The 57333-nt window shown below is 69.6% G+C and carries 47 protein-coding genes, 1 tRNA gene and 1 pseudogene (1 of these 49 only partly in view); 22 read left to right on the top strand and 27 right to left on the bottom strand.

Features of this window, described 5'->3' with window-relative positions; genetic code table 11:
• The 4 genes in view from cobS to METY_RS17835 are tightly spaced (at most 26 nt apart) and all read left to right on the top strand, a layout consistent with a single transcriptional unit that may run on beyond the window.
• A protein-coding gene (gene cobS / locus METY_RS17850) for a cobaltochelatase subunit CobS (protein WP_103122737.1) crosses the window boundary here: on the top strand, positions 1-736 show its 3' portion. It extends 260 nt beyond the left edge of the window; the window shows 736 of its 996 coding nt (coding positions 261-996); its start codon lies off the left edge, out of view; it ends in the stop codon at positions 734-736.
• 26 nt (positions 737-762) lie between these two features.
• The gene (locus tag METY_RS17845) at positions 763-1152 is read left to right on the top strand and encodes a hypothetical protein (RefSeq protein ID WP_103122736.1); all 390 of its coding nucleotides are present in this window, start codon (positions 763-765) and stop codon (positions 1150-1152) included.
• Positions 1153-1164: 12 nt separating this feature from the next.
• Positions 1165-3054, top strand: a complete 1890-nt coding sequence (gene cobT, locus METY_RS17840) for a cobaltochelatase subunit CobT (RefSeq protein WP_103122735.1) — start codon at positions 1165-1167, stop codon at positions 3052-3054.
• Entirely contained in the window at positions 3051-4040 is a 990-nt protein-coding gene (locus METY_RS17835; protein ID WP_103122734.1) for an esterase-like activity of phytase family protein, read from the top strand. The genes cobT and METY_RS17835 overlap by 4 nt, the downstream gene beginning before the upstream one ends.
• Positions 4041-4171: 131 nt before the next feature.
• Here the strand turns inward: METY_RS17835 and METY_RS17830 are convergent.
• The 4 genes from METY_RS17830 to METY_RS17815 all read right to left on the bottom strand — a co-directional run bounded on the left by METY_RS17830 (position 4172) and on the right by METY_RS17815 (position 8048).
• Positions 4172-4248, bottom strand: a tRNA-Arg gene (locus tag METY_RS17830).
• A 97-nt stretch (positions 4249-4345) separates the two neighbouring features.
• Positions 4346-5803: a sensor histidine kinase gene (locus METY_RS17825; RefSeq protein WP_103122733.1), complete on the bottom strand. Its 1458-nt coding sequence runs from the start codon at positions 5801-5803 to the stop codon at positions 4346-4348.
• Positions 5804-5826: 23 nt separating this feature from the next.
• Positions 5827-7251 carry a dihydrolipoyl dehydrogenase family protein gene (locus METY_RS17820; RefSeq protein ID WP_103122732.1) on the bottom strand — a complete coding sequence of 475 codons (1425 nt, stop codon included), beginning with the start codon at positions 7249-7251 and terminating at the stop codon, positions 5827-5829.
• A complete protein-coding gene (locus METY_RS17815) occupies positions 7248-8048 on the bottom strand; it encodes a TVP38/TMEM64 family protein (RefSeq protein ID WP_103122731.1) in 801 nt (266 codons plus the stop codon). The genes METY_RS17820 and METY_RS17815 overlap by 4 nt, the downstream gene beginning before the upstream one ends.
• A gap of 277 nt (positions 8049-8325) precedes the next feature.
• On the opposite strand from METY_RS17815, the gene rpmH reads away from it, so the two are divergent.
• The 4 genes from rpmH to yihA are packed head-to-tail and all read left to right on the top strand — an operon-like array spanning position 8326 to position 11443.
• The gene (gene rpmH, locus METY_RS17810) at positions 8326-8460 is read left to right on the top strand and encodes a 50S ribosomal protein L34 (RefSeq protein WP_020179492.1); all 135 of its coding nucleotides are present in this window, start codon (positions 8326-8328) and stop codon (positions 8458-8460) included.
• 40 nt (positions 8461-8500) lie between these two features.
• Positions 8501-8905: a ribonuclease P protein component gene (gene rnpA / locus METY_RS17805; RefSeq protein ID WP_103122730.1), complete on the top strand. Its 405-nt coding sequence runs from the start codon at positions 8501-8503 to the stop codon at positions 8903-8905.
• Positions 8906-8928: 23 nt separating this feature from the next.
• Positions 8929-10770: a membrane protein insertase YidC gene (gene yidC / locus METY_RS17800; RefSeq protein ID WP_103122729.1), complete on the top strand. Its 1842-nt coding sequence runs from the start codon at positions 8929-8931 to the stop codon at positions 10768-10770.
• Between the two features lie 25 nt (positions 10771-10795).
• Complete coding sequence (gene yihA, locus METY_RS17795) at positions 10796-11443, top strand: ribosome biogenesis GTP-binding protein YihA/YsxC (RefSeq protein WP_103122728.1); 648 nt, start codon at positions 10796-10798, stop codon at positions 11441-11443.
• Between the two features lie 6 nt (positions 11444-11449).
• Here the strand turns inward: yihA and METY_RS17790 are convergent, their stop codons facing one another.
• From METY_RS17790 to METY_RS21670, 5 genes are all read right to left on the bottom strand, one after another.
• Complete coding sequence (locus METY_RS17790; RefSeq protein WP_103122727.1) at positions 11450-12502, bottom strand: sensor histidine kinase; 1053 nt, start codon at positions 12500-12502, stop codon at positions 11450-11452.
• Entirely contained in the window at positions 12499-12927 is a 429-nt protein-coding gene (locus tag METY_RS17785; protein ID WP_103122726.1) for a response regulator, read from the bottom strand. Before METY_RS17785 ends, METY_RS17790 begins: the two co-directional genes overlap by 4 nt.
• Entirely contained in the window at positions 12924-14426 is a 1503-nt protein-coding gene (locus METY_RS17780; protein ID WP_244593724.1) for a sensor histidine kinase, read from the bottom strand. The genes METY_RS17785 and METY_RS17780 overlap by 4 nt, the downstream gene beginning before the upstream one ends.
• 157 nt (positions 14427-14583) lie before the next feature.
• On the bottom strand, positions 14584-15216 hold the full coding sequence (locus tag METY_RS17775) for a lytic transglycosylase domain-containing protein (protein ID WP_244593723.1): 633 nt from the start codon (positions 15214-15216) through the stop codon (positions 14584-14586).
• A 135-nt stretch (positions 15217-15351) separates the two neighbouring features.
• Positions 15352-16464 carry a calcium-binding protein gene (locus METY_RS21670; protein ID WP_103122723.1) on the bottom strand — a complete coding sequence of 371 codons (1113 nt, stop codon included), beginning with the start codon at positions 16462-16464 and terminating at the stop codon, positions 15352-15354.
• 214 nt (positions 16465-16678) lie between these two features.
• Here METY_RS21670 and METY_RS17765 point away from each other — a divergent pair, with 214 nt between their 5' ends.
• The 3 genes from METY_RS17765 (at position 16679) to METY_RS21145 (ending at position 18575) form a co-directional block, all read left to right on the top strand.
• Positions 16679-17959, top strand: a complete 1281-nt coding sequence (locus METY_RS17765) for a hypothetical protein (RefSeq protein ID WP_103122722.1) — start codon at positions 16679-16681, stop codon at positions 17957-17959.
• 104 nt (positions 17960-18063) lie between these two features.
• Positions 18064-18261 carry a hypothetical protein gene (locus tag METY_RS20925; RefSeq protein WP_146035758.1) on the top strand — a complete coding sequence of 66 codons (198 nt, stop codon included), beginning with the start codon at positions 18064-18066 and terminating at the stop codon, positions 18259-18261.
• Positions 18262-18434: 173 nt separating this feature from the next.
• Positions 18435-18575: a hypothetical protein gene (locus METY_RS21145; protein WP_160147386.1), complete on the top strand. Its 141-nt coding sequence runs from the start codon at positions 18435-18437 to the stop codon at positions 18573-18575.
• Positions 18576-18769: 194 nt separating this feature from the next.
• Here the strand turns inward: METY_RS21145 and METY_RS17760 are convergent, their stop codons facing one another.
• From METY_RS17760 to METY_RS17735, 6 genes and pseudogenes are all read right to left on the bottom strand, one after another.
• Positions 18770-19882, bottom strand: a complete 1113-nt coding sequence (locus METY_RS17760; RefSeq protein ID WP_103122721.1) for an asparaginase — start codon at positions 19880-19882, stop codon at positions 18770-18772.
• Positions 19883-20037: 155 nt separating this feature from the next.
• Positions 20038-23004 carry a DNA polymerase I gene (gene polA, locus METY_RS17755; protein WP_103122720.1) on the bottom strand — a complete coding sequence of 989 codons (2967 nt, stop codon included), beginning with the start codon at positions 23002-23004 and terminating at the stop codon, positions 20038-20040.
• 205 nt (positions 23005-23209) lie between these two features.
• Positions 23210-23620, bottom strand: coding sequence for a c-type cytochrome (locus METY_RS17750; RefSeq protein ID WP_103122719.1), 411 nt, complete (start codon positions 23618-23620; stop codon positions 23210-23212).
• Between the two features lie 150 nt (positions 23621-23770).
• Positions 23771-24823, bottom strand: coding sequence for an acyltransferase family protein (locus METY_RS17745; protein ID WP_103122718.1), 1053 nt, complete (start codon positions 24821-24823; stop codon positions 23771-23773).
• Between the two features lie 131 nt (positions 24824-24954).
• Positions 24955-28181, bottom strand: a pseudogene (locus METY_RS17740) (efflux RND transporter permease subunit).
• Between the two features lie 11 nt (positions 28182-28192).
• Positions 28193-29404: an efflux RND transporter periplasmic adaptor subunit gene (locus tag METY_RS17735; protein WP_103122717.1), complete on the bottom strand. Its 1212-nt coding sequence runs from the start codon at positions 29402-29404 to the stop codon at positions 28193-28195.
• A 268-nt stretch (positions 29405-29672) separates the two neighbouring features.
• Here METY_RS17735 and cysG point away from each other — a divergent pair, with 268 nt between their 5' ends.
• The 5 genes from cysG to METY_RS17710 all read left to right on the top strand — a co-directional run bounded on the left by cysG (position 29673) and on the right by METY_RS17710 (position 34571).
• Positions 29673-31091, top strand: coding sequence for a siroheme synthase CysG (gene cysG / locus METY_RS17730; protein ID WP_103122716.1), 1419 nt, complete (start codon positions 29673-29675; stop codon positions 31089-31091).
• Between the two features lie 16 nt (positions 31092-31107).
• Positions 31108-31443, top strand: coding sequence for a DUF2849 domain-containing protein (locus tag METY_RS17725; protein WP_103122715.1), 336 nt, complete (start codon positions 31108-31110; stop codon positions 31441-31443).
• Positions 31444-31455: 12 nt separating this feature from the next.
• On the top strand, positions 31456-33117 hold the full coding sequence (locus METY_RS17720) for a nitrite/sulfite reductase (protein ID WP_103122714.1): 1662 nt from the start codon (positions 31456-31458) through the stop codon (positions 33115-33117).
• Complete coding sequence (locus METY_RS17715) at positions 33104-33880, top strand: phosphoadenylyl-sulfate reductase (protein ID WP_103122713.1); 777 nt, start codon at positions 33104-33106, stop codon at positions 33878-33880. The genes METY_RS17720 and METY_RS17715 overlap by 14 nt, the downstream gene beginning before the upstream one ends.
• Before the next feature lie 154 nt (positions 33881-34034).
• Positions 34035-34571 carry a DUF934 domain-containing protein gene (locus tag METY_RS17710; RefSeq protein WP_103122712.1) on the top strand — a complete coding sequence of 179 codons (537 nt, stop codon included), beginning with the start codon at positions 34035-34037 and terminating at the stop codon, positions 34569-34571.
• A gap of 10 nt (positions 34572-34581) precedes the next feature.
• On the opposite strand, the gene METY_RS17705 is transcribed toward METY_RS17710, so the two are convergent.
• On the bottom strand, positions 34582-35655 hold the full coding sequence (locus METY_RS17705) for a dipeptidase (RefSeq protein ID WP_103122711.1): 1074 nt from the start codon (positions 35653-35655) through the stop codon (positions 34582-34584).
• A gap of 260 nt (positions 35656-35915) precedes the next feature.
• Positions 35916-36917: an adenosine kinase gene (locus tag METY_RS17700; RefSeq protein WP_103122710.1), complete on the bottom strand. Its 1002-nt coding sequence runs from the start codon at positions 36915-36917 to the stop codon at positions 35916-35918.
• Positions 36918-37023: 106 nt separating this feature from the next.
• Between METY_RS17700 and trpS the strand changes: the two genes are divergently transcribed.
• The 3 genes from trpS to METY_RS17685 all read left to right on the top strand — a co-directional run bounded on the left by trpS (position 37024) and on the right by METY_RS17685 (position 39273).
• Complete coding sequence (gene trpS / locus METY_RS17695; RefSeq protein WP_103122709.1) at positions 37024-38061, top strand: tryptophan--tRNA ligase; 1038 nt, start codon at positions 37024-37026, stop codon at positions 38059-38061.
• Positions 38062-38101: 40 nt separating this feature from the next.
• Positions 38102-38596, top strand: coding sequence for a universal stress protein (locus METY_RS17690; RefSeq protein WP_103122708.1), 495 nt, complete (start codon positions 38102-38104; stop codon positions 38594-38596).
• Between the two features lie 110 nt (positions 38597-38706).
• On the top strand, positions 38707-39273 hold the full coding sequence (locus METY_RS17685) for a NifU family protein (RefSeq protein ID WP_103122707.1): 567 nt from the start codon (positions 38707-38709) through the stop codon (positions 39271-39273).
• Positions 39274-39280: 7 nt separating this feature from the next.
• On the opposite strand, the gene METY_RS17680 is transcribed toward METY_RS17685, so the two are convergent.
• The 4 genes from METY_RS17680 to METY_RS17665 form a co-directional block, all read right to left on the bottom strand.
• Positions 39281-39475 carry a Flp family type IVb pilin gene (locus tag METY_RS17680; protein WP_200819726.1) on the bottom strand — a complete coding sequence of 65 codons (195 nt, stop codon included), beginning with the start codon at positions 39473-39475 and terminating at the stop codon, positions 39281-39283.
• A gap of 51 nt (positions 39476-39526) precedes the next feature.
• Positions 39527-39943 (bottom strand): (deoxy)nucleoside triphosphate pyrophosphohydrolase, encoded by a 417-nt coding sequence (locus tag METY_RS17675; RefSeq protein WP_103122764.1) that lies wholly within the window; start codon positions 39941-39943, stop codon positions 39527-39529.
• A 43-nt stretch (positions 39944-39986) separates the two neighbouring features.
• Positions 39987-41219, bottom strand: coding sequence for a bifunctional glutamate N-acetyltransferase/amino-acid acetyltransferase ArgJ (argJ, locus tag METY_RS17670; protein ID WP_103122706.1), 1233 nt, complete (start codon positions 41217-41219; stop codon positions 39987-39989).
• A gap of 187 nt (positions 41220-41406) precedes the next feature.
• Entirely contained in the window at positions 41407-42339 is a 933-nt protein-coding gene (locus tag METY_RS17665; RefSeq protein ID WP_103122705.1) for a peptidylprolyl isomerase, read from the bottom strand.
• Positions 42340-42570: 231 nt separating this feature from the next.
• Here METY_RS17665 and secA point away from each other — a divergent pair, with 231 nt between their 5' ends.
• Positions 42571-45288 (top strand): preprotein translocase subunit SecA, encoded by a 2718-nt coding sequence (gene secA, locus METY_RS17660; protein WP_103122704.1) that lies wholly within the window; start codon positions 42571-42573, stop codon positions 45286-45288.
• 219 nt (positions 45289-45507) lie between these two features.
• On the opposite strand, the gene METY_RS17655 is transcribed toward secA, so the two are convergent.
• The 6 genes from METY_RS17655 to METY_RS17630 form a co-directional block, all read right to left on the bottom strand.
• A complete protein-coding gene (locus tag METY_RS17655) occupies positions 45508-47724 on the bottom strand; it encodes a 3-hydroxyacyl-CoA dehydrogenase NAD-binding domain-containing protein (protein WP_103122703.1) in 2217 nt (738 codons plus the stop codon).
• A gap of 227 nt (positions 47725-47951) precedes the next feature.
• A complete protein-coding gene (locus METY_RS17650; protein WP_103122702.1) occupies positions 47952-48194 on the bottom strand; it encodes a hypothetical protein in 243 nt (80 codons plus the stop codon).
• Positions 48195-48210: 16 nt separating this feature from the next.
• Positions 48211-49419 carry an acetyl-CoA C-acetyltransferase gene (locus tag METY_RS17645; RefSeq protein ID WP_103122701.1) on the bottom strand — a complete coding sequence of 403 codons (1209 nt, stop codon included), beginning with the start codon at positions 49417-49419 and terminating at the stop codon, positions 48211-48213.
• A gap of 122 nt (positions 49420-49541) precedes the next feature.
• Positions 49542-51335, bottom strand: coding sequence for an acyl-CoA dehydrogenase C-terminal domain-containing protein (locus METY_RS17640; protein WP_103122700.1), 1794 nt, complete (start codon positions 51333-51335; stop codon positions 49542-49544).
• A gap of 152 nt (positions 51336-51487) precedes the next feature.
• A complete protein-coding gene (locus METY_RS17635) occupies positions 51488-51859 on the bottom strand; it encodes a response regulator (protein ID WP_103122699.1) in 372 nt (123 codons plus the stop codon).
• A gap of 34 nt (positions 51860-51893) precedes the next feature.
• Entirely contained in the window at positions 51894-53816 is a 1923-nt protein-coding gene (locus METY_RS17630; protein WP_146035757.1) for a sensor histidine kinase, read from the bottom strand.
• 221 nt (positions 53817-54037) lie between these two features.
• On the opposite strand from METY_RS17630, the gene METY_RS17625 reads away from it, so the two are divergent.
• Together METY_RS17625 and METY_RS17620 are read left to right on the top strand one after the other, a co-directional pair.
• A complete protein-coding gene (locus tag METY_RS17625) occupies positions 54038-56569 on the top strand; it encodes a DUF3772 domain-containing protein (RefSeq protein ID WP_103122697.1) in 2532 nt (843 codons plus the stop codon).
• A 50-nt stretch (positions 56570-56619) separates the two neighbouring features.
• Positions 56620-57234, top strand: coding sequence for a CAP domain-containing protein (locus METY_RS17620; RefSeq protein ID WP_103122696.1), 615 nt, complete (start codon positions 56620-56622; stop codon positions 57232-57234).
• Positions 57235-57333 lie beyond the last annotated feature (99 nt).

Genomic DNA, 57333 nt, shown 5'->3' with positions numbered 1-57333 from the left:
CGCCCGGCTCAACTGGCCCTGCGTGCGCGTCAACCTCGACAGCCACGTCAGCCGCATCGACCTGATCGGCAAGGACGCCATCGTCCTCAAGGACGGCATGCAGATCACCGAGTTCCGCGACGGCATCCTGCCTTGGGCGCTGCAGAACAACGTGGCTCTGGTGTTCGACGAGTACGACGCGGGCCGGCCGGACGTGATGTTCGTGATCCAGCGCGTGCTGGAGCAGTCGGGCAAGCTGACGCTGCTCGACCAGCGCCGCGTGCTGCGGCCGCACCCTGCCTTCCGCCTCTTCGCCACCGCCAACACGGTCGGCCTCGGCGACACCTCGGGCCTCTATCACGGCACCCAGCAGATCAACCAAGGCCAGATGGACCGCTGGTCGATCGTCACGACCCTGAACTACCTCGCGCACGACAAGGAGGTGGACATCGTTCTCGCCAAGTCGCCGCGCTACCAGAAGGAGAAGGGCGGCCGGGACACCGTGTCCAAGATGGTCCGGCTGGCCGACCTCACCCGTCAGGCCTTCATGAACGGCGACCTGTCGACCGTGATGAGCCCCCGCACCGTCATCACCTGGTCGGAAAACGCCGACATCTTCGGCGACGTCGGCTTCGCGTTCCGCCTGACCTTCCTGAACAAGTGCGACGAACTCGAGCGCAGCCTGGTGGCCGAGTTCTACCAGCGCTGCTTTGGCAGGGAGCTGCCGGAGAGCGCCGTCAACGTGGCGATGAGCTGACGCGCCGCCCGAGCGCTGGAGACGTCATGGCCACCGCGGCGGATCTCGCTCCCGGACAGGCGTGGAGCTATCGGGACGCGCAGCTTCCGAGCTCGCGGGTCGTGATCGGTCGGATCGACGGCGCCGGCGCCTCAAAGGTGGCGTCCGTCTCGATCGTGGACGCGCCGTTGCCGGACCCGGAAACGGGCGCGCTGGCGCCACGGCTCGTGGAGCACGCGCCGATCGCCATCGACGCCCTGCTCGCGAGCCTGCTGCGGCGCGAGGGAGAGGCTCCGACGCCTGAGGGCTTCGAGGGCGGCTACCGCCTCTGGCGGAACGCCTTCGACGCGGGCCAGGGCGGCGTGTTCACGCTCGGCGTCGCGGAGATCGTTCGCATGTTTCAAACCGCCCTCGCCCCCCAGCGCGCGGCGCATTAGCGGAGGCGTCCCATGTCCGGATCCAACCGCAAGCCCGGCGAAAAGGCCGCGGCCCCGTCCGAGCCGTTCAAGCGTGCGGTCGCGGGCTGCCTGCGCGCCATCGCCGGCGATCCTGAGATGGAGGTCGCCTTCGCCCCGGAGCGCCCGGCGCTGACGCCGGGCAAGGCGCGGCTGCCGGAGCCCCCGCGCAAGCTGACGCCCCAGGACGTCGCGATCCTCCGGGGTCACGCCGACTCGATGGCGCTGCGCGTCGCCTGCCACGACGCAAAGACCCACGCCCGCCTCGCCCCGCAGGGCACGGAGGCGCGCGCCGTGTTCGACGCCGTCGAGCAGGCGCGCTGCGAGGCGATCGGCGCACGGCGGATGGCGGGAACCGCCGGCAACCTCACCGCGATGCTCGAGGACCGCTACCACCGCGGCCCCTACGCCGAGATCACCGACAAGGCCGACGCGCCGCTGCAGGACGCGGTCGCTCTGCTGGTGCGCGAGAAGCTGACCGGCCGCAAGCCGCCCGAGGCGGCCGCCAAGCTCGTCGACCTGTGGCGGCCCTGGCTCGAAGAGCGGGCCGGCCCCGACTTCGCCCGGCTCGACCGCGTGGTCGAGGACCAGAGCGCCTATGCCCGCGCGATCCGGGATCTGCTGACCTCGCTCGACATGGGCGAGGAGCTCGCCTCCGACCGGCAGGAGAGCGACGACGGCGAGGAGAGCGACAACGGCGATCCCCCGACGCAGGAAGGCGAGTCCGCCAACGCGCCCGAGGATTCGAGCGACGGCGCGGACCCCGCCGAAACCGACGCCTCCTCCGAGGCCGACGACGACGCCGAGCAGATGGAGGCGGCCGACGCGCCGCCCACCGACGCGCCCGACGACGACGAACTCGGCGAGGCCGAGGAGGCCACCGAGCCGTGGCGGCCGCAGGACAGCCGCCACGCCGAGCGCGAGAAGCCGGACTACTTCGCCTACACCACCAAGTTCGACGAGGAGGCGCTGGCCGAGGAACTGTGCGACCAGGAGGAGCTGACCCGGCTGCGGTCCTATCTCGACAAGCAGCTCGCGGCGCTTCAGGGCGTGGTCGGCCGGCTGGCGAACCGCCTGCAGCGCCGCCTGCTCGCCCAGCAGAACCGCGCCTGGGACTTCGACCTCGAGGAAGGCATGCTCGACCCGGCGCGCCTGTCCCGCGTCGTGGTGGATCCCATGAGCGCGCTGACCTTCATGCGCGAGCGGGACACCGAGTTCCGCGACACGGTGGTCTCGCTGCTGATCGACAACTCGGGCTCGATGCGCGGCCGGCCGATCACGGTCGCGGCCACCTGCGCCGACATTCTGGCGCGGACCCTGGAGCGCTGCGGCGTGAAGGTCGAGATCCTCGGCTTCACCACCCGCGCCTGGAAGGGCGGGCAGTCGCGGGAGGCCTGGCTCGCCGCCGGTAAGCCGATGGCGCCCGGCCGCCTCAACGACCTCCGCCACATCATCTACAAGGCCGCCGACGCGCCGTGGCGCCGCACGCGCAAGAACCTCGGGCTGATGATGCGCGAGGGGCTGCTGAAGGAGAACATCGACGGCGAGGCGCTGGCTTGGGCGCACGAACGGCTGCAGCGCCGGCCGGAGCAGCGCCGCATCCTGATGGTGATCTCGGACGGCGCGCCGGTGGACGACTCGACGCTCTCGGTCAACGCCGGCAACTACCTCGAGAAGCATCTGCGCCGCGTGATCGAGGAGATCGAGATGCGGTCGACGGTCGAGTTGATCGCCATCGGCATCGGCCATGACGTGACGCGCTACTATCGCCGCGCGGTCACCATCGTCGACGCCGAGGAGCTCGGCGGGGTGATGACGGAGAAGCTCGCCGAACTGTTCGACGAAAAGGCTCCCGCCGCCCGTGGGCGACGGGGCCACGCGTGAGGCGTTCCGGCCGCGCGTTCGTCCGCGGCCTCGCGCTCGCCGGCTCTCTCGCGTTCGGCCTCGGCGTCTCCGCCGCGCAAGAGACGCCGGTCGCGGTCGCCGCCTCGCCGATCGCGCGCTTCGATTCCGCCACGCCCGTCGGCGGGACCTACGGCAAGCTCGTCTTTCTTGGCGGATTGACGCTGTCGTCGCGGGACAAGGATTTCGGCGGGCTCTCCGGCCTCAGGCTGTCCGACGACGGCCGCCGCTTCACGGCGATCAGCGACCGCGGCAACTGGTTCCGTGGGGTGATCGCCTACGACGGCGCGACGCCGACCGGAGTGAGCGGCGTCGTCCGGGAACCGATCGTCGGGCCGCGCGGCCCCCTGCCCGGCCGACGGGGCGCCGACACCGAATCGCTCGAGATTCGCGGCGGCGGCGCCTGGATCGCCTCGGAGCGCGTTCACGAGGTGCTGCGCTTCGCCCTTGACGCGGAGGGACGCGCCGGAGCGGGCCGCCCCATAAAATTGCCGAAGGCCGTCGGCGGCGCGCCATCCAACGCCGGCTACGAGGCGATCGCCACGCTGTCGTCGGGCGCGCTGATGATGATCGGCGAAAACTATCTCGACGCCGCGGGGAACAACCGCGCCTTCGTGGTCGGGAGCAAGACGCCGTTCGAGTTTGCGGTGAAGCGCCGCGAGGACTTCTCCCCGACGGACGTCGCGCGGCTGCCCGGCGGCGGCTTCGTGCTGCTGGAGCGGCGCTACGTGCCGCCGCTGTCGCTTTCGGTCCGCATGCGACGGCTGCCGGAGGCCGACGTGAAGGCCGGCGCGGTGGTGGACGGCCCCGTGCTGATGGAGGCGACGCTGTCGCAGGCGATCGACAACCTCGAGGGCGTCGCGACCCACCGCGGCCCGGACGGCCGCACGGTGATCACCGCGGTCTCAGACGACAACTTTTCCGGCTTTCAGCGCACCGTCCTGCTGCAGTTCGCCCTGCCGGACTGAGTCCCGCGCGGACCACGCCGCGCGCGGCCATGGTCGCCGGCGCGAGCCTCGCGGCCAAACCGGCCGCCGGCGCAGGTCTGCGGCGCGCGCCGAGAGCGCCCACAAGCCGTCCGTTCGCATCTGAAGAAGAATGGCGCGCCCGAAAGGATTCGAACCTCTGACCCCCAGATTCGTAGTCTGGTGCTCTATCCAGCTGAGCTACGGGCGCGCTGGCCGGGGGCGGTGAAGCCCCTCGGCGGAGGCCGGTGTGTTAGCCGCTCGCCGCGGGGAATGCAAGCGGCCCGGCGCAGGAAAAACGACGCCCATCACGCGCTGGCGCGCTGACGCGCGTGCTCCTGCAGGTCGATCGGGCGATCCGGCACGGTGATGCGGAAGGTCGCGCCCAGGGCGCCGTCCACCAGGCTGATGGAGCCGCCGTGGGCGCGCACCAGCTCCGCGGCGATGGCGAGGCCGAGACCCGTGCCGCCGGTGCGGGTGGAGCCCTGGAAGGGCTCGAACAGGTGCTCGCGCGCCTTCCGAGGCAGGCCCGGGCCGGTGTCGGAGAACTCGAGCACCGCGACGGCGCCCTCGCGCCTGCCGGAGATCCGGATCTGGTCCCGGTCCGGGTCCGGGGCGCCCCGGCCCTCGAAGGCCTGCAGCGCGTTGCGGCCGAGATTGAGCAGGATGCGGAACATCTGGTCGGGGTCGGCGTCGATCGTCAGCCCGCGCTCGACCGCGGCGGAGAACCGCACGGGGCCGCCGGGCGCCACGCCAAGCGCCGTGCGGACGTCCTCGACCACGTCGGCGAAGGCCACCGGCCGGCGCTGCGGCGGACGCTCCTGGGCGCGGCCGTAGGACAGCGTCGACTGGCAGAAGGCGATGGCCCGGTCGAGCGTGGCGATCAGCTTGGGCGCGAGCTTCTGCACCGTCGGGTCCGAGACCGTCCCGAGCCGATCGGACATCAGCTGGGCGGAGGCGAGCAGGTTGCGCAGGTCGTGGTTGATCTTCGAGACCGCGAGGCCAAGCGCTGCGAGCCGGGACTTCTGCTGCAGCTGGCCGTGGATCTCGCTCTGCATGCGCTCGAGCTCGGCCTCCGCGATCCCGATCTCGTCGGCGCGGTCGGAGGCGACCACGATGCGGCTCGCGTCCTCCGGCGCCTCGGCGAATCGCACCATGGTCTCGGTCAGGCGGCGCACCGGGCGCACGATCATCCGGTCAAGGGCGAGATAAACGAGGCCCGCGGTGGTGGCGGAGATCAGCAGCGAGAGCAGCAGCACGGTGCGCGAGAACGCCAGCATCGCCTGGCGCAGCTGCGTCTCGTCGACGACGATCTCGATGAAGTCGCCCTGGTTCGGAGCCACGTCGACCACCCGGGCGAGGCGCTTGTGGCCGTTCAGCAGCGTGTCGAAGGCGTCAAGGATCGCCGCCGCGTCGTCCGGATCGCGCCGGTCGATGGTGACGGCGACCTCGCTCGGCATCTCGGCGACGGCGAGCAGACGCCGGGCGTCGCCGGTCTTCAACACCAGGGCGAGCGCGTCGACGCTCTTCAGCAGACGGCGGGCGAGCGTCTCCTCGACCGCGCCTTCAGGCGCGGCGTCGAGGGCGAGAGCCGCCGTGCGCGCCCGGTTCACCTGATCGTCGATGTAGTTGAGCCGGAAGTTCGCGATCGTCGGCACGTAGACGAGGATTTCCGCCATCATCACGAAGACGACGGTGAGCCCCAGCAGCTTGCCGGACAGGCCGAGCTTGCGGCGGAGGTGGACGTTGGGGGAACTGAGCGTCATGACGACCGGTGGCGCGCGCTTCTTCAGGGCAGCTTCCGCACGAAGCGGATGATGCGGCCGACCCAGGGGTTCGTCAAACGGTCGGCCACGTGGAGGATCGCCGCCCGCCGCGAAATCTCGCCGAGCGTGGGGTAAGGCAGCGTCAGGGAGGCGATCTCCGTCAAGGCCCATTTCTTCTGGACCGCCGCCGCCCACAGGTGGATGAGCTCGCCGGCCTGCTCGCCGGCGAGGCTCGCGCCCACCACCCGGCCGCGTCCGTCGGTGATCACCTTGAGATGGCCCGCGACCCGGCCCTCGGCCCGCGCCCGGTCGTTCTCGTGGAACGGCCACCGCCACACGCCGATGGTCTTGTGCGCCGCGCGCGCGGCGTCTTCGTCGAGGCCCACGCTCGCGATCTCGGGGTCGGTGAAGGTGACGCGCGGAATCGGCGTCGCGTCGAAGGCGGTCGGCAGGCCGAACAGCGCCGCCCGCACCACCAGCCCGCCCTGATGGCCGGCGACATGGGTGAAGTTCGGCCCGCCCGCGGCGTCGCCGGCGGCGTAGACGCGCCGGTTCGAGGTGCGCAGCGAACGGGACACCGTGAGCCCCGCCGGGGTGTGGCGAACGCCCGCCGCCTCGAGCCCAAGGTCGGCCAGCGCCGGCGTGCGGCCCGCGGCGATCAGCAGATGCGTGCCGGCGATCTCGCGCGGGCCCGCGCCCTCGTCGATCACCAGCGCCACGCCGTCCGCGACGCGCTTGGCGGCGACCACCGTCACCCGCGCGTGCAGCGCGACGCCCTCGCGCTTCAGGGCGCCCAGCGTGTGCGCCACGATCTCGGGGTCTTCGCGGGCGAGCGGGGGGCCGGCGTCGACGATCGTGACCTCGGAGCCGAGCCGGCGGAAGGCCTGTCCAAGTTCGAGCCCGATAGGTCCCGCGCCGAGCACCAGCAGGCGCTCCGGCAGCGCCGCGAGACCGAACACGGTCTCGTTGGTCAGGTAGGGCACGGCCGCGAGGCCCGGCACCGGCGGGATCGCGGGGCGCGAGCCGGTGGCGATCACCGTGCGCCGGGCGCGGATGCGCAAGGCCCCCGCCTCCACCGTGCGCCTGTCGACGAAACGGGCGGCGTCGCGCACCACGCGGACGCCGAGCGCGGTGTAGCGGGCTTCGGAGTCCGTCGGCGCGATGGCGGCGACGACGCCGCGGACGTGCGCCATGACGGCGGCGAAGTCGACCGCCGTCTCGCCGGCGCGCACGCCGAAGGCGCCCGCGGAGCGGACCGCGTGGGCGCGCTTCGCCGCGGCGATCAGCGCCTTCGAGGGCACGCAGCCGACGTTCAGGCAGTCGCCGCCCATCTCGCCCTTCTCGATGAGCACCACGGAGGCGCCGAGACCGGCGGCCGAGGAGGCGATCGTCAGACCGGCGGAGCCCGCGCCGATGACGCAGAGATCGGGCGTCAGGATGTCGCTCACGCGGCGGGCCCCTTGCGTCGGCGCAGGCGCTTCGCGGCGACCGGTAGCAGCGCGACGACCGCGAGGCCGCCGAGCGCCAGCAGGATCGGCGTCGAAACGAGGGTGGAGGGATCGAGCCGCGCCGCGCAGTCCGCGCCGCCGCGGGCGAGACAGGCGCCGCGGCGCTCCGCCTCCTGCGCCACCACGCCGCCGAGCCCCGCGCCGACGAAGGCGAAGGCGAAGGTTCCGGGCACGATGCCGAGCGCGGTCGCCGCGACGAAGGTCTTCAGCCGCACGCCGAGCGCGGCCGGCGCGAGGTTCACCACGAAGAACGGAAACACCGGCGCGAGCCGGAGAAAGAGGAGATAGGAGAAGGCGTCCTCGCGAAACCCGTCGGCCAGCCGGGCGATCGCCCCCCTGGCGCGGGCGACGAGCGCGTCGCCGATCGCCGTGCGCGCGATGAGGAAGACGACGGTCGCGCCCGTGGTGGCGGCGACGACGGCCAGCGCTCCGCCGAGGAGCCCGCCGAACAGGAAGCCGCCCGTCAGCGTGGCGACAAGCGCGCCGGGCAGCGACATGGCGACCAGCGCCGCATAGACCGCGACATAGGCCGCCGCAGCGACCGGGCCGTTTCCGGCGACGAAGCCCTGAAGTGCCCCGGCGTGGGCGACGAGGGCGTCGAACGACAGGAGGCGATGAACGCCGCCGGCGAACGCGGCGGCGACGAGCGCGAGGAGCAGGAGGACAGGCCCGAGCCGGCGCCACAGCGGGCGCCGCGGCGGAAGCCTGTCGTCCAGCGGCTGGTCAGATGCGTCCATACCGCCCTTATAGGCTGATCCGCCGCCCGCGCGAGAACCGTCGACAGCCTATCGCCCCGTTCACTTCGCCGTCAGAGGAAGGGTCGATCGGCCCCCGGGCAGACCGAGGAGGCGGCCCTAGTGGCGCGCGACGCCGTTGACTTGGACGGGGCCTGACCCTTATAAGCCGCCCCGTGCCGCGCCCGCGTCTGACGCGGGCCGTTTTGTTTTGGCCGCGCCGCGCCAGCTTCACGCCGGAGGGCGGGGCGGAACGGTCGCGACGACCGGAGAGTGACCCGTGAAACGGACCTACCAGCCCAGCAAGCTCGTTCGCAAGCGCCGCCACGGCTTCCGCGCGCGGATGGCGACGGTCGGCGGCCGCAAGGTGATCGCGGCCCGTCGCGCCAAGGGCCGCAAGCGCCTCAGCGCCTGACGACGGCGGATGCGTCGCGCCGCCTCCGGCTGGGACGCCGATGCCTAAGATCGCGGACGGGCTCGACGTGATGCGCCGCCGCGCGGATTTCGTCGCGGCCACCCGCGACGCCGTGAAGATCGGCGGACCACTCGTCGGCCTGCAGATGCGCGACCGCAGCGATCCCGCCGCGCCGCCCCGTGTCGGCTTTACCGTGACGAAGCGCGTCGGCGGCGCCGTCGAGCGCAACCGCATGAAGCGGCGGCTCCGGGTCGCCGCGCGGCTGGCGATCGCGCCTTCGGCGCGGCCCGGCTGCGACTATGTGCTCGTAGCGCGGCGCGCCGTGCTGGACGCCGAGTTCGCCCGCATCGTACGAGACGTCGGCGACGCCTTGCGCCGCGCCCATGGTCGAGCCGACCGCGGTCCCTCGGACCGCGCGTCCGCCGCCCCTCCCCCGCCTGCCTGAGGACCGCCCCAAAGCGGACGACGATGGACAACCGCAACACAATCCTCGCGATCGCGCTTTCGGCGCTGGTCCTCATCGGCTGGCAGTTCTTCTTCGCGAAGCCGCAGATCGACGCGCAGCGCCAGCAGCAGGCGACCCAGCAGGCGCTCACCGCGGACAAGAGCGACGCGCCTCAGCCCGGCGCCGCCAACGCGCCCCAGCCCAGCGGCCAGGCCGCGCCCAACGCGCCGGCCAAGACCCGTGAAGGCGCGCTGCGCGACAGCCCGCGCATCCCGATCGACGCCGAGCGCCTGCACGGCTCGATCGCGCTGATCGGCGGCCGCGTCGACGACGTCACCCTCAAGGACTACCGCGAGACGGTGGACCCGAAGAGCCCCGAGATCGTGCTGTTTGCGCCGATCGGCAGCCCGCAGCCCTACTACGCCGAGTTCGGCTTCGTGAACGCGCCAGGCGGCCAGATCCCACTCCCCAACGCGCAGACGGAGTGGAAGGCCGAGAGCCAGGGCCCGCTGACCTCGCAGACGCCTGCGGTGCTGACCTGGGACAACGGCCAGGGCCTGACCTTCCGCCGCACCATCTCGGTCGACAAGGACTACCTGTTCACGGTGAAGGACGAGGTCGCGAACGCGGCTGGCGGCCAGGCCGCGACGCTCTATCCCTATGCGCTGATCTCCCGTCACGGCGAGCCGCACGTCTCCGGCTACTACGTGCTTTTCGAGGGCTTGATCGGCGTCATGGGCGACCAGGGCCTGCAGGAGCTCGCCTACAAGAAGATCACCGACGACGGCCCGCGCACCTTCCGTCCGACGGGCGGCTGGCTCGGCATCACCGACAAGTACTGGGCGGCCGCCCTCGTGCCGCCGCAGGACAAGCCCTACAACGCCCGCTTCGCCGCGACGACCGAGGGCGGCAAGACCTACCAGACCGACTATCTGCTCGACCCCCTGACGGTGCAGCCGGGCGCGACCGCCACGGTCGCCGGACAGCTCTTCGCCGGCGCCAAGCAGGTGTCGGTGATCGACGCCTACGAGAACAGCCCAAGCTGGTGGCAGAAGGCGCTCGGCGCCCAGACCGCCGACCGCGCCGGCATCCAGCGCTTCGAGCTGATGATCGACTGGGGCTGGTTCCACTTCATCACCAAGCCGATGTTCTACGCGCTCGACTTCTTCTACAAGATGGTCGGCAACTTCGGCGTCGCGATCCTGATCGTGACGGTGATCCTGAAGCTGATCTTCTTCCCGCTGGCCAACAAATCCTACGTCTCGATGTCGAAGATGAAGCTGGTGCAGCCCGAAATGGCTCGCATCCGCGAACGCTTCAAGGACGACAAGGTCAAGCAGCAGCAGGAGTTGATGGAGCTCTACAAGAAGGAGAAGATCAACCCGCTGGCCGGCTGCCTGCCGGTGGTGGTGCAGATCCCCGTCTTCTTCGCGCTCTACAAGGTGCTGTTCATCACCATCGAAATGCGGCACGCGCCGTTCTTCGGCTGGATCCACGACCTCGCGGCGCCCGATCCGACGTCGCTGTTCAACCTGTTCGGCCTGCTCCCCTACGACGTGCCGCACTTCCTGATGATCGGCGTCTGGCCGCTGATCATGGGCGTCACGATGTTCCTGCAGATGCGCCTCAACCCGGCGCCTGCGGACCCCGCGCAGCAGATGGTGTTCACCTGGATGCCGGTGTTCTTCACCTTCCTGCTGGCCTCGTTCCCGGCCGGCCTGGTGATCTACTGGAGCTGGAACAACTTCCTGTCGATCGTGCAGCAGGCCGTCATCATGAAGCGGCAGGGGGTGAAGATCGACCTGCTGGGCAACGTGCTCGACACCTTCAAACGCAAGAAGCCAACGGACGCGGCGAAGGGCTGACGCCCTCGCCCGCGCCCCGGATCCAATGACGGACGAGCCCGCCGAAGACCCCTTCCTCGACATCGGCCGGCGGCTGTTCGCCGGCCCGTGCGACTTCGTGATGGGCGCCGCCCGCCTCGAGCAGTTGCCGGCGATGGATCGGCCCGAGATCGCCCTCGCAGGGCGCTCCAACGTCGGCAAGTCGAGCCTCGTCAACGCCCTCACCGGCCGCAAGACGCTGGCTAAGACCTCGAACACGCCCGGCCGCACGCAGCAGCTCAACTACTTCGATCTCGGCGGCCAGGCCTACCTCGTCGACATGCCGGGCTATGGCTACGCCCAGGCGCCGGTCGATCAGGTGCGGAAGTGGACCGGCCTGGTGAAGTCCTATCTGCGCGGCCGCGCGAGCCTCGCCCGCGTGCTCGTGCTGATCGACGGCCGTCACGGCTTGAAGACAGTCGACGGCGACGTGCTCGACCTGCTCGACCAGAGCGCGACCTCCTACCAGATCGTGCTGACCAAGCTCGACCAGGTGAAGCTCGGCGAGCGCGAGGCGCGCATGACGGAGACGCTCGACGCCCTGAAGCGCCGGCCCGCGGCCTTTCCCGAGATCCTCGTCACGTCGAGCCGCGAAGGCCTCGGCCTCGCCGAGACCCGCGCCACCATGGCCCGGCTGATCTCGGAGCGCCGCTGAACGGCCTCAGGCCGGGAACGCCAGCATCACGCGCGTGCCCTTGTGCGCGGCGTCGCGCTCCAGGCGGGACTGGATGCCCTGCGCCATGGTGCGGATGATCTTCTGACCGAGGCCGGTGCCGCGGGGCGCGGCCTCCTCGCTCATGCCGACGCCGTCGTCCTCGACCACCAGCGTCAGCATCGCGCCGTCCTGGCGAAGCTGCACGCGCACCTCGCCCTCCTCGCCCGGCGGGTAGGCGTATTTGAACGCGTTGGTGACGAGCTCCGTGACGATGACGCCGAGCGACACCGCGCGGTCGGTCGCGACCTTCACCGGCTCCACCGCGAGCGAGATGCGATGCGGCCGCTCGATCGTCCGCAGCGTGCTGGCGAGCTCTTCCGCGAGGCCGACGAGGTAATCCGACATGTTGACGACCCGCACGTCGTCAGAGGTGTAGAGCCGCCGGTGGATCTGCGCGATCGCCATGATCCGCGCCTCGGTCTCGCGCATCATGTCGCGCGCCGGTCCGTCCGGGATCGAGCCCGCCTGCAGGTGCACGAAGGCGGAGACCAGCTGCAGGCTGTTGCCGACGCGGTGATTGACCTCGCGCAGCAGCGTCTCGGCGCGGTCGCGGGCTTCGACGACCGCCCGTTCCGCGGCTTCCTTCAGATGGCGCATCTCGACCTGCTCGATCGCCTGGGCGATCGAGGCGCGCAGCAGGTCCAGGAACTCGCCGCCGACGTCCTTGATGACGTAGTCCACCGCGCCGGCCTTCAGCGCCGCGATCGCCACCCGGCCCTCGTCGGTGCCGGTGACGTAGATCACGGGCGGCGCGTGCGGCAGCGTCTTGATGGCGGGCAGCAGATCGAGCCCGGTCTCCCCGGCCAGAAAATGATCGAGAGCGATGACGTCGAACCGTTCGGCCGTCAGCAGCGCCAGCCCTTCCGCGCAGGTCGCGACCGCCTGCACCTCGTAGCCGGCGCGCGTGAGGTCGCGGCTGACGAGCCGGGCGAGCCCCGCGTCGTCCTCGATGTAGAGGATGCGCCGCGCCCCTGGACGGGACGCGCTGTCTGGGCTCATGCGTCGGGAACCTGCATGACGGAGAGGAACAGGCCGAGCTGACGGATCGCCGTGGCGAAGGTCTCGTAGTCGACCGGCTTGGTGATGTAGACGTTGCAGCCGAGGTCGTAACAGCGCTGGATCTCGACCTTGTCGTCCGTCGTGGTGAGCACGATCACCGGAGCGCGCTTCAGCCGCTCGTGGGCCTTCAGCACGGTCAGGATGTCGATCCCGGTCATGTCCGGCAGGTTGAGATCGAGCAGGATCAGCATCGGCCCATTGGCGGCGACCTCCTCGGACTGCAGGAAGGCGAGCGCGGAGGTGCCGTCGGCGAAGTGGCGGATCTCGTTGTTCACGCCCGCGCGGCGGACGTTCTTCTCGATCAGGCGGGCGTGACCCCCATCGTCCTCGATCATCACGATGGTCACGGGGCGCTGCGTGTTCATGCTGCCTTGCTTTCGGACTGGGGCCGATACACGGCCGGGAAGGTCAGATGGAAGGTCGAGCCGCGGCCCGGTTCGGAGTCCAGGCGGATCGTGCCGCCAAGGCGACGCACCGTCGCCCGCACGAAGGCGAGGCCGAGCCCTTCGCCCGGCTGGTCCTGGGCGCCCGCCCGGCGGAACAGCTCGAACACGCGCTCGTGGTCCTTGGCGTCGATCCCGCGGCCGTTGTCCTCGATTGAGAAGTCCACGAACAGCCCCCGGCGCCGGCCCGAGACGACGATGCGGCCCGGGCGCGAGCGATCGAGGTACTTTACCGCGTTTTCGATCAGGTTCTGCATGATCTGCTCGACGGCGAGCCGATCCGACACGAGAACCGGCAGCCCGGGAGCCGCCACGATCTCGGCGTTCGCCGCCGCGGTCTGCTGGTGCATCGTCGAGGCGATAGCCGTCACCATGTCCGCGACGGAGATCGTCTCCGGGGTGACCACGCGGCGTCCCTCGCGCGAGAGCTTGAGGATCGCGTTGATCAGCCGGTCCATCTTGGAGGTCGAGGTCCGGATGAAGCCGATCGCCTCCGGCAGGTCCTGCTCCACCGCGAGCTTGGCGTCGGGGCTGAGCAGCTCCGGCGCGTTCTCCGCGATCACTTCGAACTGCTCCTTCAACATCTTTCGGGCCGCATCCAGCTCGCTGGTGAAGCCCATGACGTTCACAAGCGGCGCGCGCAGGTCGTGGCTCACGATGTAGGCGAAGCGCTGGATTTCCTGGTTGGCGCTGACGAGTTCGGACGTGCGCTCCGAGACCGCCGCCTCGAGCCCCTCGTTGGCCGCCCTGAGCTCGGCTTGGGCGGTCGCGATCTCTTTCGCCTGCCGGCGCACAAGGAACTGCGCGCCATAGGCGAGCCCCGCGGCGAGCAGAAGCCCGAGCAGCACGACCGCCAGCTGCCACCTTGCGCTGAGTTCGGCCGCGGCGGAGCCCTCGGCGAACTGGGCGTCCTCGTGCGCGACCATCTCCTCCGCGATCCGTCGCACCGCGATCATGGCCTCGCGGCCGCGGTCGGTCTTCACGAGCGCCAGCGCCTCGTCCCGCCGACCCTGCCGCTGAAGCCCGACGGTGTCGGCGAGCTCGTCGAGCTTGGCGCCCACGGCCTTCAGCAGGGCGTTGGCCCGCTCGCGCTGAACGCCCGCGGCGGGGCCGGCGAGCGCCAGAAGCCGTTCCGTCCGCTTGGCGCGATCGGCCAGGGCCGCTTCGTAGGGCGCGAGGTAGGCGGGGTCGTCCGTTAGCAGATAGCCGCGCTGGCCGGTCTCCGCGTTCTGCGCGAGCACCAGCATGCGACGGACTTCGGCCCGGAACTCGAGCGTCCGCGCGATCTGGTCGCTGAAGGCGGCGTTTCGCTGAGCGAGCCAGATCGAGGACGCGCCCACGGCGACCAGAGCCGCGAAGCCGAGGAGCAGGAGGAGAATCTCCTTGCGGCCGGTCAGAGCGCCCGGATGCGCAGTCGCCATGTTCGCCTTAGGACGCGGTCCCGCGTCATCCTTCGCGCGCATCGGCCGGCTCGCCGTCGACGTCGCATTCATTGCCCCGACGTCACATGCCTTGCACAGCGCGTGACGTCCAGACCGCCGGAGGTCGTCTGGGCATTTTTTCGGCTGACGGGAGCGGTCATCGCGCAATCAGTCCCAAGCTGGCGCTGCCGGCGCGGTCGAGCGCCTTCCGCCGACTGTCGACCGTGCGCCAGTTGAAGCGCATCCGCACCCGTCCGTTGGCGAGCCGCCGCACGCCGGCCGGCGCCGCGTTCGCGGTGGCGCCGAAGGTCGCGACCGGCACCACGCCTGTGACGGCGAAGCCGCGGGCCGCGAGGATCGCGCGCACCCGCACGCAGTAAGCCACCGACAGGTGCGAGAACCGCGTTTCGCCATGGCCGGCGCGGTACTTCATGACGGTCCCGCAGATGTCGTTGCCCGTCTTCCGCCACGCCTCGCCGAGATAGCGCACGCCGTAGCGAACGTTGGTTTCGGGATCGAACAGCTCCGGCAAGGGCGCGCGGAAGCCGAGCATCCGCGCCGTCGAGGGCAGCACCTGCATCAGCCCGATCTCGCCGACGCCGCCGACGGCCTTCGGATTGAACCCGCTTTCCACCTCGGCGACGGCCTCCGCCAGCTCCGACGGCACGCCGTTCGCAGCCGCGGCCTCGCGGATAAGACCCCGGAGCGTCTGCTCCGCCGGGGCGGGAGCCTCGTCCGCCGGGGCGGGAGCCTCGACCGCGGCGCTCCCCGGAGGCGGCGCCTCGGCCATGACAGGCGAGCTGGCGGCGAGAACCGCCCCCAGAACGAGCGGAGCAAAACGCGTCGGTACGTGCGGCACAGGACTCCTCATGAGAAACGAGGCGCCGCGGCGCCTCGTCGATCGACGTAGGGGATCCCGCGCACCTCAGACGATGTCGAAGTCGCTGCGTGACAGCGTGCTGACCCCGTCCAGCGTCGCAATGTAGAGCGAGCCGGCCGATCCGCCTCCGTCCCGGTCGTAGTAGAGCCTGTGGGAATCGGTGTCGAACAGGAAGCTCCCGACCGATCCGACGGCGTCGGGGTCGGCGCCGACCACGAGCCCGAAGCCTGCCGTCAGCCCAGTGAAGCCCGACGCCTTGAACTCGAGCTCATCCTCGCCGCGGGTGAAATCAAAGATCACGTCGCCGCGGTCCGCGATCGAGTCGTAGCGGAAGGTGTCGTCGCCCGAGCCGCCCGTGAGCCGGTCCGCGCCCACGCCGCCGACCAGGAAGTCCGCGCCGCTGTCGCCGTAGAGGCGGTCCACGCCGTCCTGGCCGAACAGGATGTCGTTGCCCGAGCCGCCGCCGACCGTGTCGTTGCCAGCGCCGCCCACCAGCCGGTCGGCGTCGTTTCCGCCTTCCAGGCGGTCGTTCCCGACGCCGCCGTCGAGGGTGTCCGCGCCGTCGCCGCCGTAGAGCTGGTCCGCCCCGTCCTGCCCGACGAGCCGGTCATTGCCGCGCTCGCCATAGAGCTCGTCGTCCCCGGTTCCCCCGACGAGAACGTCCGCGCCGTCATAGCCGTAGAGCTGGTCGTTCCCCGAGCCGCCGTCGAGGCGGTCGTTGCCGGTCCCGCCGTCAAGGATGTCGGCGCCGCCGAGACCTGCGATCGTGTCGTTCCCGCCGTAGCCCTCGAGGTAGTCGTCGCTCGATCCGCCGGTCGCGGAGTCGGCGCCCGACAGCAGGTCCGCCACGAAGCCCGACGGGCGGCCGTCGACCGCCACGCGGTCGTAGTACTCCTCAAGCGAATAGGACACTTGATCGAAACGTCCCACGAGGTCGCCCGACGGATCGTAGAGGAAGATGTCGGTGATCGTGCCGTCCGTCGGCTCGTCGAAGCGGTTGAAGTCGAAGCCGGTCCCCTGCAGCACCAGCTCGTATCCGTCGTCGCTGACGAGCGACACTTCGGTCGAGGTTCCGTAATCGAAAGCCGCGTCCGGATCGAACATCTGCACGAAGCGCAGATCGTCGATCGCGTCGTTCGTCACTGTCGCGATGGCCATTGCGTCTCACTCCCATCGTCGCGGCTCGTTCCAGGCGCCGCGATCGGTCCAAACGGAAAGGTATCGTCCCACCGGAACCGTGCCCGGCGTTCTCGCCCAAACCATGGCGGGATTGCGGCCGCGGGGGTCGAACTCGTTAAGCGTGTCCGTTGACCCTTTGCACAACAGTCCGTGGCACCCTGCGACCGCCTGAGACGTGAGGAGCCCTGACGCCATGACCGCAACCGACGCCGCGCAGGTCGCGGCCGAACGCCGTCGGTTCGATCGTTGGACCGTCGTGACCGCGGTCGCCGGCGCGCTGGCTTTCGCGCTCGTCTTCGCCCTGGCCTATCGCGCGCTGCGCGAGACCGGCGGCTCGAACTCCTACGCGCTGCTGGCCGACGCCTATCTCCATGGGCGGTTCTTCAGCCCGTCTTGCTTCGACAGCGACTGCGCGGTCTTCATGGACCGCATCTACGTCATCTTCCCGCCGGTCCCCGCGCTCGTCGCGGCGCCGCTGGTCGCGGCGTTCGGCCCGGACGCCTCCGGGTTCGTGGTGATCTCGACGCTGCTCTGCGCCGTCACCGGCTGGAGCTGGTGGGCGATCGCCGGCCGGCTGGGGCTGACAACCGAGGCGCGGGCCTGGGCCACCCTCGCCTTCGTGTTCGGCACCCCCGCGATCTACGTCGCGCTGCGGGGCGACGCGGTGTGGTTCTTCGCCCAGGCGGTCGCGCTGGCGCTGGTGAGCCTCGCGATCCTCGCGGCGCTCGACCGCCGGATCGCGCTCGCGGGGGCGCTGATCGGCCTCGCCTTCCTGTCGCGCCAGATGGCGCTGTTCCTGGCGCCGTTCCTGTTCGCGCTGTCGAGGCCCAAGGGCGCGAAGCTGATCGCCTTCGATCGCGCCACGATCGCCGACGCCCTTCGCCTCGGCCTTCCCGTACTCGCCGCGATCGGAATCTATTGCTTCTACAACTGGGTCCGCTTCGGCGCGCCGCTCGAGACCGGCTACAAGTACATCGCCTTCTACCCCAACGAGGCAGACCGCAACTTCATCACCTGGCGCATCCTCGACATCGGACTGTTCTCTAAGGATTACCTCGTCTTCAACGTCGCGCACATGTTCCTGCAGGGCTTCCACATGGAGTTCGGCGGCAAGTACATGACCGACATCGTGAAGATGGACCAGATGGGAACCTCGCTGCTGGCGGCGAGCCCGTTCGTGCTCTACCTGCTCTACGCGCGCGCCGACGCCAAGCTGCTCGTGGGTCTGCTCGTGGCGGCGGTGGTGTGCGGGATCACCCTGTTCTACCACTCCAACGGCTTCTCCCAGCACAACGTCCAGCGCTACGCGCTCGACTGGCTGCCCGCGCTCTACGTCCTGCTCCTCGCGGGCGCCTTCACCGGGGATCCGGCGAAGGTCGCCGAGCGGCTGAAGCCGTTCAAGCTGCTGACCACCTACGCCATCGCTCTCAACGTCGCCGCCTTCGGAGTCGTGGCGATCACCAAGGGAGCCTGAGGCGTCCCCGCATCGATCGATTTCGCGCGCGGGAAGAAACGATCTCAAGGCAGCCGCGTTGTCTTTGCATTAGCTCCTTGAAACACAAATCCACGGAGCCGGAGATGAACGCCGCCGATCAATTGGGCCTAGCCTTGAGTCGGGACGTTCAAGACGCGATCGGCCAAGAATTAAAGGCGAGCTACAGGACTGTTGTCCGCTCGCCGCTCGACGGGCGCATAGAGAGTCTGCTCGACGAGCTTGGTCGTAGAGAACGCCTGCACGATCGCGCGGGCGAGGCGTCTGAACGCTCCGATCGGTGAACACGTCGCGCGGCCGCGGAGACGACTCCGGCGGCCGCGTGCGTTTGCCTCAAAGACGGTTCACGGCTTGTCCACGATCTCGGCCGGAACCGTTTGGAATTTTAAGGGCGCGGTCCTACATTGGTGGACAGACAGGACGATCCACGCTGAACCGCCCTTGAGGAGCGATCGCCGTGACGAGTATCGAACTATTCGCGTATGTCGCTCTCGCCGCCGTCACCGGCGGCTTTGGCTGGGCGGCTCTCGCCGCCTCCGCCTCCCGTCCGCAACCGATCCCGGTGCGTGTGAAGGCGCGGCGCGCCGCCCGGCGCTGAGGGCTTTCGGCGCTTGCGCGCCTCGCATCGCGACGTCTGCCTGAGTTCCTCCTCCGCGCATCTTCGAGCAACGACGAGCCTTGCACGCCTGCGCCCCAGGGCTGGGCGCTCTGCGGGGCATTGACCCTTTTCCTAAACGGCTTGCCGCGGGAGGCGGGTCCTCCCGCGCCAGATGAAGCGGCGCAGGGCTGACCTCAGTATTTCCAGAGGATCTCCTGCAGCGCCTTGGCGTCGCTTGTTTTCGTAAGCGCGAGCGAGGTCAGCAGGCGCGCCTTTTGAGGCGACTGGTCGGCGGCCGTAACCCAATCCTGCTCGTCGTCCTTCTCTTCGCCGTTGCGGACCACCATGCCGGAGCCCGTGCGCGTCGCGCGCACCACTAGGGCGGACTTTCGCACCTCGGCGAGCGGCGCCTCCATGTAGTCGGCCACGCTGCCGTTGCCTGTGCCAGCGTAGATCAGCGCCTTGCCCCCGAGCCCCGCCAGCGCGCCGAGCGCCTTCGGGTCCATGCTGACATGAGCGTAGAACACGTCGACCTTCGGCAGGCTGTCGATCCGGTCGATGTCGAACTCGGTCGCCGTCGTGTGCGGCCGCGCCGGCAGGCGGTAGAAGTAGGGCTTGCTCTCCACCACCACGCCGAGCGGGCCGTAGAGCGACTTGAAGGTCTCGACCTTGAGCGCGTTCGACTTCGTCACGTCGCGCGCCGAATGGATCTCGTCGTTCATCACGACCAGCACGCCTTTGCCCTTGGCCTCCGGGCTCGCGGCCACCACGGCCGCGTTGTAGAGGTTGAGCGGCCCATCGGCCGACAGCGCGGTGCCTGGGCGCATGGCGCCGATCATTACCACGGGCTTTTCGGTCTTCAGCGTCAGGTTGAGGAAGTAGGACGTCTCCTCGATCGTGTCGGTGCCGTGCGTTATCATCACGGCGTCCACGTCCGGCTGCTTGACGAGCTCCGAGACCCGCTTGGCGAGCTTCAGCAGGCGCTCGTCGTTGAAGCTCTCGGAGCCGATCTGGAAGATCTGCTCGCCCCTAACGTCGGCGACCTGCTTTATCTCCGGCACCGCCGCAATGATCTTGTCGACCGCGACCTTGGCGCTGTCGTAGTCGCCCGTGTTGACGCTTGACGCGCCCGCGCCGGCGATGGTGCCGCCGGTGCCAATGATGACGATGCGCGGCTTCACGGCGGCCTGCGTCTGCGCCGCAGGCGCTGCGGCGTCCTGCGCGGCGACCGGAGCTTTCAGTCCGAGGCCTAGAAGCGCTGCGGCCGCAAGACCGGCGGCTGTGGAACGGACGGTGACGAGGGTCATGGACACGGCTCCCCTGGTTCCGGCCGCAGCGTGCGCGTGCGGCCCCAGTTCGGGTTTAGGACCCCCCTGCGCCCTTGGCCAGACTTGGCGCCGGTTCCCGCGCCAAGATCGCAAAGCAGGCGCCGCCGTGTGCTTTCCCGGCTTCGCTCAATACGTCAATGCGCCTCGTCCCAGTTCGTCGCCGCCCGCGCGTCGACCTTGAGCGGCACACTGAGCGAGAGCGCCGGCAGGGGCGCCTGCTCCATCACGCGCACCACCACGGGGATGGTCGCCTCGATCTCGGCGTCGGGGACTTCGAACACCAGTTCGTCGTGCACCTGCAGCAGCATCTTCGCGCTGAGGCCGGCGTCCGCCAGCGCGCCCTCCATGCGGACCATGGCCCGGCGGATGATGTCGGCGGCCGAGCCCTGGATCGGTGCGTTGATCGCCGCGCGCTCGTAGTTCGCGCGCTCCGCCGGGTTCTTGGCGTTGATCAGCGGGTAGTGGCACTTGCGGCCGAAGATGGTGGTGACGAAGCCGTCCGCCCGCGCCGCCGCCTTGGTGGCCTCCATGTAGTCGCGGATGCCGGGAAAGCGCTCGAAGTAGGTCTTGATGTAGAGCCCCGCCTCCTCGCGTCCGATCGAGAGCTGGTTGGCGAGACCGAAGGCCGAGATGCCGTAGATGATGCCGAAGTTGATGGCCTTGGCCCGCCGGCGCACGTCGGAGGGCATGCCCTCCACCGGCACGCCGAACATCTCGGAGGCCGTCATCGCGTGGATGTCGAGGCCATCTGCAAAAGCCTGGCGCAGCTGCGGGATGTCGGCCATGTGGGCGAGCACGCGCAGCTCGATCTGGCTGTAGTCCGCCGAGATCAGCTTGGTCCCCTCCTCCGCCACGAAGGCGCGGCGGATCTTCCGCCCCTCCTCGGTCCGGATCGGGATGTTCTGGATGTTCGGCTCGGTCGAGGACAGCCGGCCCGTGGTCGTCGCCGCCAGCTGGAAGTTGGTGTGCACCCGGCGCGTCTCCGGGTGGAGGTAGGTCGGCAGCGCGTCGGCGTAGGTCGACTTGAGCTTCGAAAGCTGGCGCCAGTCGAGAATCCGGCGCGGCAAGTCGTGACCGCCGGCCGCGAGCTCCTCCAGCACGTTGGCGGCGGTGCCCCAGGCGCCGGTCTTGGTCTTCTTGGCGCCGGGCAGGCCCATCTTGCCGAACAGGATGTCGCCGAGCTGCTTCGGGCTCCCAAGGTTGAACGGCTCGCCGGCCAGCGCGTGGATGTCGGCCTCGAGCGCGCCCATACGCTGGGCGAGTTCGCCGGACAGCCGCGAGAGCATGGCCCGGTCGATCGCGATTCCGCGCCGCTCCATGATCGAGAGCGTCGCGGGCATCGGCCGCTCCAGCGTCTCGTAGACCGTGGTCATGCGCTCGGCGATGAGGCGTTGCTTGAACAGACGGCACAGCCGCAGCGCGACGTCCGCGCGCTCGGCCGCATAGGGGGCGACCTTCTCGATCGGGGCCTGCTCGAGCGGCAGCCGCCCGCGGCCGGTCCCCGTCACCTCGTCGGCCGTGATCAGCGCGTGGCCGAGGTGCCGGCGGGCGAGCTCGTCGAGGCCTTGGCCGCCCAACCCGCTGTCCAGCACGTAGGACATCAGCAGCACGTCGTCATAAGGAGCCGCGCGATGGCCGCGCTCGGCCAGCAGCGTCAGCGCCTGCTTCAGGTTGTGGCCGATCTTGAGAATGGAGTCGTCGCCGAACAGGTCGCTCAGCAGCGTCAGCGCCTCAGCCGTCGGGATCTGCCCCTCGACCGGTCCCGCGCCGCCCTCCGACAGCAAATCGCCGCCCGCGGAGAGGTGGCCGAGGGGGACATAGGCTGCGACTCCCGGCGCGACGGCCAGCGCCACGCCGACGATCTCGGCGCGCATGGGATCGATCGAGGTCGTCTCGAAGCCGAAAGCGACGTGGCCCTCCTCCCTGGCGACCGCGATCCACTCCGCGAGCCCCTCCGCGGTGCGCACCACGTCATAGGTCGAGCGATCCACCGGCGCCGCGGCCGCCTCGGCCCGCAGCTTCTCGGCGAGAGCCTGCGGGGTCGCGCCCCGGGCCGCGGCCGACGCCCGCTCGAGCCGGTCGATCTCGTCGGCTCGGCTCGCCGGCGAATCCGGGTCGGCGTCGAGATCGCCGGCCGGCGGGGGGCTGGAGCTCGGCGCCCGCTTCGCCGACATCATCTCTGAGTCCGGCGTCACCGCCGCGATGTCCACGCCGGTCGCCTCCGCCACACGGCGAGTGAGGGTGTTGAACTCCATCGCCTTGAGGAAAGCGACCAGCCGCTTCGGATTCGGCTCCTCGACCGCAAGATCGGCCAGCGGCACGTCCAGCGTCATGTGCTGGTCGAGCGTCACCAGGCGCTTGGAGATCCGCGCGAGTTCCGCGTTCGCGATCAGACTCTCGCGGCGCTTGGGCTGCTTGATCTCGTGGGCGCGCTCCAGCAGCGTCTCGAGGTCGCCGTACTCCTCCAGCAGCTGCGCCGCGGTCTTGGCGCCGATGCCCGGCACGCCCGGCACATTGTCGACGCTGTCGCCGGCGAGCGCCTGCAGGTCGATCATCTTGCTCGGGGCCACGCCGAACTTCTCGAACACCTCGTCCGGCCCGATACGCTTGTCCTTCATCGGATCGAGCATGGTCACGCCGCCGCCGATGAGCTGGAACAGGTCCTTGTCGGAGCCCACGATCGTCGTCTCCGCGCCGGCCTCGGAGGCGAGGCGCGCGTAGGTCGCGATCAGGTCGTCCGCCTCGTAGCCGGCCTGCTCCAGCGCGGGGATCGAGAAGGCGCGGGTCGCGTTCCGGATCAGCGGGAACTGCGGGATCAGGTCGTCCGGCGGCTCGGAGCGGTTGGCCTTGTAGTCGGCGTAGACCTCCTTGCGGAAGGTGGTCTCCGATTTGTCGAAGACGACAGCGAGGTGGGTCGGGTCGACCCACCCGGCGTCGCGCAGCAGCTTCCACAGCATGTTGCAGAAGCCCGAGACCGCGCCGACCGGCAGCCCGTCGGACGGGCGGGTCAGCGGCGGCAGCGCGTGGAACGCCCGGAAGATGTAGGACGAGCCGTCCACGAGGACGACGTGATCGCCTTTGGCGACAGGACGGCTTGGCATGCGGCGGAAGTCCCGGTCGAGGTTCGGCCGGGACTATAAGCGTCGAGAGGGCGAAGGAAACCCGAAACGGCGGGCGGGGCCGCCTGACGCGCTTGACCGGGCTCCCGAAGCAAGGCGCGAAAAAACCCCGCCGCCCCGGAAGGCGACGAGGTTTTCGAGATCGGCGCGGCGCGAAGCCGGCGCGGCGAAGGTCAGAGCGTCCGGATCACTCCGGGATCTTGAGCGTCGCGCCCGACTGGGCGGAGAACGCGGTCGAGCCCGGCGTGTAGCCGTTGAGCGAGAGGATGTAGGCCATCAGCGGGTCCAGCTGCTCGTCCTTGAGCGACTTCGGCGCCGTCTGCGGCATGTTTTCGTAGACCCAGGTGCGGACGTCCGCCGCCGTCTGGCCGCCGAAGCGGCCCTTGAAGGTGTCGCCGTGCAGCTCGGGCCCGAGGGCGCCATTGCCGTCCTTGGCGTGGCAGGTGCGGCAATGGGTGTTGTACTCGGACTTGCCCTTGGTGAGCTGGTCCTGCGTGAACGGGCCTTCGTCAGCCGCAGCCGCTCCAGCGGCGAGGGCGAGGCCGGCGGCGACGGTCGCGTATGCAAAGACACGAGCGATCGGACGACGGAAGGTCATACGGCTAACTCCTTGGACATAGCGCCTTCGCGGCGGCGTTATGGAGGCGTTATAGAACGATTGGAGTTCGCCCGCAGGCCCCGGCGCTTATACTTTATTCTTAACTTAATGTGACGTAGCGCCGCGGGGGTCCCGCCGCGCTTTGCCGGCTCACGCCGCGACGGGCGCGGTGGTCTGGCGCGGCCTGCGATCGATCCAGAACGCCTTTGGCCGGACGAACAGGAACGTGCCCCATCCCGTGCGCGTCACCATCCATTCCAGGACGAGCGGAAGGATCACGCCGGCGGCGGTGACCAGGGCCGAGACGGTCCCGATGTCCGGAATGACGCCGAGCTTCAGCAGGAGCATGCGGGTCGCCGCCATCGGCAGGAAGAACGCGAGATAGATGACGATCGAGCGCTCGCCGGCGTAGCGCAGCGGCTCGCCGACGGGGGTTCCCGCGATCAGCGCGGCGACCGTAATGATCGCAAAAGCGCCCGCGACGCCGAGCGCCAGACTGACGCCGACCCACTCGGAGACGCCGCCCTGCACCGCGGCGGCGTTCGCCAGCGCCCACGCCGCGAGGCCGCCCAGCGCAAGCGCCGGGCGCCGGCGCGCGAACTCGGCGAAACGGAAGATCAGGGGCGCGGCGTACCAGCCGAGCATGACGTAGAACAGCCGGGCGCAGAACTCGTCCGGCACGGTCCAGCCGGTCTGCACCCGGAGGCTTTCGAGCAGGGCGGCGAAGGCGAGGACCAGCAGCGGCGGAACCCGGCGGACCAGCTTGGCGAAGACGAAGAAGATCGGCAGCAGGTAGATGAACCAGAGCGTGCCGAAGGGGTCGATCAGCGACAGGGCGAACTGGTGCGCGACCGCGCCGAGGCCGTCGCTCATCGCCAGCCCGGGCCATTTGACCGCGCCCTGGATCAGCAGCCAGAGCACGTAGAAATAGGCGAAGTGAACGACCTTGCGGTCGATGTAGGTGCGCCAGTCCCGGTCGATCACCAGGGCGAGGAACAGGCCGGAGATAAGGAAGAAGTCCGGCATTCGGAAGGGTCTGGCGAAGGCCACCACGTGGTGCATCCAGCCGACCTCGCCGGCCGCCTTCTCCACGCCGAGCGTCGAGTGCATCATCACCACGAGAACGATGCAGACGCCCTTCGCGACGTCGACCCAGTCGACCCGCGGCGCGCCGCCGTCAGCCCCGATCCCTGTTGCGCTCATGACCGATCCCCGCCCGGCCCTCCCTGAGGCCCGCCACGCAGCATTCTGACGCAGAACATCTGAGGATCCGTGAACGGGAACGCGTCAAAACGGACGCGTTCCCGTAACCAGTCGTTAACCCCGCCGCGCCCTTAGGCCGGCCGCGGGGACGCGTCGTGCGGCGCCTCGTGCGCCTTGTCGCCGCCGCCCGAGGGCTTGTCGGCGCCCGTCTTCGCCCCGTCCGCCTTGGGCTTTCCGCCGCGGAAGCGATCCACCAGCAGGCGGATCGCGACGTAGAACACCGGGGTCAGGAACAGGCCGAGGATCGTGACGCCCACCATGCCCGCGAGCACCGCCGTGCCGATGGCCTGGCGGAGCTCCGCTGCGGCGCCGGTGGCGAAGGCCAGCGGCACCACGCCGAGCGAGAAGGCGAGCGACGTCATGATGATCGGCCGCAGACGGTCGCGGCACGCGTCGACCGCCGCCTGGATCACGCTCTCGCCTTCGTCCTCACGTTGCCGGGCGAACTCGACGATCAGGATCGCGTTCTTCGCCGCGAGGCCGATCAGCACGATGAAGCCGATCTGGGTGAGGATGTTGTTGTCGGACCCTCTCGCCGCCACGCCGAGCAGCGCCGCAAGCAGAGACAGCGGCGTGATCAGGATGATGGCGAGCGGCAGCGCCCAGCTTTCGTACTGCGCGGCGAGGAACAGGAACACGAACAGGATGGCGAGGGCGAACACGAAGACGGCCGTGTTGCCTGCGAGTTTCTCCTGATAGGCGAGGTCCACCCATTCGAACGCGGCCCCGGGGGGCAGCGTCTCCGCCGTGAGCTTCTCCATCAGCGCGATGGCCTCGCCCGTGGAGACGCCGGGCGCGGCGTCGCCTTGGATCGAGATCGCGTTGTAGATGTTCTCGCGCTCCACCGTGTAGGGGCCCGTCTGATTGCGCTCCGTCACCAAGGTCCCGAGCGGCACCAGCGCGCCGCTCGTTGAGCGGACCTTGAACTGGTAGACGTCCGCCAGCCGCACGCGGAATTCCGCGTCCGCCTGCGCGTTCACCTGGAACGTGCGTCCGAGAGCGGTGAAGTCGTTCACGTAGGCCGTGCCGAGGAGCGTCTGCAGCGCCTCGAAGATGCTCTGGATCGGCACGTTGAGCTGCTGAGCCTTGACGCGGTCGATGTCGAGATAGACCTGCGGCGCGCGGGTGTTGAACGACGTGAACACGCGGCTCAGCCGACCGGACGCATTGGCCTTCGCGATCAGCTCGTTCACGGAGCCTTCGAGCGCGACGAAGCCGATGTTCGTGCGATCCTGCACGTACATCTTGAAGCCGCCGCCGTTGCCGATGCCCCGCACGGTGGGCGGCAGAATGGCGAGCACGAAGGCTTCTTCAATCGCGAACAAGCGCTTCTGGGCTTCCGCCAGGATCGCCGGCGCGCGCTGACTAGCGCCGTGCTTGGTTCGATCGGCGAAGGAGTCGAAGATGATGAAGCTCGTCGCGGCGTTCGAGGCGGCCGAGAAGGTCGCGCCCGAGAAGCCGGCGATCGTCACCGCATTCTTCACGCCCGGCACCTGGCGGACGATCTCCGCGGCGCGGCGCGCCACGTCGTCGGTGCGCTGGAGGTTCGCGCCCTCGGGCAGCTGCGCGATCAGGATCGCGTAGCCCTGGTCGGCCTGCGGAATGAATCCGCGGGCCACGCTCGAGAACATGTAGATCGCGCCGCCGATCAGCACGGCGTAGACCAGCAGGAAAATCGCCCTGTGCCGGACCATCCAGCCCACGGAGCGGCTGTAGCCGTGCGCGCCGCGGTCGAAGTTGCGGTTGAACAGGTCGGCGGCCTTCTGGCCGAGATTGCGCCGCGCGCCGTGCGCGTGCGGCTTGAGCAGGATGGCGCAGAGCGCGGGCGAAAGCGTCAGCGAGACGAGCGCCGAGAGAACCGTCGAAGCGGCGATCGTCAACGCGAACTGCTGATAGAAGATGCCCGAAATGCCGGGGATGAACGCCGTCGGCACGAACACGGCGCACAGCACCAGCGCGATGGCGATGACGGCGGTGCCGACCTCGTCCATCGTGGCGTGAGCGGCCTCGCGCGGCGTCTTGCCCATGGCGATGTTGCGCTCGACGTTCTCCACCACGACGATGGCGTCGTCGACCACGATGCCGATGGCGAGGATGAGGCCGAACAGCGTGAGCATGTTCAGCGAGAAGCCGAACGCCGACATGACCGCGAAGGTCGCCACCAGCGACACCGGGATCGCGACGACCGGGATGATCGCGGCGCGCCACGACTGCAGGAAGATGAACACGACCAACACGACGAGGGCGACCGCCTCGTAGATGGTGTGCTCGACCGCCTCGATCGACTCGTTGATGAACTCGGTCGGATTGTACTCGATCCGGTACTCGAGCCCCGGCGGGAAGGAGCCCTTCAGCGTCTCCATCGCGGCCTTGATCTGCTCCGCGGCCTCGGTGGCGTTGGTGCCGGGGCGCTGGAAGATGCCCATGCCGACCGTGGGATCGGCGCCGAGGTAGGAGTTCGACGAATACTGCCGCGCAGCGAGCTCGACGCGCGCCACGTCGCCGACCCGCAGCAGACGCCCGTCGTCCGTGGCGCGGACGATGATCTGCTTGAATTGTTCGGGGGTCTGGAAGCGCCCCTGGGTCGTGACGGTGATCTGGGAGGCGGTGCCGGGCGGCGAGGGCGGCGCGCCGAGCGAGCCGCCGGAGACCTGCACGTTCTGCTCCGAGATCGCCGAGACCACGTCGCCGGCGGCGAGGCCGTAGGCCGCGAGCCGGTTGGGGTCGAGCCAGACGCGCAGGGACAGCTCGCGCTCGCCGAAGATCCGGATGTCGCCGACGCCTTCGATGCGCTTGAGCGCGTCGATCACGTTCACCGACGCGTAGTTCGACATGTAGACGGTGTCGAGCGACTTGTTCGGCGAGATCAGGTTGACGACCATCAGGAAGTCCGACGACCGCTTGTCACCTGCACGCCGTTGCGGCGCACCGCCTCCGGCAGGCGCGGATCCGCCTGGCTGACGCGGTTCTGCACCTGGACCTGCGCGATGTCCTGGTCGGTGCCCGGCTGGAAGGTGACCGTCAGCTGAAGCTGACCGTCGCCCGTCGCCAAGGAGTTCATGTAGATCATGCCCTCCACGCCGTTGATCTGCTGCTCCAGCGGGGCGGCGACGGTCTCGGCGATGGTCTCGGCGTTGGCGCCGGGGTACTGCGCCGTGACGCTGATCGTCGGCGGCGCAATTTCGGGATACTGCGCGATCGGCAGGCCGAGCAGAGCGACGCCGCCCACGATCATGAGGACGATGGAGACGACCGACGCGAAAATCGGCCGGTCGACGAAGAAATGTCCGATGCCCATGGCGCGCGCCCTTACTTGGCTTCGCCGGGCTTCGCAGCGCCCTGTTGCCCCGGGGCGGGCTTAGGCTTGGTGGGATCCACCATCTCGGGCTTCACCTCGGCGCCGGGCCGCGCGCGCATCAGGCCGTTCACGATCACCTTGTCGTCGGGTCCGAGGCCGCTCTTGATCACGCGCAGCGTGCCGTTGAGCTGCCCGAGCTCCACGACCTTCGGAACCACCTTGTTGTCGGGTCCGACCGTCATCACGATCTTGCGGGTCTGGTCCGACAGGATGGCCTCGTCCGGCACCAGCAGCGCGTCGTACTCGGGGCTCGACGTCAGCTGGATCCGCCCGAACACGCCGGGCGTCAGGAAGCGGTCCGCGTTCGGCACGGTCGCGCGCAGCCGCAGGGTGCCGGTCTGCTGGTCGAGCTGATTGTCGGTGAAGTCGATGCGGCCCTCGATGTTGAACTCGGCCGAGTTCGGCAGCGAGATCTTCACCGGAGCCCCGTTCTCGTCCGGCTTCAGCGCGCCGGAGCGGACGAAACCGATGTAGCGGAGGAAGCTCTGCTCATCGACGTCGAAGTAGAAATAGATCGGCTGGACGCCCACGATCGTGGTCAGCACCGTCGAGCTGGCGCCGGCGGCGATCAGATTGCCCTCGGTCACCAGCTTGCGGCCGATGCGGCCGTCGATCGGCGAGCGGACGTCTGTCCACTCAAGGTTGAGCCGGGCGGTGTCGGCCTGGGCGCGGGCGGACTGCAGGTTGGCCTGCGCCGCGGCGTAGGCCTGCTGACGCTGCTGAGCGACCTGGTCGGTGATGTTGCCGGTGCGGATCAGGTCCTTGGCGCGTTCGACGTCCGACTTCGTCAGGTCGACGCTGCTCTGGGCGGTGATGATCGCGGCCTCGGCCTGGGCGAGCGCCGCCGCGTAAGGCCGCGGGTCGATCTTGAAGAGCAGGTCGCCCTTCTTGACGTAGGATCCGTCCTTGAACGCCACCTGCATCAGCTGGCCGCTGACCTGCGCCCGAACCTCGACGAGGCTGGACGCCTGGAACCGGCCGGTGAATTCGGCGGTGTCCGACACGCGCCGCTGAATGGGCGTCGCCGCGGACACGGGGAGCGGTCCGGGCGCGCCTTGGGCGTGCGCCGCCCCGGACAGCGCGAGAAGCGCGGCGGCGGATGCGAACGCCAGGCGGCGGCGCCGGGCGGGAACCAAGCGCGAGAACGCGGCGATGCGGGACATTGGGGTCACCTGCACGAAACAAAAAGAGGCCATCGCGGCGGAACGCGCCGCGCGAGCGTAAAAGTCCGGACGTCCCCGGCACGTTCTTAGGATGCGGCGCGGCGAAGGGCAACCGGCCCGCGCTCTCAGAACCGGAAAGTGACTTCGCTGCAACGCATCAAACACCGCAGCAATTTAATACGTTCTAATTTTGTAATAAATGACTATCTTGCCATTTGCGATGTGTAATACCATTGTGTGGACCTCTCTAGGAGCGTCCCGACATCTGATGCCGCGCCTGACCTCTTTTCCGGCCTTCGTCCGCGTCGCGGACCGCGTCGTCGCGATCGTCGGCGACGGCGCCGCCGCGGCTGCGAAGGTGCGGCTGCTGGCCGAGACCCAGGCGAACCTGCGCGTCGTGGCCGCCCAGGCGGAGGACGAGCTGCGCGCGGACGTCGCCCGGCTCGGCGCGACGCTGATCGAAGAGCCTTTCGCTTCCCGCCATCTCGACGGCGCCGTGCTGGTGTTCGCCGCGACAGAAGACGAGGACGCCGACGCCGCGATCGCCGCCGCCGCCCGCGCGGCGCGGATCCCGGTGAACGTGGTCGACCGCCCCGCGCTCTGCGACTTTACAACGCCCGCGCTCGTCAACCGGGCCCCGCTCGCGATCGCCATCGGCACCGAAGGCGCCGCGCCCGTGCTCGCCCGGCACGTCCGCGCCAAGATCGAGGCCATGCTCGCGCCCGATCTCGGCCGCCTGGTCGCCTTCGCCGACGGTCTCCGGGCGACGGTGGCGCGGATGCTCCCCGCGGGCGAGGCCCGACGCCGGTTCTGGGCGCGCGCCTTCGAGGGCGCCGTCGCGGCCCGCGCCTTGGCCGGCGATCTCACCGGCGCCCGAGACGAGGCGCTGCGCGAGCTCGCCGCCGGCGCCGACGTCGCCGGTTACGTCTGGCTGATCGGAGCCGGCCCCGGCGCGACCGACCTGCTGACGCTGCGCGCCCAGCGCGTCCTCCAGGAAGCCGACGTCATCGTCCACGACGCGCTGGTGCCATCCGAGGTCATCGCCATGGGCCGCCGCGACGCCGAGCGGATCTCCGTCGGCAAGCGCAAGGGTCATCACGAGGCCACCCAGTCGGAGATCGAGGCCATCCTGGTCCGCGAGGCCAAGGCCGGCCGCCGGGTCGCGCGGCTGAAGAGCGGCGACCCGATGGTGTTTGGCCGCGTCGGCGAGGAGATGGCCGCCCTGTCGCGCGCGGGCGTCCCGTTCGAAGTGGTGCCCGGCGTCACCGCCGCCTTCGCCGCGGCCGCTTCGGCCAAGGTTCCGCTCACGCTGCGCGGCGTCGCGTCGAGCCTCGTCTTCGCCACCGGCCATGACCTCGACGGCCGCACGCTGCCGGACTGGTCCGGGCTCGCTCTTGGCGGCGGGACCGTTGCGGTCTACATGGGCCGCTCGGTCGCCGGAGCGGTCGCCGAACGGCTGATGGAGGCGGGCCTGTCCGGCCACACCCCTGTCGCCGCCGTGGAGAACGCCGCCCGTCCGGGCGAGCGCGTCTTCGCCGGCCGCCTCGCCGACCTGCCGGCGCTGGCCCACGAAGCCGACGCCGGCGCTCCCGTCCTGATTCTCATCGGAGAGGCGCTGGCGCAGGCCGACATCGGCGACGCCCGCCCCCTCGCCGCCGCGACGGTCGGTACGATCGCCGCCGCCTGAAGGTTCAAGCTCGCTCATGTCCGCGCCCATTCAGAAGTCGGCCGCCAAGACCAAGGCCGCCACGCAGATCGTCACAGCGAACCGTCTGTCCGACGGGGTCGTCGTGTACCTCGCGCCCGACGGCGGCTGGATCGACCGCATCGACTCCGCGCTGGTGGCCGAAGGCGCCGAGGCCCTGGCCGAGGCGGTTGCGGCGGGCAAGCGCGCCGAGGCCGCCCAGGAGGTGGTCGAGTCCTATCCGATCGACGTCACGCGCGAGGGCGGCCGGCTGAAGCCGCTGCGCCTGCGCGAGGAAATCCGCGCCGTCGGCCCCACGGTCCGTCCGGACCTGCTTCGGCCGACCGGCGTCTGAGGAGTTCGCCCCATGTACCGCTATGACGAGTTCGACCACGGCTTCGTCGCCGCCCGCGTCGACCAGTTCCGCGATCAGGTCGCCCGCCGCCTGAGCGGCGAGCTGACGGAAGACCAGTTCAAGCCGCTGCGGTTGATGAACGGCGTCTACCTCCAGCTTCACGCCTACATGCTGCGGATCGCGATCCCCTACGGCACGCTTTCGTCCCGGCAGCTGCGGATGCTGGGCCACATCGCGCGCACCTACGATCGCGGCTACGGCCACTTCACGACCCGCCAGAACCTGCAGTTCAACTGGCCGGCGCTGAAGGACATTCCCGCCGTGCTGGACGACCTCGCCAAGGTCGAGATGCACGCGCTGCAGACTAGCGGCAACTGCATCCGCAACGTCACCACCGACCACTTCGCCGGCGCGGCCGCCGACGAGATCGCGGATCCGCGCCCCTACGCCGAGATCCTGCGGCAGTGGTCGTCGATCCACCCGGAGTTCTCGTTCCTGCCGCGCAAGTTCAAGATCGCGGTGACGGGCGCCCCGAAGGACCGCGCCGCCATCCAGGTGCACGACATCGGGCTGGAGCTGAAGCGCGGGCCCGACGGCGGGATCGGCTTCGCCGTCTATGTCGGCGGCGGCCAGGGCCGCACCCCGATGATCGCCCACAAGGTGCGCGACTATCTCGACGAGGAGGACCTGCTCGCCTACGTCGAGGCGATCATGCGGGTCTACAACCTCCACGGGCGCCGCGACAACAAGTACAAGGCCCGCATCAAGATCCTCGTCCACGAGACCGGCGCGGAGGAGATCACGCGCCAGATCGAGGCCGAGTTCGTCGAGGTGAAGAAGACCGAGCTTCTGCGCCTGCCCGACTCCGAGATCGAGCGGATCACCGCCTATTTCGCGCCGCCCGCGCTCGCCGAGAAGCCCGCCCGCTCCAGCGCCTTCGAAGCCGCCAAGGCCGACAGCGCCGGCTTCGCGGACTTCGCCGCCTACAACGTCACGCCCCACAAGACGGCGGGCTACGGCGTCGTCACGATCTCGCTGAAGCCGATCGGCGGCATCCCCGGCGACGCGACCGACGTCCAGATGGAGGCGATCGCCGATCTCGCCGACGCCTACTCGCAGGGCGAGATCCGGGTCAGCCACGAACAGAACCTCGTGCTGCCGCACGTGGCGCTCGACGACATGCCGGCGCTCTACGCCAAGCTCGCCGAGCACGGGCTCGCGACCGGCAACGCCGGTCTCGTCACCGACATCATCGCCTGCCCCGGCCTCGACTACTGCGCGCTCGCGAACGCCCGCTCGATCCCGCTGGCGCAGGATCTCTCGAACCGCTTTGGGTCGCCCGAGCGGCAGAAGGAGATCGGCGAGCTGAAGATCAAGATCTCCGGCTGCATCAACGCCTGCGGTCACCACCACGTCGGCCACATCGGCTTGCTTGGCGTCGATCGGCGCGGCGAGGAGGTCTACCAGATCACCCTCGGCGGCTCCGGCGACGAAACCGCCGCGGTCGGCACGCTGGTCGGCCCCGGCTTCAAGACCGAAGACGTGGTCGACGCGGTCGAAACCGTGGTCGACACCTATCTCAAGTTGCGTGAGGGCCCCGATGAACCTTTCCTCGCGGCTGTCCGCAGGCTCGGCCAGCAGCCCTTCAAGGAAGCGCTCTATGGAACGGCCTAACAACGTTCCGCTGCCGGGCGTCAGCGCCGCCCGCGCCGCAGAGCGCGCGACGTCGCTCGCGGCGCATCTTGACGCCCGCCACCGCGGCCAGAACGCGCAGGCTCTGATCCGCGCCGCGGTGAAGGACCTGTTCCGCGGCCGCATCGCGCTGGTCTCCAGCTTCGGGGCGGACTCCGCGGTGCTGCTGCATCTCGTGGCGCAAGTCGACCCGACCACGCCCGTCATCTTCGTCGACACCGGGCAGCTGTTCGAGGAGACGTTGCAGTACCGCGACCAGCTCGTCGCGCTGCTGGGCCTCACCGACGTACGCTCCGTCGGTCCCAAGACCGATCGGCTGGCGCGGCTCGATCCCGAGAACTTCCTCTGGCAGTCGAACCCCGACCTCTGCTGCCGGATCCGCAAGGTCGAGCCGCTCGCCGAGGCGATTGGCGACTTCCCCGCCTGGATCTCCGGCCGCAAGCGGTTCCAGAACGCCTTCCGCGCCGAACTCCCGGTGTTCGAGGGCGACGGCGCGCGGATCAAGGTGAACCCGCTCGCCGAGTGGACCGGGAAGGACGTCGAGGCCTATCGGCTGGAGCACGGCCTGCCCGAGCACCCGCTCGTGAAGTTCGGCTACCTCTCGATCGGCTGCGCGCCTTGCACGGACCGCGTGAAGCCGGGCGAAGACCCCCGCGCCGGCCGCTGGCGCGGCCGCGCCAAGACCGAGTGCGGCATCCACATCGCCGGCTCGATGACGCCGGAGAACGAGGGCAGCGGCATCTAACGTCCGCGCCCTCGCGTCTCCGCCGCGGAGTCGTCATCCCGGACGCGGGCCGCGAGGCCGCGCTCCGGGATCGCCATTTGCGACCAACGCTTTATTCTAACGACGACCCCGGCTCGTCGCGGCTTCGCCGCCTGGCTGGGATGACGAGGATTCCATGACGACCGAGACCAACGACGCCGAGCTGACGATCTGGCGCGACGGCCGCTTCCAGGCGGACGAATGGACCCTCGCGGCGGAGGACGAGGCGGTCTCGGACGGTCCCGCCATCCTGCCCCTGGAGCGCTTTCTCGCGGAGCGCGACGCGCTCGTCGCCCGCAACGCGCCGCTCGGCGTATCGGTGGAGCCGAACGAAGCGATCGAGGAGCTTGCGCCGCATCTCGACCGCGTCGCCCTCGTCACGCTGAACTTCCCAAAATACTCGGACGGCCGCAGTTCGTCGTCCGCCCGCCTGCTGCGGGAGCGCTACGGCTACACGGGCGAAATCCGCGCCGTCGGCGACGTGCTGATCGACCAGATGCCGCTGATGCGCCGCTGCGGCTTCGACTCGTTCGCGGTCTCCAATCCCGTGACCCGCAAGCAGCTCGCTGAGGGCCGGTGGCCCGACGTGCCGTTTTACTACCAGCCGACCGGCTCCACGCAGCAGGCGGAGATCCCCGCCGGCACCCGGCCGTGGGCGCGTAAGCCGGGCTGACGAGGCCGCGTCACTCCCCCCACACGCGCTCCAGCAGCGCCACCCAGTTCCGCCACGCGATCTTCTCCAGCGTCGCGTCGTCGTAGCCGTGCGTCTTGAGATGCGCAAGCAGGCGCGGGAGGCCGCCTGCGTCGCCGAGCGCGTCGGGCACGATCGCGCCGTCGAAGTCCGAGCCGAAACCGACGTGATCGACCCCGAGCGTCTCGATCAGGTGGTCGAGGTGCCGCGCCATGACGTCGAGCGGGGTGTCGCCCCGCATGCGGCCGTCCTCTCGCAGGAAGCAGGTGGCGAAGTTCAAGCCGACCAGGCCCCCGCTGTCCCGGATGGCGGCAAGCTGCGCGTCGGTCAGGTTGCGGGCGTGCGGCGTCAGCGCATGCGCGTTCGAATGCGTCGCGACCAGCGGGCGGACGGACAGCTTCGCCACGTCCCAGAACCCGGCCTCGTTGAGGTGGCTAAGGTCGAACACGATGCGGAGTTCATCGCAGGCCTTGACCAGCCGCTTGCCGGTCTCGGTGAGCCCTGGGCCGATGTCGGGCGAGGCCGGGAATCGGAACGGCACGCCATGCCCGAAGATCGTCGGCCGGCTCCACACCGGCCCGAGCGACCGTAGGCCCGCGGCGTGGAGCGCGTAGAGCGCGTCGAGATCGGCGTCGATCGCCTCGGCGCCTTCGATGTGGAGCACGGTCGCGAGCGCGTCCCGCGCCATCGCCGCGCGGATGTCGGCGGCGCTCCGGCAAACCGCGACGGCGCCGTCCGACGCGCGCTCGATCCGCAGGAGCAGGGCGGCCATCGCGAGCACGGCTTTCTGCGCCTCGCCGAGCGGCAGGCGCTCGGGCAGCGGCACGTCGTAGGTCGCGGCCCGCATCAGCTCGAGGTAGTCGACGCCCAGCTGCGGCGAGGGCGTGAAGATCGCGAACATGCCCCCCGCGAGGCCGCCGTCGCGCGCCTTGGGCAAGTCAATGTGCCCTCCGACGCCGCCGTCCAGAAACGCGGCCACGCCCCGGTCCTCGTCGCCGCGCATGTGAAGGCGCAGCAGCGTGTCGTTGTGGCCGTCGAAGACGGGGATCTTGGGGGCGTCGGTCATGGGGCGAGGAGATCAGGCGCAGGCGCGCGGCGCAACGGATGAGCCGCTTCAAGATCGGGGCGCGGGTATCCCTCCTCGCGCCGAAGGCGTGGGGAGGTGGCCTCGGCGCAGCCGAGGACGGGTGGCGCCTCGGACCCAGAGCGGGACGGCGGCGGCGAGCGCCGGTCTGAACCCACCCCACCCGGCCGGGCTTCGCCCGTCCACCCTCCCCTCTGTCGGGGGAGGGATCGCCCGCGTTCTCTGCGGCGCGCGCAGGTCGTTCAGATCAGGCCGCGGCTCTCCGCGAGCGTCTTGAGGCTTACGAGCGGCCTCGCGCCGACGTGCGCGATCACCTCCGCCGCGGCGAGCGAACCGAGCTCGCCCGAGCGCCGGAGACCAAGGCCGCGGACGTGGCCGAACAGGAAGCCGGCCGCGAACAGATCGCCCGCGCCGGTCTTGTCCACGATCGCGCCGTCAACCGGGGCGGCCGGGACTGAGACCCGCTCGCCGCCCTGGAGAACCACGCAGCCGTCCGCGCCCAGCGTCACCGCCGCCAGCTTGGCGTCGGCCGCCACGGCCTGCAGCGCGGCCTCGATGTCGCCGGTCTCGTAGAGCGCCTTCAGCTCGCTGTCGTTGGCGAACAGGATGTCCACCACGCCGGTCCGGATCAGCTCCAGGAACTCCGCCCTGTAACGCTCGACGCAGAACGAGTCGGACAGCGACAGGGCGACCTGCCGCCCGGCGCCATGGGCGATGTCGGCCGCCTTGCGGAAGGCCTCCTTCGCCGCCGGCGGGTCCCACAGGTAGCCCTCGAGATAGGTGACGTGCGCGGCTTCGACCGTCGCGGCGTCGACGTCGTCGGGGCCGAGCGCCTGCGCCGCGCCGAGATAGGTGCTCATGGTGCGCTCGCCGTCCGGCGTCACCAGCACGAAGCAGCGGGCGGTCGCAGAGCCCTCGGCCGCGGGCGCAGTCGGGAAATGGACGCCGATCGCCGTGATGTCGTGGGCGAAGACGCCGCCCAGCGTGTCCGCCTTCACCTTGCCGAGGAAGGCCGCGCGTCCGCCGAGCGAGCCGAGGCCCGCGAGCGTGTTGGCGGCCGAACCGCCCGAGGCCTCGACCGCCGGCCCCATCCGGCCATAGAGCGCCTCGGCGCGCTCCTCGTCGATCAGCGTCATGGAGCCTTTGGCCAGCCCCTCGGCGATCAGAAAATCCTCTTCGGCGACGGCGATCACGTCAACGATGGCGTTGCCGATGCCGAGGACGTCGTAGTTCGCGTGCGACATGGCGGATAAACGCTCCGAAAGGCGGGGTCAGCAGGCGGCGGGCGGGGCCTTGCATGGCCGCCGGGCGGAGGCCATAACGCGCCCTCGTTCAGAGGGCAAATCCAAGATGACGAACGCGTCCCAGCGGGTCTTCTCCGGCGTTCAGCCGACCGGCAACCTCCACCTCGGCAACTACCTCGGCGCGATCAAGCGCTTCGTGGAGCTGCAGGACGGCCACGACTGCATCTACTGCGTGGTCGACATGCACGCGATCACCGTCTGGCAAGACCCGGTCGAACTGAAGAAGTCGATCCGCGAGGTCGCCGCCGCGTTCCTCGCCGCGGGCGTCGACGGCTCGAAGCACATCGTCTTCAACCAGAGCCAGGTTCCCCAGCACGCGGAGCTCGCCTGGGTGCTGAACTGCGTCGCCCGGCTCGGCTGGCTGAACCGCATGACCCAGTTCAAGGAGAAGGCCGGCAAGGACCGCGAGAACGCCTCGGTCGGTCTCTACGCCTACCCCAACCTGATGGCGGCCGACATTCTGGTCTACCGCGCCACCCACGTGCCCGTGGGCGAGGACCAGAAGCAGCACCTCGAGCTCGCCCGCGACATCGCGCAGAAGTTCAACAACGACTTCGCGGCCTCGATCGCGGCGAACGGCCTTCCCGAGAAGTTCTTCCCGCAGCCCCAGCCGCTGATCGCGGGTCCTGCGACCCGCGTGATGAGCCTGCGCGACGGGGCCAAGAAGATGTCGAAGTCCGACCCCTCGGACGCGAGCCGCATCAACCTGACCGACAGCGCCGACCAGATCGCCAACAAGATCCGCCGCGCCAAGACCGACCCTCTGCCCCTCCCGGAGCGCGTGGAGGACCTCAAGGAGCGTCCGGAAGCCGACAACCTCATCGGCATCTACGCCGCGCTGTCGGACACCGACGCCCAGGGGGTGATCGACGAATTCGGCGGCGGCCAGTTCTCCCAGTTCAAGCAGGCGCTGGTGGATCTGACGGTCGCGAAGCTCGGCCCAATCAACGCCGAGATGACGCGCCTCGTCGCCGATCCCGGCCACATCGACCGCGTGCTGGGAGACGGGGCCGCGCGCGCCGAAGCGATCGCGGCGGAGACCATGACGTCCGTGAAGGACATCGTCGGCTTCGTCCGCCGGTGACGGCGTTGCGCGGCCGACGCGCCGCGCGCATCCTCGCGTCATGATCGCGCAACGCCGCTCCTATGAGGCCGGGCACCGGCCGAAGTTCCTCGTCGTCGTGGACGACAGCGAGGAGTGCGACCGCGCCGTGCGCTTCGCCGCGCGGCGGGCCGCGCGCGTCGGGGCGGACCTCGCTCTGCTCACGGTCATCACCCCGGGGGAGTTCCAGCACTGGTTCGGCGTCGGCGACGTCATGCGCGAGGAGGCCGCGGCGGCGGCCAGGGCGCATCTGGCCCGGGTGGCCGCGACGGCGCGCGACGCCGCCGGGGTCGAGGCCGAGCTGCTGGTGCGTGAGGGCGCGAAGTCCGACGAGCTGGTCGCGGCGATCGAGGAGGACGAGGACGTCGCCCTGCTCGTGCTCGCGGCCGGCGTCAGCGCGGAGGGGCCGGGGCCGCTCGTCACGCAGATCGTGGGCCGCGCCGCCGGGACATTTCCGATCCCGGTCGCGATCGTCCCCGGCCATCTGACGGACGACCAGATCGACTCGCTGGCCTGAGACCCGCCGCCGGCATTTGACCGGGCGGTCGAAAACCACCATCTCTCTGGCGACAGGCGCCGCGACCGGCGCGAAGGCTCCGCGCCTTGAACCCGGAGGCTGACCTCAGAATGTTCATCCAGACCGAAGCGACCCCAAACCCCGCGACGCTCAAGTTCCTCCCCGGCCGCGACGTGCTGCCCGGCGGCACGCTTGAGATGCGCAACGCCGACGAGGCCGCGCGCTCGCCGCTCGCCCAGACCCTGTTCGCGATCGACGGCGTGTCCGGCGTCTTCTACGGCTCGGACTTCATCACCGTGACCAAGGCCGCGGGGGAGTGGCAGCACCTGAAGCCCGCGATCCTCGGAGCGATCATGGAGCACTACCTCGCCGGCGCCCCGCTGGTGGCGGAAGGCGGCGACCACGCGGCGGGCGGGGGCGACGAGTTCTTCGACGAGGCCGACGCCGAGACCGTCGACACCATCAAGGATCTGCTTGAGACCCGGGTGCGTCCCGCGGTGGCGCAGGACGGCGGCGACATCACCTTCCGCGGATTCCGCGAGGGCGTCGTCTACCTCGACATGAAAGGCTCCTGCTCCGGCTGCCCCTCGTCGACGGCCACGCTGAAGCAGGGCATCGAGAACCTGCTCCGCCACTTCGTACCGGAAGTCGAGGAAGTCCGGCCCGTCGCGACCTGACGCGGTCTCAGCCGCCGGCGGCCTTTTTGTACTCGTCGGCGATGTGGTTGAAATAGCCGGACAGGACCGTCTCCCCGAGGGCGTAGACGGCCCCCGAGATCGCGACGGCGATCCCCATGGCGATCATCGCGTACTCGATCGCGGTCGCGCCGCGATCATCGCGCGCGAACCGCCGGAGCGCATCCAGAACCCGCCTCGCCATGCCAGTTCCCCCGTCCGCGCGTCCTGCGCGTGTCGATCGGCGGAACAGGCTTCAGAGCAGGGCGACGAGGTGCGCGATCAGCGGCTCGTCGGCCGGCGGCATCGGATAGTCGCGGAGCGCCTGCGGGCGAACCCAGCGCGTCGCCTGTCCTTCCCGGCCCGTCACGATCCCCGTCCACCGCCGACACACGTAGAGCGGCATCAGCAGGTGGAAGGTCTCGTAGGCGTGGCTCGCGAAGGTGAGCGGCGCGAGGCATGGCTCCTCGACCGCGACGCCGAGCTCTTCGGCAAGTTCCCGGATCAAGGTTTCTTCCGGCCGCTCGCCCGCCTCAACCTTGCCGCCGGGAAACTCCCAGAGCCCTGCGAGGGTCTTGCCTTCCGGCCGCTGCGCGAGAAGCACGCGGCCGTCGGCGTCGACCAACGCGCAGGCGACGACTAGGACGAGCTTGGGCTTCGCGTCCGCGGACATCATGGCGACCACACGTTAAAGGGGAGTTGTAGCGACGCCGAGATTACGACCGATAGTCCGCGTTGATCGCGATGTAGCCTTCGGTCAGGTCGCAGGTCCAGACGCGGGAGGTCCCCGAGCCGAGGCCCAGCTCGACGCCGATCGTGATCTCCTGGTTCTTCATGTAGGCCGAGGTCTCGGCCTCGTCGTAGTCCGGATCGCGCTCGCCTTCGAAGGCCACGCGAATAGGGCCGAAGCGGATCGTCAGCCGGTCGCGGTCCGCGGGTTCGCCGGCCTTTCCGACCGCCATCACCACGCGGCCCCAATTGGCGTCCTCGCCGGCGACCGCGGTCTTGACGAGCGGCGAATTGGCGATCGACAGCGCGATGCGCCGGGCCGAGAGGTCGCTTTCGGCGCCCTCCACCTCGACCGTGATGAACTTGCGCGCGCCTTCGCCGTCGCGGGCGACGAGCTGCGCGAGATCGACCAGCAGCTCCTCGAAAGCCGCGGCGAAGTCGGCGAGCGCCGGCCCGCCGGCCTCAGTGACGAGCGGGTTACCGGCCGCGCCGGTCGCGAAGGCGAGCAGCGTGTCGGAGGTGGAGGTGTCGCCATCGATCGTCACGCAATTGAACGAGCGGTCGACCGCCGCCGACAGGATCGCCTGCAGCGCGGCCGGGGCGATCGCGGCGTCGGTCGCAACGAAGGACAGCATCGTCGCCATGTCGGGCGCGATCATGCCGGCGCCCTTGGCGATGCCGTTGATCGTCACCGTGACGCCGCCGATCTCGGCGGTGCGGGTCGCGAGCTTCGGGAAGGTGTCGGTGGTCATGATGGCGCGGGCCGCCGCGTCCCAGCCCTCGCCGACGCCGGAGGCGACCAGCGCGTCCATCACGCCCGCGAAGCGGGTCGCGTCGAGCGGCTCGCCGATCACGCCGGTCGAGGCCAGGAAGATTTCGGCCTCGGGGCAACCAACGGCCTGCGCCGTGATCTCCGCCGTCAGACCGGTCGCCGCCCGTCCCTTCTTGCCCGTGAAGGCGTTGGCGTTCCCGGAGTTGACCACAAGCGCGCGGATGCGCCCGCCGGCCACCCGCTCGCGGCACCAGTCGACGGCCGCCGAGGGGCAGCGCGAGCGGGTGAACACGCCCGCGACGCTGGTCCCTTCCGCGAAGGTCGCGAGCAGCACGTCGGTGCGGCCCTTGTAGCGGATGCCCGCGGCGGCGGTCGACAGCGTCACGCCGGCGATCGCCGGAAGGGTCGGATAGGAGGCGGGGGCGAGGGGGGAGACGGCGGTCGACATGGGAAGCCCAACAGCAAGAGGCGCTAAGTTTCGAAACCAAGCTTCGGCCTCATGTCCCAGCCTCGAGCCGGAATCCAGACCCGCCGAGCCTAAAGGCGGCGACGCGGCAGCCGGCTTTTCCAGCATCACGCGATGGCGCGTCTGGGTCCCGGCTCAAGGCCGGGACATGGATCGGCGAACGCGGGCCTTACTTCGGCGCCGGCGCGTCCGCGGGCGGCGTCGGCTCGGACGGCTCGCCGGCCTTGGTGCGCTCGACCTTGGCCTCGCCGCGCAGCTTCAGCACGAGGTCCTGCTGGGCGGTGCGCACGACGTACTGCTCGATCTGCGGCTTGACCTGCTCGAACGGCGGGATCGGCCGTTCGCGCTTCTCCGTCACCTTGATGACGTGGAAGCCGAACTGGGTCTTCACCGGCTGGGAGACCTTGTTCGGCTCCAGCTTGAACACGACCTCGTCGAACGCCGGGACCATCTGGCCCTTGCCGAAGAAGCCGAGGTCGCCGCCCTGCTTGGCGGAGCCGGGATCGGTCGAGACCTCCTTCGCGACAGCCGCGAAATCCTCGCCCTTGGCGAGGCGGTCCTCGACCTTCTTGGCCTCGTCCTCGGTCTTGACGAGGATGTGGCTCGCGCGGACCTCCTGCTCGGGCTTCAGGTTCTTCGCGGTCTCGTCGTAGAGCTTTCGCATCGCCTCGTCGGTGACGGCGGCCTTCGAGGTCCTCTGGAGCAATTCCTCCATCAGCGCGCGGTCGTGCAGATAGGCGATGCGCTGCTTGAACTCGGGCGTCTCGGAGAGCTTGTCCTTCTCGGCCGCGTTCGCCGCGATCTTGAGATCGATCAGATAGTTGAGCGTGTAGTCGCGGCGCTGCGGCTCGGTCATGGACGCGAGCGACTGCTGCAGGTCCTCGGCCGCGATCTCGACGTCGGCGGCGGTGATCTCCTCGCCGTCGACGGTCGCGAGCACGGTCTTGGGATCGAGCGGCTTGGCCTCGGCGGCTGCCGCCGGCGCGGGGGCGGCTGCGGGCGGCGGGGTCTGCGCAAGGGCCGGCACGGCGGCCGCAAGGGCGACGGTCAACGCGGCGCCGAGCGCGGCCGAACGCCGGGCCCGAAGAAGCGAAAATGTCATGAGAACCTTCCGTTTTGAGCGTCTGGGCGCCCCGATCGCGCGGGAGAGTGTCCGAAAGGGCTCACATTGACAACCCTCGGGGTCCCTCTTATCTCGACCTCTGCCGCAAGCCGTGCGCGAGGCGGCTCCAATTCGAGGGGATTGCCGGGGGTCCGAAGGCCGCGAGCCGCGGCGTCGCCCCTCCGACCGAGCGCTCCGACACGGTCCGCGCCAGTCTTGAAAGGTTCGCCCATGTTCGGCGGTCTCGCCCGACGCCTGTTCGGCTCATCGAACGACCGACGCATCAAGGCCTTCCGCGCGAAGGTCGCCCAAATCAACGCGCTGGAGCCCGAGCTCTCGTCCCTCAGCGACGAGCAGCTCCGGGTCAAAACCTCCGAATTCCGCGACCAGCTCGCGAGCGGCGCGAACCTCGACGATCTGCTGGTCCCGGCCTTCGCCGTGGTCCGCGAGGCGAGCAAGCGCGTGCTCGGCCAGCGCCATTTCGACGTCCAGCTGATGGGCGGCATGACGCTTCACGAGGGCCGCATCGCCGAGATGCGGACGGGCGAAGGCAAGACGCTGGTCGCGACGCTCGCGACCTACCTCAACGCCCTCACCGGCAAGGGCGTCCACGTCGTCACCGTCAACGACTACCTCGCCAAGCGCGACAGCGGCTGGATGGGCCGCATCCACGGCTTCCTCGGCCTATCGGTCGGCGTGATCGTGCATGGCATGGACGACGAAGAGCGGCGCGAGGCCTACGCCTGCGACGTGACCTACGCGACCAACAACGAACTCGGCTTCGACTATCTGCGCGACAACATGAAGTACGACGTCCGCGCCATGGTCCAGCGCGGCCACCATTTCGCGATCGTCGACGAGGTCGACTCGATCCTGGTGGACGAGGCGCGCACGCCGCTCATCATCTCCGGTCCGATGGAGGACCGCTCGGACCTTTACATCGCGATCGACGCCTTCATTCCGCGCCTCGACCCGGACGACTACGAGATCGACGAGAAGCAGCGCACCACGACGCTGACCGAGAAGGGCAACGAGCACATCGAGGCCATGCTCGCCGAGGCCGGCCTTCTCAAGGGCGAGAACCTCTACGACGTCGAGAACGTAACCGTCGTCCACCACGTCACGCAGGCGCTCCGCGCCCACAAGCTGTTCTCGAAGGACAAGGACTACATCGTCCGCGGCGACGAGGTCGTCATCATCGACGAGTTCACCGGCCGCATGATGCCGGGCCGGCGCTTCTCGGAAGGCCTCCACCAGGCCCTCGAGGCCAAGGAAGGCGCCAAGATCCAGCCCGAGAACCAGACGCTCGCCTCGATCACCTTCCAGAACTACTTCCGCATGTACCACAAGCTCGGCGGCATGACGGGCACGGCCCAGACCGAGGCCGAAGAGTTCCTGGACATCTATGGCCTCGAGGTCGTCGAGATCCCGACCAACCTGCCGGTGCAGCGGAAGGACGACCACGACGAGGTCTACCGCACCGCCCGGGAAAAGGAGGCGGCGATCATCGAGCTGATCCGCGAGTGCGCGGAGCGGGGCCAGCCCATCCTGGTCGGCACCACCTCGATCGAGAAGTCCGAGACGCTGTCCGAGGCGCTGAAGCGCGCCAAGGTCGACCATCAGGTGCTGAACGCCCGGTACCACGAGCAGGAGGCCTTCATCGTGGCCGACGCCGGCGTGCCCGGCGCGGTGACGATCGCCACCAACATGGCGGGCCGCGGCACCGACATCCAGCTTGGCGGCAACCTCGAGATGCGTATCGAGCGCGAGCTCGAAGGCGTCGAGGAGGGCCCGGAGCGCGAGGCCCGCATCGCCGCCATCAAGGCCGAGATCGCCGAGAAGAAGCAGAAGGCGCTCGCCGCCGGCGGCCTGTTCGTGGTCGGCACCGAGCGGCACGAGAGCCGCCGCATCGACAACCAGCTCCGCGGTCGCTCCGGCCGCCAGGGCGACCCCGGCCGCAGCCACTTCTTCCTGTCGCTGGAAGACGACCTGATGCGCATCTTCGGCTCCGGCCGTATCGACGGCATGCTGCAGAAGCTCGGCATCCAGGAGGGCGAGGCCATCATCCACCCCTGGGTGAACAAGGCTCTCGAGAAGGCCCAGAAGAAGGTGGAGGCGCGGAACTTCGACATCCGCAAGAACCTCCTCAAGTACGACAACGTCATGAACGACCAGCGCAAGGCGGTGTTCGAGCAGCGGCTCGAATTCCTCTCCGCCGAGTCGATCTCCGGCCCCATCGCGGAGATGCGCCACGACGTCATCGACGACATCGTCTCGAAGCACATCCCGGCCAACGCCTATCCCGAGCAGTGGAGCTCCAAGGAGCTGGAGGAGGAGGTTCGCGAGGTCCTCAACCTCGATCTGCCGATCGTGGCCTGGGCGGCCGAGGAAGGCATCGCCGATGAGGAGATCCGCGAACGGATCACCAAGGCGGCCGACGCCGCCGCGGCCGAACGCGCCGAGCGCTTCGGCCCGGACATCACCGGCCAGATCGAAAAGGCGGTGCTTCTGCAGACGCTGGACCACCTGTGGCGCGAGCACCTCGCGACGCTCGACCATCTTCGCCAGGTGATCGGTTTGCGCGGCTACGCCCAGCGCGACCCGCTCAACGAGTACAAGTCCGAGGCCTTCGAGCTGTTCGAGGCCATGCTGGCCCGCCTGCGCGAGACGGTCACGGCGCAGCTGATGCGCGTCGAACTGGTGCAGTCGCCGCCGCCGCTCGCCGATGACGACCTGCCCGAGATGCATGCGATTCATCAGGACCCCCACACCGGCGAGAACGAGATGGCGCTGGCCGGCCAGTCCTACGCCGCCGCGGATGAGAACGGCGCTTGGCCGCAGAGCGTGAACCCGAACGATCCGACCACCTGGTCGGCCGTCGGACGCAACGCCCCCTGCCCCTGCGGGTCGGGCAAGAAGTTCAAGCACTGCCACGGCGCCTACGCCTGAAGGGGGCCTGAACGCTGAACGAAAAAGGCCGGACACGCTGTCCGGCCTTTTTTGTGGGACGGGCGGCGGCGCCCTATTCCCCTCCCCCTCGCGCGGAGGGGTCCGGGGGGATGCTTCTGGATGGGCCGCGAACCCCGTCAGAGTCCGCCTCGACCCGCAAGCTGAATTTGGGCAACCCCGCCCCTACCCCGCCCGCAAAGGGGGGGACGATCTCTCGCCCTACGCCGCCTCGGCGGGCGCTTTGGTCGGCGCGAAGCGGGCGTAGAAGGTGTCGCCCGTGGCGGCGAGATCCTTGAGCAGGGCGTTGGGCGCGAAGCGCGGGCCGTGCTTGGCCGCGAGGCCTTCCGCCAGGGCCACGAAGGCCTTGGCCCCCATGCCGTCGATCCAGCTGAGCGGGCCTCCGGTGTAGGGCGCGAAGCCGAAGCCGAGGATGGCGCCCACGTCCGCCTCGCGCACGTCGGTGATCACGCCTTCCTCCACCGTGCGCGCGGCTTCCAGCGCCTGCGTCACCAGCAGGCGATGGCGGATCTCGGTCACGTCAAGCGCATCCGGGTCGAGCCTGGTCTCCTGCAGGTCGGCGAGGCCCGGCCACAGGCTCTTCTTGCCGCCCTCCGGATAGTCGTAGAAGCCCTTGCGGTTCTTGCGGCCGAGCCGGCCTTCCTTTTCCACCAGCGTGCGGAGCAGCTTCTCCTGGGCCGGGTTCACGGCCTCCGGTCCGAGCTGCGCCTTGGTGGCGTCGACGATCTTCAGGCCGAGGTCGAGCGCCACCTCGTCGTTCAGCGACAGCGGACCGACCGGCATGCCGGCCTGTTTCGCGACGTTCTCCACCATGGCGGCGGGCACGCCCTCGGTCAGCAACAGGTGCCCTTCGAGCATGTAGGCGATGACGCAGCGGTTGGCGAAGAAGCCTCGGCTGTCCTTCACCACAATCGGCGTCTTCTTAATGGCGCGAACATAGTCCAGCGCGGTCGCGAGCGCCCTGTCGCCGGTCTGCTCGCCCTCGATCACCTCCACCAGCAGCATCTTCTCGACCGGCGAGAAGAAGTGGATGCCGACGAAATTCTCCGGCCGCTTTGAGGCCTTGGCGAGGCCGGAGATCGGCAGCGTCGAGGTGTTGGAGGCGAAGGTCGCGCCGTCCTTCAGTACGGCCTCGACCTTGGCGATCACCTCGGCCTTGACCTTCGGGTCCTCGAACACCGCCTCGATCACGAGGTCGCAGTCCGACAGCGCGGCGTAATCCGGCGTCGCGGTGATGCGGCCGAGCAGGGCGTCGCGGTCAGCGCCCGTGGCGCGGCCCTTGGCGACCTGGTCGGAGATCAGCTTGCGGGCGAACTCCTTGCCCTTGTCGGCGGCCTCCTGGTCCCGATCGACCAGCACCACCTCGAGCCCCGCCTGCGCGCTGACGTAGCCGACGCCGGCGCCCATGAAGCCCGCGCCGACGATCCCGACCTTCCGGATCGCGGCCTCGGGGACGCCCGCCGGGCGGCGCGCGCCCTTGTTCAGCTCCTGCATGGAGACGAACAGCGTCCGGATCATCGCCGCGGCCTCGGGCGAGCGCAGCACCTTGGCGAAGTGGCGGCTCTCGACGGTGAGCGCGAGGTCCATCGGCAGCTGCAGCCCGTCGAACACCACCTGCAGCATGGCGCGGATCGCGGGGTAGTTGTCCTGCGTCTCGCGGCGGTAGATCGCGTTCGCCGGCGGGAAGGTCATGAAGCCGGGCTTCGACCACACCGGGCCGCCGGGGAGCTTGAAGCCCTTCTCGTCCCAAGGCTTCACGGCCTTGGGCGTTCCCTTGAGCCAGGCCTTGGCGCGGTCGACGATCTCGTCCTTCGGCGCCACCTCGTCCACGAGGCGCATGGCGCGGGCCTTGTCGGGGCGGATCTGCTCGCCCTTCATCAGCATCTGCAGCGCGTCCTGCGGCGGCAGCATGCGGGCGACGCGCTGGGTGCCGCCGGCGCCGGGGAACAGGCCGACCTTCACCTCGGGCAGGCCCACACGCGTCGAGGCGTCGTTCGAGGCCACCCGCCAATGGCAGGCGAGCGCCAGCTCGAAGGCGCCGCCGAGGCACACGCCGTGGATCGCGATCGCCCAAGGCTTTCCGGAGGTCTCGATCCGCCGGTAGAGCTGGCTGAGCTTTCGGCTCTCCTCGAACACCACGCCGGCCGCGGCGACTTCGCCGTTCTGCGCCTTCTCGCGGGCGTAGAGCCGGCCGATGCCCTCCAGCATCGTCAGATCCGCGCCGCCAGAGAACGCCTTCTTGCCCGAGGAGATCACCACGCCCTTCACCGCCTCGTCGGCGACGACGCGCTCGACCACGGCCGACAGCTCGGCGATCGCCTCCGCCGTCAGCACGTTCATGGAACGGCCAGGCATGTCCCAAACGACGGAGAGGACGCCGTCGCCGTCGAGCTCGGTGTGGAAGTTGGTCTCGGTCATGGTCGCGTTTCCTGCCCCGTTCCTGCCGCCGATTTCCAGAGATGGCTCGTCATCCCCCGGCTTGTCCGGGGGATCCAGACCTCCGACGTCGCGCCCGGGCTTCTCGCCTGGATGCCCCGGACAAGCCGGGGCACGACGACGCGCTGATGCGCCCCCATCTTCTGAACACCACCCCAGATTGGCTTCGCCGCCCGGGGATGGCGCACTTACACAACGTCAGCAGGCGCTCAACGAACAACCCGCAGCTCACGCCAGTCCGCGTTGTGAAGCGTAGCCATCGCAATTGTGGCCAGAACGGCATCATTGTCGTCGACGTCGAACCGGTCGAAAACCGTCACCTGGATCCCGAGCGCCCGCGCTTCCACGACAGCGCTTTCCGACAGCGCGCCCTCCATCGTCCAATAGTCGATCTCTCGATCGAGAGGATCAGCGGCGGGCGGATTGGAGAACGTGACAACCACCTTTTTCATGATCAGCCGTCCGGACTCACACCCGCTCGATAATGGTCGCCGTGCCCATGCCGGCGCCGATGCAAAGGGTTACGAGGGCGGTCGACTTGCCCGACCGCTCCAGCTCGTCGATCGCGGCGCCCAAGATCATCGCGCCGGTCGCGCCGAGCGGGTGGCCGAGCGCGATCGCGCCGCCGTTGGGGTTCACTTTGGCCGGATCGAGGTCGAAGGCCTGCAGGTAGCGCAGCACGACCGCCGCGAAGGCCTCGTTGACCTCGAACAGGTCGATGTCGGCGAGGCTCATGCCGGAGCGCGCCAGCGCCTTCTTCGTCACGTCGATCGGCCCCGTCAGCATCAGCGCCGGGTCCGAGCCGATGTTCGCGAACGCTCTGATGCGCGCGCGAGGCTTCAGGCCCGCCGCCTCCCCGGCGTCCCGCGAGCCCACCAGCACCGCGGCGGCGCCGTCGACGATGCCGGAGGAGTTGCCGGCATGGTGCACGTGGTTGACGCGCTCGACGTCGGGATGCGCGTAGACCGCCACCGCGTCGAAGCCGCCAAGCTCGCCCATCTCCACGAAGGAAGGCTTCAGGCTCCCGAGCGACTGCATTGTCGTGTCCGGCCGCATGTGCTCGTCGCGGTCGAGCAGAATCTGCTCGTTGACGTCCTTCACCGGCACGACCGAGCCGGCGAAGCGGCCCTGCCCCCAAGCCGCCGCGGCGCGCTTCTGGCTCTCGACGGCGTAGGCGTCGACGTCGTCGCGGGAGAAGCCGTACTTCGTGGCGATCAGGTCGGCCGAGACGCCCTGCGGCATGAAGTAGGACTTCACCGCGATCGCCGGGTCCATCGGCCAGGCGCCGCCGGAGGCGCCGAGGCCGACCCGGCTCATGCTCTCGACGCCGCCGCCGACCACGAGGTCGTGCTGGCCGGACATCACCTGCGCCGCGGCGAAGTTCACTGCGTCGAGCCCCGAGGCGCAGAAGCGGTTGATCTGCACGCCGGGGACCTGGATCCCGTAGTCGGCGGCGAGCGCCGCCGCGCGGGCGATGTCGCCGCCCGCCTCGCCGACCGGGTCGACGCAGCCGAGCACCACGTCGTCGATCCGCCCGGTGTCGAGCCCGTTGCGCTCCGCCAGAGCCCGCAACGCCGTCGTCGCGAGGCCGAGCGTCGAGACCTCGTGCAGCGCCCCGTCCGGCTTGCCGCGCCCCCGCGGGGTGCGGACGGCATCGTAGATGAAGGCCTCGGCCATCTTTGTCTCCCGTCGTCCCGGCCGCAGCGAAGCGGAGAGCCGGGATCGTCATCCGGATGGGAAGTCTAGTTCGGCAAACGATCCCGGCTCGCCTCACGGCCGTCCGGAATGACGCTTGATCGTCAGAACGCCTCCGCCGGCAGCGCCATCACCGTGTCGGCGCCGGCCGAGATCGCGGCGAGGCGGGCGCCGGTTTCCGGCAGGAAGCGCTCCATGAAGAACCGCCCGGTCGTCAGCTTCACGTCCATCGCCGCGCCGTCGACGGCGCCGCTCGCCTTCTTGTCGAGCGCGGCGCGGGCGATCTTCGCCCACATGTAGCCAAGCGCGGTCAGGCCCATCAGGTGCATGAAGTCGGTCGCGCCAGCGCCAGCGTTGTCGGGCTTCGCCATGGCGTTGGCCATGAACCACATGGTGGCGGACTGAAGGTCGCCGCGCGCCTTCTTCAGCGGCTCGAGGAAGGGCTTCATGCCCTCCTCGGCCGCGTTCGCCGCGAGGAAGCCGTCGATCTCCTTGAACAGCGCCATGATGGCGCGGCCGCCGTCGCGGCCGAGCTTGCGGCCGACGAGGTCCATGGCCTGCACGCCGTTCGCGCCCTCGTAGATCATGGCGATGCGGGCGTCGCGGACGAACTGCTCCATCCCCCATTCGGCGACGTAGCCGTGCCCGCCGAACATCTGTTGGGCCTTCACGGTGTTGTCGAAGCCGACGTCGGTGATCACGCCCTTGATGACGGGGGTGAGGAGGCCCATCAGGTCGTCGCCGGCCTGCTTGTCCTTGGCGTCGTCGCTGGCGAGCCCGACGTCGCCCTTGAGCGAGGTCCACAGGATGAGCGCGCGCGCCGCCTCGTTGAAGGCCTTGATCGACAGCAGAGTCCGGCGCACGTCGGGATGAACGATGATCGGGTCGGCGGGCTTCGCCGGCTCCTTCGGGCCGGAGAGCGCCCGGCCCTGCAGCCGGTCCTTCGCGTAGGCGGCGGCGTTCTGGTAGGCGACCTCGGACTGAGCGAGGCCCTGGATGCCGACGCCGAGCCGGGCCTCGTTCATCATCGTGAACATCGCAGGCAGCCCGCGATGCTCGACGCCCACCAGCCAGCCGGTCGCGCCGTCGTAGTTCATCACGCAGGTGGCGTTGCCGTGGATGCCCATCTTGTGCTCGAGCGAGCCGCAGGTCACCGCATTTCGCTCCCCCGGCGCGCCGTCCGGACCGACCAGGAACTTGGGCACGACGAACAGCGAAATGCCCTTGGTGCCTTCCGGCGCCCCCTCGATGCGCGCCAGCACCAGATGGATGATGTTCTCGGTGAGGTCATGCTCGCCGGCCGAGATGAAGATCTTGGTTCCGGTGATGCGGTAGGAGCCGTCGCCGTTCGGAACCGCCTTGGTCTTGATCAGGCCGAGGTCGGTGCCGCAATGCGGCTCCGTCAGGTTCATGGTGCCGGTCCACTCCCCGGCGATCATCTTCGGCAGATAGGCCTGCTTCAGCTCGTCGGAGCCGTGCAATGTGAGCGCCGCGATCGCCCCCTGCGTCAGCCCGGGATACATCGCGAGCGCCATGTTGGCGGCGGAGGCGTATTCGTTGACGATGGCGGCGAGCGTGTGCGGCAAGCCTTGGCCGCCGTACTCCGGATCGGCGGCGAGCCCGATCCAGCCGCCCTCGGCGAAGGCGTCATAGGCGGCCTTGAAGCCGTTCGGGGTGGCGACCGAGCCGTCCTCGGCGCGCACGCAGCCCTGGACGTCGCCGGTCCGGTTCAGCGGCTGGAACGCCTCCTCTGCGAGCTTCGCGGTCTCGTGCAGCACCACTTCGACCACGTCGCGCGAGGCGTCCGCGAAGCCGGGAAGGTTGGCGTGCCGCTCGAAGCCGAGCACGTCGTACAGAAGAAACAGCGTGTCTTCGACGGGCGCCTTGTAGCTCGGCATAGCGTCTCTCGGTCGGAGATGTGTGTATGCACTATAGCGACAGCGCGCCGCAGCTGACCAGCCCTCCCGCGGGGGGAAAAGGCGGACGCGTGAGGCACTTTCGGCTGCGTTGGCCCGGACGTCAAAGCCTACGACGCCTCGGGACCTCGGAGCTACCGTTCCGGGGCGAGATGAGCGAGCGCGCGCTCGAGATCCGCCGGCATGAACGGCTTCTGCAACGTGCGCGCGTGGGGGTAGCGGTCGATCACGCCGGCTTCGCCGTAGCCGGTCGAAAACACGAACTTGACCCCGCGCTCGGTCAGCGCGTCCGCGATGGGGAAGCTCTTCTCACCGCCGAGGTTGACGTCGAGCAGCGCGCCGTCGATTTCCTGCCCCTCCAGCGCCTTCATCGCCTGCGCGACGCTGCCGGCCGGGCCGACGACCGTCGCGCCGCAATCAAGCAGCATGTCTTCGATCAGCATGGAGATCATCGCCTCGTCTTCAACGACGAGGATGCGGAGGCCAGAAAGAGAGTGGTCTGTCATCGATGGACGAAGGCTCGGGGCGGGGGCGCGGCGATCAAGGCGCCATCACCTTTTGTGACAAGGGAATGCGAAAGGCGCAGGTAACGCCGCTCGGAGCAAAGGAAAGCGTCACGGCGCCGCCAAGTTCTTGCGTGGCCCCGCGCTCGATCAGGCGGCGGCCGAAGCCGCGGCGCTGCGGCGGAGCGACTACGGGGCCCCCGGACTCGCTCCAGACCAGATCGATCGCGGACTGCTTGACGGTCCAGGACACGTTTACGCGACCCTCTTCGTTCGACAGCGCGCCGAACTTCGCCGCGTTCGTCGCAAGTTCATGCAGGGCCATGTTCAACGTCACGGCGGCGGTCGGCGCGAGCAGGATCGTCGGCCCCTGCGAGCGCACCCGACCTTCGCGCCCGATGGCGTAGGGCGCGAGGGTGTCCACCACAAGCTCGCCCAGCGAAGCGGCCGTCCAAGTCTCGCGCATCAGCAGATCATGCGCCCGGGCGAGCGCGGCCAGGCGCGCGTCGAGGGCGGTCTCGAACTCCTGCGGGGTGACCGCGTTGATCCGGCTGTGCCGCACCAGCGACTGCACCGTGACGATGTTGTTGCGGACTCGGTGGTTCAGCTCCGCGACGAGAAGGCCGCGGAGCCGCTCGGCCTCCCGGCGTTCGCTGACGTCGATCGTGACGACGAAGAACTCGCCGGGCGAGCTTCTCTCGCCGACGAGGCGGGTGACCGTCGAGACCGCCCACACCTCCGAGCCGTCCGGCCGCACGTAGCGCTTCTCGATTCCAAAGGACTCGCCGTCGCGCGCGTTCTGCGCCAGCAGCCGGCGCCACTTCTCGCGATCGAGCGGATGCAGCAGTTGCTCGATAGGGAGGCCCTGCACCTCGTCGCCGCGGCCGAGAAGACGGCGCATGCTTTCGTTCGCCCGGACCACGCGGCCGTCGAGATCGAGCTCGGCGAAGCCCACCGCGGTCTGGCTAAAGAGCGTGGCGAAACGACGTTCGCTCTGCTCCATCCGGTGCGTCGCCAGCGCCCGCTCATAGGCGAACGACATCCGGTCCACGACGTCGCGGAGCGTCGCGATCTCGCGGCTGCGCCACCGGCGCGGCCGGTCGGCGTGCACGAAAACGAACGCGAAGGCCCTCCCCTCCCGCGAGATGGGAACCACGAGTTTGGCCGCGACGCCGAGGCGGCGGAATCGCTCGCGCTCCTCGTCCGAAAGCTCGGGATCGGCGTCGAGGTCGTCGCGTACGATCACCTCTCCCGCCACGGTCGCGGCGGCCATGGCGACGCCGTAGTCCTTGAGGTCGTGGCGCCCGGGCGGGACGCTGACGACGCCGTCGTCCCGGCGCCATTCGGCGCGGCAGGCGCCGACGCTCCCGTCCTCGAACTCGCAGTAGCCGCAGCGCGCCGCATCGAAGTAGCCGCCGAGCGCGGCCAACGTCGTCTCGAGCACGTCGGTCGGCGACCGGCCCCGCTCCGTCGCGGCGCGCAGCCGGTCGCTGACCTCAATCAAAAAGTCCTGCGCGCGCGTATGCAGCACGCGGTCGGTCGTCTCGTGCCCCTGGTTGAACACGCCCCAGACCCGGCCGTCGTCGCCGAGGATTGGGGTGAAGCTGTAGTTCCAGTGAGTGTCTTCGACCGCCCCTTGGCGACGCATGCGCAGCATCTGGTCGTAGGCGACGAAGCCCTTGCTGGCGGTCACCACGTCCTGCAACTGCTGGCCGACGACGTTCCAGATGTCGCTCCAGACTTCGGCGCCCGGTCGACCCAAGGCCCAGGGGTGCCGCTCCGCGGGAATGGGGGCCCAGGCGTCGTTGTAGATCAGCCTGAGATCGTCTCCCCAGTAGATCGCGACCGGAAAACTGGATTGCAGACAGATGCCGACCGCCACCTTGAGCGAGGTCGGCCAGGAGTGGATGGGTCCGAGCGGGGTTGAGGACCAATCGTGCGCCTCGATGCGTCCCGCCATCTCGCCGCCGCCGCTTAGCACTTCTAAGGTCCTCCATTTGTTGAGCGATCGCCGGCGGCTGGTCGGCGATCCGTTCGCTAAAACAGTTATAAGCAAGCGATCAGCCTTCGACAGGGGAGTTCCGCGGCCAGGCTCGCGAATCTTGCGTTCGCCCGCCCTTGGCCTCATTCGTGCGGGATGGAACCGGCTGTTCGGCAACCTGCAAAGCGGCGCCCGTCTCGATGATTCGCACGACTTCCGGCCTCCGGCCCGCCGCCGCGCGGCTCCTGGCGGCCCTCGTCCTTCTGCTCGGGCTCGCGAGCGCCGCGTTGGCGCAGGACCAGGGGGCGCCCGGAGCGGCGCTCGACCAGGCGCGCGCGCAGCTCGACCAGATCGAGGCGACGCTCAAGCGCGACAATCTCGACGACCGCACGCTGAGCGACATGCGCGACCAGATCGAGCCGCTCTCGCTCGCCATCGGTCAGGCGGTCACGGCGCTCGCGCCGCAGCTCGCCTCCGCCGACGCCCGGCTGGAGCAGATCGGGCCGAAGCCCGCGGACGGCGCGCCCGCGGAAAGCCCGGACGTCGTGAAGGAGCGCGACGCGCAGGCGGCCGCGCGGCAGAAGATCGACGAGCAGATCAAGAGGGGGCGGCTGCTTCAGGTCGAGGCGAGCCAGGTCTCGGACGAGATCACCCAACGCCGGCGCTCCCTGCTCGCCCAGCGGCTGTTCGAGCGCAGCCGCTCGCTGCTCGATCCAGGCCTCTACATGGACATGATCGCGCAGGCCCCGCGCGACATCCGCAGCGTGCAGCTGTTCGCCTCCGACGTCGTCGGCGTGGTCGGGCGCAGCCTGTCGGCGGCCTCGGTCGCGCTCGCGCTGGCCTCCGCGGCGCTCGCGCTCGTCCTGCTGATCCCCGGACGCAGGCTGATCGCCACGCTGGGGCACCGGCTCGTGGTCGAACAGATGCCGAAGACGCGGATCCGTCGATCCGCGACCGGCGTGCTGTTCGTGCTGGCCTCGACGCTCGGCCCGGTGCTCGGCGTCTCCGTGCTTTATTGGGGCCTGAAGGGCGCCGGCTGGCTGCCCGCGCGCGCCGAGACCCTGGCGGTCGCGATGATCTGGGGGGCGGGCTTCCTGGGGCTCGCCTACGGGCTGATGCGCGCGTTCCTGACGCCGGACCGCCCGTCGTGGCGGCTGGTCGATCTGTCGGACGCCGCCGTCGCCGAGATCAAGAACCAGCCGATGTGGTGCGCGCTGATCTTCGTGATCGGCCGGCTTCTGGACCGCTTCAACGAGATGATCGTCGCGAGCCTTTCGGCATCGATCGTCGTGAACGGCGTTTTCGCGGTGCTGAACGCCGGAGCCTTCGCGCTCGCGCTCCGCCGCATCCGCGCGGCCGAGAAGATCGAGGCGGCCGGCAGCGCCGAGAAGGACGAGCGGCTCGGTAGCGTGTTCCTGTCGCTTCTCAGGATCGTCGCCTGGATCGCCGTCGCCGTGATCCTAGCCGCCGCCGCCGCCGGCTACGTCTCGCTCGCCCAGTTCCTCGCGAACCAGGTGATCTGGATCGCGACGGTGATGTCGCTGCTGACGCTTCTGCTGATCTTCGTCGACGATCTCTTCACGTCGGGCCTGTCCGCCGAGACGCCGTTCGGCCGCTCCGCCAGCGAGGCGGTGGGCATCCGACCGGAGTCGCTGGAGCAGATCGGCGTGCTGCTGTCGGGGCTCGTGCGGGTGATCCTGATCGGCGTCGCGGCGCTGTTCGTGCTTGCACCCTGGGGGCTCGAGACGACGGACGTGTTCGCCTGGCTTCGGCTGGCGGTGACGGGCTTCCAGGTCGGCGGGATCACGATCTCGCTCTCCGGCATCCTCAGCGCCATCCTGCTGGTGGTGATCGGCTTCGCGTTGACCAAGGCGGTTCAGCGCTGGCTCGACCGCGACCTGCTGCCGAAGACCCGGATGGACGCCGGCCTCAAGGCCTCGATCAACACTGGCGTCGGCTACATCGGCGGCCTCGGCGTGATCGTGTTCGCGGTCTCCTACCTCGGCTTCAGCCTCGACCGGCTGGCGATCGTCGCCGGCGCGCTCTCGGTCGGCATCGGCTTCGGCCTGCAGGCGGTGATCTCGAACTTCGTCTCGGGCGTGATCCTGCTGGCGGAGCGCCCGATCAAGGCCGGCGACTGGATTGTGATCGGCTCCGACCAGGGCAACGTCCGCCGCATCTCGGTGCGCTCCACCGAGATCGAGCTGTTCGACCGGTCCACGCTGATCGTGCCGAACTCCGACTTCATCACCAAGAGCGTGAAGAACGTGACGCACGGAGCGCCTATCGGGCGCGTGCAGATCGAGCTCACGATCGCCGCCGACGTCGACCCCGCCGAGGTCAAGCGCGTCCTGCTCGAGGTCGCCAAGAAGCACAGCTCGGTGCTGGCGTTTCCCGAACCTCAGGTGTTCTTCAATGCCCTCGGCAAGGCCGACAACACCTACGCCCTGTTCGCCAACGTCGCGAGCCCGCGGCAGGCGGCCAGCGTGAAGAGCGACCTGAACTTCGCGCTGGTGAAGGCCTTCAAGGAGCAGGGCGTCGCGATCGGCGGCGCGGCCGCGCCCAGCATGGTCGACGCCGTTGACCGGCTCGGCGAGGCGCTGCGGGCGGGGCTGAGCCCCGCGGGCCTCGCGCCGCAGCCCGAGGCCCCTCGCCGCCACGACGCATCGGAAGCGCCGCTCGCGGACACCCCGCCCGCGGAGCCCCAATCGCCGCCGTCAACCAAGGCTTAAGCCGCGGCGCCGCTCATCCCTCTACCCCCCGCATGTCCGGAACGCCGCCCATGGCCCCCACTGTCTCCCGCGCCGCGGCGCTCGCTCTGGTCGCCGCGCTCGCCGGCTGCTCGACGGCGCCCGTCGCCCCTCCGCCTCCGTCGACGCCGAGCGTCTACCAGAGCATGTCCAAGCCCGGCGCCAGCCTCGACCGTCGCGCCGCCGCCGAGATGATCTCGGAATTCCGCCGCGCGAACGGGCTGCCGCCGGTCACGCTCGACCCGGCGCTGAACCGGATGGCCCAGGAGCAGGCCGACGCCATGGCGCGCAACGACAAGCTCAGCCACTCGGTCGGCGGCACGCTGAAGGAGCGCATCGCGCGGTCGGGCTACCGCAACGCGCTGGTGGTGGAGAACATCGGCGCGGGCCACGACACGCTGGCGGACGCCTTCACCGGCTGGCGGCACTCCCCGCCGCACATGAAGAACATGCTGGCCCCGAAGGTCACGCGCATCGGCATCGCCTCCGCCCGCGCTCCGTCGAGCCGCTTCGAGGTGTTCTGGGCCATGGTCCTGGCCGACCCGAACGACCCGCGCCCGCTGCCCGGCGCCATGGCCGCCGCCCGCCCCGCCCCGGCGCCTTCGGGCGACTCGCTGACGATCAACGGGGTTTCGATCCAGCGCTGAGGGACCTCTTCCCTTCTCCCCCTGCGGGAGAAGGTGGCGCGAAGCGCGGGATGAGGGGTCGTCTGGGACGCCCTGAACGCGGCGAGGTCGGCCCGGACG

It is taken from the genome of Methylopila sp. Yamaguchi, from assembly GCF_002897035.1.
In the GTDB taxonomy this organism is placed as follows: Bacteria; Pseudomonadota; Alphaproteobacteria; order Rhizobiales; family Methylopilaceae; genus Methylopila.
This window is presented reverse-complemented; position numbering and strand designations above follow the sequence as displayed.

Coding starts and splice junctions, on each gene's coding strand:
- METY_RS17825 (WP_103122733.1), bottom strand. CDS start 5,803: ATGACGCTCAGTTCCCCCAACGTCCACCTCCGCCGCAAGCTCGGCCTG.
- cobT (WP_103122735.1), top strand. CDS start 1,165: ATGTCCGGATCCAACCGCAAGCCCGGCGAAAAGGCCGCGGCCCCGTCC.
- METY_RS17815 (WP_103122731.1), bottom strand. CDS start 8,048: ATGGACGCATCTGACCAGCCGCTGGACGACAGGCTTCCGCCGCGGCGC.
- METY_RS17725 (WP_103122715.1), top strand. CDS start 31,108: ATGTCCGCGCCCATTCAGAAGTCGGCCGCCAAGACCAAGGCCGCCACG.
- yidC (WP_103122729.1), top strand. CDS start 8,929: ATGGACAACCGCAACACAATCCTCGCGATCGCGCTTTCGGCGCTGGTC.
- METY_RS17645 (WP_103122701.1), bottom strand. CDS start 49,419: ATGGCCGAGGCCTTCATCTACGATGCCGTCCGCACCCCGCGGGGGCGC.
- METY_RS17640 (WP_103122700.1), bottom strand. CDS start 51,335: ATGCCGAGCTACAAGGCGCCCGTCGAAGACACGCTGTTTCTTCTGTAC.
- METY_RS17650 (WP_103122702.1), bottom strand. CDS start 48,194: ATGAAAAAGGTGGTTGTCACGTTCTCCAATCCGCCCGCCGCTGATCCT.
- METY_RS17750 (WP_103122719.1), bottom strand. CDS start 23,620: ATGACCTTCCGTCGTCCGATCGCTCGTGTCTTTGCATACGCGACCGTC.
- METY_RS17665 (WP_103122705.1), bottom strand. CDS start 42,339: ATGACATTTTCGCTTCTTCGGGCCCGGCGTTCGGCCGCGCTCGGCGCC.
- METY_RS17700 (WP_103122710.1), bottom strand. CDS start 36,917: ATGTCGCACGCGAACTACGACGTCCTCGGCATCGGCAACGCCATCGTT.
- METY_RS17690 (WP_103122708.1), top strand. CDS start 38,102: ATGATCGCGCAACGCCGCTCCTATGAGGCCGGGCACCGGCCGAAGTTC.
- METY_RS17745 (WP_103122718.1), bottom strand. CDS start 24,823: ATGAGCGCAACAGGGATCGGGGCTGACGGCGGCGCGCCGCGGGTCGAC.
- rnpA (WP_103122730.1), top strand. CDS start 8,501: ATGCCTAAGATCGCGGACGGGCTCGACGTGATGCGCCGCCGCGCGGAT.
- METY_RS17790 (WP_103122727.1), bottom strand. CDS start 12,502: ATGAGCCCAGACAGCGCGTCCCGTCCAGGGGCGCGGCGCATCCTCTAC.
- METY_RS17710 (WP_103122712.1), top strand. CDS start 34,035: ATGACGACCGAGACCAACGACGCCGAGCTGACGATCTGGCGCGACGGC.
- METY_RS17780 (WP_244593724.1), bottom strand. CDS start 14,426: ATGGCGACTGCGCATCCGGGCGCTCTGACCGGCCGCAAGGAGATTCTC.
- argJ (WP_103122706.1), bottom strand. CDS start 41,219: ATGTCGACCGCCGTCTCCCCCCTCGCCCCCGCCTCCTATCCGACCCTT.
- METY_RS17845 (WP_103122736.1), top strand. CDS start 763: ATGGCCACCGCGGCGGATCTCGCTCCCGGACAGGCGTGGAGCTATCGG.
- METY_RS17620 (WP_103122696.1), top strand. CDS start 56,620: ATGGCCCCCACTGTCTCCCGCGCCGCGGCGCTCGCTCTGGTCGCCGCG.
- METY_RS17675 (WP_103122764.1), bottom strand. CDS start 39,943: ATGTCCGCGGACGCGAAGCCCAAGCTCGTCCTAGTCGTCGCCTGCGCG.
- METY_RS17625 (WP_103122697.1), top strand. CDS start 54,038: ATGATTCGCACGACTTCCGGCCTCCGGCCCGCCGCCGCGCGGCTCCTG.
- yihA (WP_103122728.1), top strand. CDS start 10,796: ATGACGGACGAGCCCGCCGAAGACCCCTTCCTCGACATCGGCCGGCGG.
- cysG (WP_103122716.1), top strand. CDS start 29,673: ATGCCGCGCCTGACCTCTTTTCCGGCCTTCGTCCGCGTCGCGGACCGC.
- METY_RS17630 (WP_146035757.1), bottom strand. CDS start 53,816: ATGGCGGGACGCATCGAGGCGCACGATTGGTCCTCAACCCCGCTCGGA.
- METY_RS17655 (WP_103122703.1), bottom strand. CDS start 47,724: ATGACCGAGACCAACTTCCACACCGAGCTCGACGGCGACGGCGTCCTC.
- METY_RS17680 (WP_200819726.1), bottom strand. CDS start 39,475: ATGGCGAGGCGGGTTCTGGATGCGCTCCGGCGGTTCGCGCGCGATGAT.
- METY_RS17775 (WP_244593723.1), bottom strand. CDS start 15,216: ATGGCCGAGGCGCCGCCTCCGGGGAGCGCCGCGGTCGAGGCTCCCGCC.
- METY_RS17705 (WP_103122711.1), bottom strand. CDS start 35,655: ATGACCGACGCCCCCAAGATCCCCGTCTTCGACGGCCACAACGACACG.
- METY_RS17720 (WP_103122714.1), top strand. CDS start 31,456: ATGTACCGCTATGACGAGTTCGACCACGGCTTCGTCGCCGCCCGCGTC.
- METY_RS17785 (WP_103122726.1), bottom strand. CDS start 12,927: ATGAACACGCAGCGCCCCGTGACCATCGTGATGATCGAGGACGATGGG.
- METY_RS17635 (WP_103122699.1), bottom strand. CDS start 51,859: ATGACAGACCACTCTCTTTCTGGCCTCCGCATCCTCGTCGTTGAAGAC.
- trpS (WP_103122709.1), top strand. CDS start 37,024: ATGACGAACGCGTCCCAGCGGGTCTTCTCCGGCGTTCAGCCGACCGGC.
- polA (WP_103122720.1), bottom strand. CDS start 23,004: ATGCCAAGCCGTCCTGTCGCCAAAGGCGATCACGTCGTCCTCGTGGAC.
- METY_RS17715 (WP_103122713.1), top strand. CDS start 33,104: ATGGAACGGCCTAACAACGTTCCGCTGCCGGGCGTCAGCGCCGCCCGC.
- METY_RS21670 (WP_103122723.1), bottom strand. CDS start 16,464: ATGGCCATCGCGACAGTGACGAACGACGCGATCGACGATCTGCGCTTC.
- METY_RS17760 (WP_103122721.1), bottom strand. CDS start 19,882: ATGACCCTCGTCACCGTCCGTTCCACAGCCGCCGGTCTTGCGGCCGCA.
- METY_RS20925 (WP_146035758.1), top strand. CDS start 18,064: ATGAACGCCGCCGATCAATTGGGCCTAGCCTTGAGTCGGGACGTTCAA.
- secA (WP_103122704.1), top strand. CDS start 42,571: ATGTTCGGCGGTCTCGCCCGACGCCTGTTCGGCTCATCGAACGACCGA.
- METY_RS17765 (WP_103122722.1), top strand. CDS start 16,679: ATGACCGCAACCGACGCCGCGCAGGTCGCGGCCGAACGCCGTCGGTTC.
- METY_RS17735 (WP_103122717.1), bottom strand. CDS start 29,404: ATGTCCCGCATCGCCGCGTTCTCGCGCTTGGTTCCCGCCCGGCGCCGC.
- METY_RS17685 (WP_103122707.1), top strand. CDS start 38,707: ATGTTCATCCAGACCGAAGCGACCCCAAACCCCGCGACGCTCAAGTTC.